The sequence below is a fragment of the Stieleria tagensis genome, from assembly GCF_024129865.1.
Classification (GTDB): domain Bacteria; phylum Planctomycetota; class Planctomycetia; order Pirellulales; family Pirellulaceae; genus Stieleria; species Stieleria tagensis.
Genome location: NZ_JAMYFE010000038.1, coordinates 115,343 through 170,733, shown reverse-complemented (window position 1 = coordinate 170,733; position 55,391 = coordinate 115,343). Strand labels below are relative to the sequence as shown.

The following is a 55,391-nucleotide window of genomic DNA, read 5'->3' as shown; positions in this document are numbered from 1 at the left end:
CACGACTTCCTTGCGGGAGAGCAGAGAGATCGAAGCGGCAATTTGCCGAGTCATTTGAGTTGTAAAGGCTGTTTAACGCTGGCTTCAAAACGCGTCAGCGAGCGATTTGGCGGGTGATCAAACAAAACTTGTGGGTAATCACCAGCCCTGGCGGGCCCAGCTACGATGCTGACCGACTGAACCCTGGTGGCAGCGCCGGCGACAGTCAATCGGCTTCGCTGGATTGCAGCAATGGCAGGGGCGTGCCATCGATCAGTCGCTGGGCGACCGTCCATAGCAACGCACAGACCGGCACGGTGATCGGCAGACCCAACCCGAACAGACTGAAACCGCCGCCCAACAAGATGCCGGCTGCGATGACCAGCAAAAACGATGTCAGTGAATTCACACGCGTCATCGCCACCGAGGCCCGCATCGCTGGCAGCAAGCGACTGCCACCGGCCAGCAGCGGGAACAGCGGCCAGAACCGCATCGCGACGGCCAGGCCAAAAACCGACGACACGACCACTGAGATTCCGACCACCAACACACGGGTTTCCCAAGCCGCGATCTTTCCCGAAAACTGAGCCACCGCGATGGACACCGCCGTGCAACCGGTGATCCACACCGCCAACATCAACACCGCGATCGACAGCGACACCAGACGATCCAGCGGAGGCAGAAAACGAATCTTGCCCGCACCTGCCTGGCTCTCAGCACTCTCCCCGGCATCATCACAGACCACGCTGGACCGTTCCAATGCGAACCAAACGGCATAGGTGGCCAGCATCAGGAACCAGGGCATCAAAATCCCCATCCCGATCCATGCCCTCGCTGGATTGGTCGTTGCCAGTCCACTTAAAAAGGCAACCGGAATCACGCCGGCCACTACAACCAGCAGCGCCGGAACGAGAAAGGGAACGAACAACGGTCGGCGGCGATGAAATAAAACACTCTGTGTGTGCGCCACAACCGACTCGATCGAAACGCTTCGGTAGCCGGGCATCGGTGTTGCTGTCGGCGGTTTTGACACCGGTGGTTCGGTTACCGGGACCGCGGCAACAAATTCCGTTTGACAGCTCGGGCAAACCGCCGCTTTGCCGCTCTCTTGGCCGGGCAATTCGAGCGTCGCTCCACAGGTCGGACAGGCTTGCTGGAATGAGTTCATCCGCACAGTCTAGATGCCCCGGGCACGCACGTAGATCGCCAACACCAATAAACCTGCCGCGACCGCATCGGCAAGTCTGATCCGATCACTGCGGGCGCTGCGCCGCAAATGGTCTAGCAGACGTCCGGTTGGACACCCCAACCGACAATAGCCCATCGGAACAAATGCTGAAAACAAGAGCGTCATGCCGGCCAGCCCGATCGCCGTCCAGGGCGCGATCCGATACAGGTAGGCATGAAAGGGCTCCCAAGCGGCCAGATCAATCGTCGGCATCAGCAACAGCAGCACATAGGCCGTGCCAAGCATGGTCCCGGGCAACCACCCCAGCACCGCAATCCATCGTTGTGGCATTTTCCAATGGCGTCGGCTGTTGGATGTCGGCCGCAGTATCTGTTGGATCGCGCCGTGCGGACAGATGTGGTTGCAATAGGGATTGGATTTGCCAACCGCCGGCGAACCAAACGCCACCACAACGATCAACGCCAGCGCCGGCGCCAGTCGCCAGGCGATGCCTTCGCTGCTCCAGCCGGCCACCAGCGCCAGCGAAATCAAATTGCCCGACCACAGTCCGATCACACCGATCACGGTCAACAACCACAGCAGCCGGACGGTTTTTTGGCGAAACCATCCCCGGCCCCGAAACAATGGAATGCACAGCAACAAACCCGCACAGACCACATCGGCGCTCGTCAAACGCAACTGCAAATCCGACCAAGCAACGGATTTCAACCGCTGCCAAAACGTAGCCGGTTGGCGAAGCTTCTGAGCCGCTGCCGCTGCGGCGCGCGACTGAATCTGCTGCGCCGACATGACCAGCGTTTCTGCGATCGCCATGCTGGTCATCGTCGCCCCGGAAACGCCCTCCACACCGGCCTGTTCCAAATCCATGGCGGCAAGTGACGACACCGTTTGGCCTTCGAACAACGGCCAAAAACTGTACTCGCTGCGGCAATACCCGACGTAGGGTTCGTTATCAAAGGAGGACCGGATCTTGATGTCACCGACGATGTCGTAGCCGGTCGTCGGATCGTGATCCAGCCGCATCAACAATTCAGTCGGACCTTGATAACCGACCACATTGTCCGACAGCGGACCGCTGCGAATGGCACGCCCAAGTGGTTTGCCAGCGGCGTCGAGCGGGACGACGCTGTCGCCATCGGCGTGCACGGTGGCGACCTGCGGAAACCAACGCTCCAATTCCTGGACGTCGATCGAGTCTGGAAACACCAGTGACGGTCGATCACCGCCGACTCGCTTGAGGACACCTTGAGCGATCGCCAATGACGTCAACGTTGCCCCCGAAACCGCATCGATGTCCGTCCCCGGCGGCGGCCCCGACCATCGCCAGGTCTGGAACTGTTGAAAGAACGCGTGATCCTTTTTCACCGCCGCAACATGTTCTTCGGTGTCGGCGCTTTGCAACAGGTCGACGCCGACCAGTTTCAATTGGTCATCGACCACGATCAATGCTTCACTGGGCCCGCGATAGCCGATCACGTCGGCCGCTTGGGGCAGCGTCCGCGCGACGCTGCCCAGCGAATGACCGGCCGAATCGCTGATCCTCCAAAATCCGGCTGCATCGGGTTCTGTCTGGATGGCTGCAGCGCCGGGAATCACCCGCCGAACCTGATCCACCGCGGGAGGCTCGCTGCCGTCGTGCAACGACACTTGTGCTGACCGCTGGGATGGCAACAGCACCAACAATGCGACCACGATCCCGACGCGGATTAAATGTACCAGTACGACTATGGACTTTCGTCGGCGCTGCATCAGTGCAAAGGCAACCGTTGGTGGTGACGTCGGACTTGATTGACCCAAACCAACGCCGGTGGAAACGAACGAATCAAGGCCACTAGTTTACTGGTCGACGTCGCCCATTGATCAACTAATAAACTGGGCTGGCCGCCACTGACCCATAAATCATTCATCACCATCGCCAACAACGACGGCTTGTCGGCGTTGGTTTCGTTCAACCGCAATGAATGCCCCCGATAGCGTTTACGAATCACTGCCTCGTCCGACGATTCTTTCCAGGAACCCAAATCCAGCGGGCTGGGTGTCCGCAATTCCACGGCCAACAGATAACGCAAACGCTGAAAGGCAACGTCACGATTCTGGGCTTGACTACGACGCTCGGTGGCTTCGCCAACCAGACCGCTGGGCCGGTGCGTCAGATAGGCTCCGGAACTGGTCTTGTTGCGATGCTGGCCGCCCGGGCCGCTGCGTCGCTGGGTTCGCAAGTCACACTCGGCCAACAACCGATCGTGCCCGATCACACTCGGATGCGGTGCTGCGACGAATCGGCAATCCAATCGTGCATCAGCATCCGGAATCACAGCAGACGGCTTGGAAGACATACCGCTTGGACTTTCAGGGATCGACTTGGCAACAGGGCAACACTTTATCACCGGCTTGTTCGACTTGGTGCAGGCTGTCACCGGAGGATTTAAGCGATTCCAACGATTCCAGCCCTGCAAATCCGCGTCCCGACGCGGTGAAGCAACCGGCAAAGATCAGCATCACGGCCGCAGCCGCGGGAACCAGTTTGCTGTAACGCTGCGCCAGCACGCGGACACCGGCGACCAACGCGACCAAGGCGGGAACACTGCCCAACCAAAACGCTGCCATCACGATCGCACCATTGACGGGACTGCCGGTGCCGGCTGCGATCAACGCGAACAAATACAGCCATCCACAAGGCAAGAGCGTGGTCAACATCCCGGTGGCCAGAGCGCGTGCGGCAATCGGCAGCCGAAAGATGACCGGACGAAGCTTTACCAGCACCCCGCTGATCCGCGAGGGCGTGGGACCAACCGGACCGCCAGTTGCCCATGGCAAACGGCCACCGGTCATGCGCCACAACTTGGCGATACCGATCACAATCATCGCCGCACCGACAAGCCGTGCCGCAGCGACTTGAATGCCCAGCCAGTCGCCACCCAAATCGATCATGCTGCCGATCCATCCGGCCATCGCACCGGCCAACGTGTACGTCAGCAAACGCCCCAGGTGATACAACGACGTCGCGGAAATCAGACTGCCACGGTGACTGGTTTCGCCACCACCGCTGGCCCAAATCGCCAGCGGTCCACACATACCAACACAGTGCATGCTGCCTAGCACGCTGGCGGTGACGATCGCTGTGACCAGAACAAGCACCGAATCCATCAGAAACCTTCCGTGTTGAAGGTGATTGATCGCGTCACAGCCTCGGGTGCATTGTCGATGGCAACCTCCAATTGCCACAACCCAGGCCGCGCCGCTTGGGGCAGCGCCAGATAACGTCCTTGACCGGCCGCTTGGAACGTGACGGGCTGAATCTGATCGGCGTGGGCGTGATGGTACAGTTGCCCATGAATTGACAACCCATCGACGGGCTGGCCGCCGGTGTCCTGGATTGTCAATTCGATCGCCCGCATTCCACGGCGATCGACGACATCCGAGGCGTTGAATTGAATGTCCCAGCCGAGTCGCTCGGCTGCTTCGCGGGTCCGCCGCGTTTCGTCCCAGTGCAATGATGCATTGTGATAATCCGGCACCACCGCGCCGGCCGGATCGCCAATCGCAAAGTGCATCACCATCCCCATGATGGTGCACTGAATCGTGAACAAAAACAACACCAACGCGATCCAAAATCGCTTGGCTTTTCGTTCGGCAGCATCTGTCACGCGCGGGGTCGTATTCACGCCGTTTACCTGGGGCCTAGCAAAGTGAATTGTATTTCACGAACGTTATCGCTGTGGTCACGAATCGTCGCAGTCACGACTTTACGGCCACTTCCGCGGGTCAGCGAACCTTTGAATTTCAGGTGCAGTGGGACCAATTTGGAATCGCCGGGTTCGAGCGTCAATTTGGCGTCGTCGAGCACTTCGATCTCCACCCCGCTCTCAGCACCGGGCTGCAAGGAATAAATCTGTTGCTGAGCCGTGCGATTGACCAAACGCAGTCGGAATTCGTTGGACGCGGTGCCGTTGGCGTACACCGTGAACGGTGCACCATTGCTGCGAATGATCCGTGCGTCGAATCCAGATTTGGTTGTGATGGCGAATACCAATCCGCCCATCAACAGGATTAACATCAGCGGATAAACGATCGTCCGGGCGCGAAAGAGTCGTTTGGCTTTGCCGGCGATCGAGTCCTGGGAACTGTAGCGGATCAGCCCTCGAGGCGTGCCGACTCGATCCATCACATCGTCACAGGCATCGATGCATTGGGTGCAATTGATACACTCCATCTGCAACCCGTCGCGGATATCAATCCCGGTCGGACAGACGACCACGCATTGGTGACAATCCACACAATCACCGGCGCCGTCACCGTCGGTGTGCTTCCCTTTTTTACGCAGTTCGCCACGGACCGGATCGTAGGCCACGATCAATGACTGCTCGTCCAACATCACCGATTGGAATCGCCCATAGGGGCAAGCGAGCGTACACATTTGCTCGCGAAAATACATGAAATCAAAAATCATCAGCCCCAGCGTTGCGGTCATCACCACAAACGCGACCGGGTGTTCCGTCGGCGAACTACGAATCCACTCACTAAGCTGCTCGGTACCGACGAAGTAGGCCAAGAACGTGTGGGCCAGGAATCCGCACAGCAGCACATAAACAGCAAATCGGCCCAACTGCAATGGCAGCGATCGGCCCTGTTTGGGCGTGCCGCCTTTGCCCACGGTGCCTTGGAACAAGCGATCGATGGGGCGAAATAAAAACTCCATGTAGACCGTTTGCGGACAAGCCCATCCGCACCAGGCGCGACCGGCGACTGCGGTGACCAGCACGATCGAGACAAACACCACCAGCATCAACAACGCCAACAACAGCGTGTCGGTCGGCAGGAACGTGCGTCCAAAAATCGTGAATTCGCGTGCCGTCACGTCTAATAAGATCAATGGCTTGCCCGCGATTCGCAAATGTGGAATGGCGACAAACACGATCATCAGCAGATAGGCCACGATGCGGCGTCGATGCCACCAGTTCCCCAGCGACAATCGGGGATACAACCAGCGCCGACTACCGTCGCTCTCGAGTGTGCTAAGCACGTGCTCGGGTACCCCGTGATGCTGGGATTCATCCTGCACCACATCGTCGTCGGAAGCTTTTCCTGGGCCGGTTTGGGCTGACATCTTCACACCCTCACGGGGATTCGGTCAGTTGGTTTTTCGGTGGATCCTCGGGTGGCAATTCCGGTTCGGCGATCGGGTCCGGCCACGGCGCTATCGCTCGGCCTTCGGGCGGACGCCCCCCTTCCGCATGGGTACCACGAAGCGTGGCGACATACGCCGCAACCAAAACAATTTCGTTGACGACCAAACGGTTGGACCATTTAGGCATCGCACCATTTCCGGCACCGTTGTTGATCACCGATGCGATGTCGGCCAGATGAGTCACATTCTTGTATTCATCGTCGGTCAAATTGGGTCCCACCTTGCCTTCGCCCGCGCGCCCGTGACAGGACACACAGTTGGAGCGAAACACCGACTCACCGACTTTCAGCCAGCTGGGCTTGGCCATGAACCGCAAGATCGTCGGTTCATCCAGTTTCAGCTCGCCGATTTCTGCGAACTGCAATCGTGTGTTCTCGGCAAGCGCCACGTTGTAGATGTCTTCGACCGACCGGCCACTGGCACCGCCGTGATAGAACATCCAATAGAACGGGCAAAAAATGATCGACACGATGAACAACCATTTCCACCAACCCGGCAACGGGTTGTCGTACTCTTCGATGCCGTCATACACATGTTCTGTCTTGGGAGTCTCACTCACTGCGCGGGTCCTCTACTCGATCGCTAAGTGGAATGGAGGCAAATTTTTCAGTGGCGCTGCTGCTAAGGCGAAAGGCACCATAGAAAATCATAAAGAAAGTGCCGACGAACATCGCCAACGCGACTTCGGCACACATCGAATAGTCCAGGAAACTGACAAGGTCTTGAATCATGAGGATGTTATGGTTGACTTAGGATCGTTGGAACATGGACTGTCGGCGCTTCCCCAGTAGCTGATCCCGCCAGGGTTCAGACCGCTTCCCCCGTAGCTGATCCCGCCAGGGTTCAGACGGGTCAGGGCTCCGGGGGACATCTGAACCGTGGCCGGTCCAGCTACGGCCTGGTGCTCTTCGTAGCTGATCCCGCCAGGGTTCAGACCGCTTCCCCCGTAGCTGACATCGGCACGAATCAGACCGACTGAACCCTGGCGGGCCCAGCTACGGTGCTGATTGCTCTGATGATCCTTTCGGTGACGTGTCTCAATCATTCGGATTGATCCTGATCGGGGGCCGGAGTCTGGCTATCTGAAGCACCTGCCTCTACTGCTGGCTCCGCTGCCGCTGGCTCCGCGGCCGGTTCCGGAGTGCGGAACAGGTCGATGCCGACGCGTTGCAGGTACGCGATCAATGCCACCGCTTGTTTTTCAAAGGTCAGCGGTGGACCGCCTTGGGAGACGATTTCCGCAGCAATCCGTTCGGCCTGGCGATAGGCGACCGCGGACGTGTCGTTTAAGTCTTCGTCGCTGTATTGGGCGCCCAAGTAGGCCGCGGCTCGAACATGCGGCGCGATCTCGTCAAAATTCAAGTCTTTCTCTAGCAAGTGCTCGTAGCTGGGCATCACTGAACCGGGGGACATGTCTTCCGGATTTTTGAAGTGTTCCCAGTGCCAATAACTACTTTGCCGACCACCCTCGCGAGCCAAATCCGGGCCGATCCGACGGCTGCCCCATTGGAACGGCCGGTCATAGATGAATTCACCAGGCTTGCTGTATTCACCGTAACGTTTCGTTTCAGAAACGATCGGGCGAATCATTTGCGAATGACAGTTGTAACAGCCTTCGGAAACGTATAGATGGCGACCGGCCAATTCCAATGGCGTGTAGGGTTCCACGGTGGCGATCGTCGGTACGTTCGAGCGAATCAAGAACGTCGGGATCAATTCAAACAAAGTCGCGATCACAACGGCCAATGTCGTCAGCACCGTGAACATGACCGGCAATCGCTCCCAACGCCGGTGCCATCCCATCTTGCCAAAAGTGTCAAGTTTCTTGGCTAAATCCAACACCGGCACATCATCGAGCGGACTGGTGGTTGATGCCGGATCGTCTTGGTATTCGGGAGTCAATCGTGGTGCGGTGTAGACCGGGACGTCGTAGGTCGCCGGGCGTCCCATCCAAGTCATCAGCGCGTTGATCACCAACATCACAATGCCAGCGACATAGAACAGACCACCGATGACACGCAACCACCACAACGGCACGATCGATTGCACGGTTTCAATAAAGTCCGGATACGACAGGTTGCCGGTTTCATCCATCGCCCGCCACATCAATCCCTGCATCAGGCCGGCGGCGTAAATCGGGATGATGTACAGCAAGATTCCGATCGTGCCGATCCAGAAATGCAAGCTAACCAGTTTCTCACTCCAAACCTTGGCCTGGAAGATCCGCGGCAGCAACCAATACAGCATCCCGAATGCCATGAAGCCGTTCCAGCCGAGCGCGCCGGCGTGAACGTGGGCGATCGTCCAGTCGGTGTAGTGGCTGAGCGCGTTGACCGATTTGATCGACAACATCGGGCCTTCGAAGGTGGCCATGCCGTAAAACGTGACGCCAACCACAAAGAACTTCAGCACCGGGTCGGCGGCAACTTTGTGCCATGCCCCACGCAGCGTCAACAATCCGTTGATCATGCCGCCCCAACTGGGCATCCACAACATCACACTGAACAACATGCCCAAGGTGCTGGCCCATTCAGGCAGCGCGGTGTAATGCAGGTGGTGGGGACCGGCCCAGATGTAGATGAACACCAGCGACCAAAAGTGAATGATGCTCAAGCGATAGCTGAACACCGGTCGCTCGGCGGCTTTGGGCAGAAAGTAATACATCAGCCCCAAGAACGGTGTTGTCAAGAAAAACGCGACGGCATTGTGCCCGTACCACCACTGCATGAACGCGTCCTGCACACCGGCATAGACGCTGTATCCCTTTAACAATCCCGCCGGGATCACCAAGTTATTGAAGACGTGCAACACGGCAACGGTGACGATCGTCGCGATGTAAAACCACAGCGCCACATACATGTGACGCTCGCGACGTTTGATCAGTGTCATCATGAAATTGCCGCCAAAGACAAACAACCAGATGATCGCGATCAAGATGTCGATCGGCCATTCCAATTCGGCGTACTCACGGCCTTGGGAATAGCCCAGCGGCAACGTGATCGCCGCCAACACGATGATCAATTGCCAGCCCCAAAAATGGATCTGGCTCAGCGTGTCACTCCACATCCGCGCCTTACACAACCGCTGGGTGCTGTAGTAGACCGCGGCAAAAATGGCGTTGCCCGCAAAGGCAAAAATGGCAGCGTTGGTGTGCAGTGGCCGCAACCGGCCGAACGACAGCCAGGGCAAACCGGTGCCCAACGTCGGCATCACCAACAACAGCGCCACAATCACCCCAACCACAGTCGCAACTAACGCCCAGGCGATCGTGGCGATGGAAAACAGACGCACGATCGAGTCGTCGTAACTGAAAGTTTCCAACTGAGCGTTGGAAACGTTTGGTTTGGCATGGCTGTCATCGGGTTGCTCCGATTCATTCGCGACGAGCGTGTCCATCTGTGGCATTCGTTAAGTCAAGGAGTTCCGTGCGATCGAAACGGGTATGATCGCGGCAAGATCGGTATTCAGCAAATCTAGTGTCTCTGACGCAGTCAGGAAGAACAATTGGGGAAGGCAGCGTCGAAAGACCGCGAAAGAATTGCATACCGTGACGCTTTGCCGCACGCCTGTCCAGTTTTTTCTTCCCCTCGGCTCACCAGATTGCGAATCTGTGCAGCGGTGAGACGCGAATCGGTATCACATTTGCTGACATGTTTTATGATGGATCGGATTCGCCATCGGCGACCGCTCGCATGGCGCAACCGTTGATCCGTCCGTTCCCCTATTTCAAACCGTTGCCCTCCCGCAAACTCGGAGATTCCCAGCCATGTCCCCCACCGACGCCATTCATCGACGCGGACAAGCTCTCGAAGACGCCTACTTTCAACGCGTCGACCAGGAACTGTTGCAAAAGCTCCGCGATGCAGATGCCCGCAGCGAAAAACTGCAGGAACTGGCACAGGCCACCGGATTGCGTGACGACCAAGTGGCCAACCACCTGCTGGACGCCGGCATCAATGTCACCAACATCGCCGCACTCACCCTGACGCCGCTGGTGTTCGTCGCCTGGGCCAGTGGGTCTGTGACTGAACAGGAACGACAAACCGTGATCAGCGAGGCGCTGCGGCGGGGTGTCAATTCGAACCCGCTGGCGTTTCAATTGCTCCAGCAATGGCTGCAGACCCGACCGTCACCGGATCTGTGGACGGCGTGGAAGGAATACGCCGGGTCATTGCATCAATCGATGCCGACGGGAACCGACGATAAATTTGCCCAGGGGTTACTGGAGCAAGCCATCGCGGTGGCCGAAGCATCCGGCGGCGTGCTAGGAGTCGGCAAAACGTCGCCGGCCGAACAACGTGTGATCGATGAACTCCGCGACGTACTGGGACAGCCAGCCTCTGGCGACGCCTAATTCCCACCGGATTTCGGCCCGTTTTCGGCGTGCCGATCGGTTGAACATGTAGACGAACCGGCGGCCGACGGCCAGATTGAACAGATTGACTTGGTGCACAAGCGCGATGCAAGCTGCACGGCGCTGATTGTTCATACGTGGTAATCACAATGATTTGGGATCCAAACGAGACGGCCACTCTGGTCGGCAAACATGCCGAACTGTATCGCGAGTCTTTAGCCGCCATGCTGGACGTCCTTCAGGAGTACTACTGCGAAGCAGACAACGACCTGATTTGGTCCTATGGCGTGCAGCTGTTTGACGATCTGCAATGGCAACAACAGTTGGAATTGTTGGTGCGTGTCTCCAAAGCCGCCCTGGCCGGCCAGGGCGATCCGGAGCAATGGAACTCACTTGAAAAAGCAGCATTTTATGCCGTCTATCGCAACGTCGAAGTGTTGATGGAAATCGACGAAGAAATCAAAAACATCGATCCCAATTCGCTCGAATTGCCGTTCAAGGATGACGACGATGACGAGATCCCGGAGTGGGAAGACGCCGAATTCGACGACGGCGGTACCAGTTGGCGTGATTTGATCGCCGACGCCTATCGTGAAAAATGTCTGCGAGATGGCCTATCTGACGAAGAAATCGAATCGATACTGGAGGTCCATCCTGACTGCGAGAACGATTCGGCCCACTGGTATGATTTGCTAGAGGGCTTGGCCGACGAAGTCTTGGACGATCGCGATTTTGAAATGGCGTCCACCCTGATGGATATCGATCCCGATCTGGCATCGGTCACCAAAGAACTACTGGGGATCACCAGCGATTACTTCGTCCAAACCATGGGCGAGCCCGATCCGGAACAAGTGATTGCGTTATTCGAAGAATTGGCCGAACTGGCCGGCATCGAATGGGACCCCGGCGGTCCCGGCGATATGGATGCCCCGTATTAGTCCAGCCGGTGATTTCATTCAGTCACTGTCGAGCGATTCGATTGCCAATTTCAATTGCCGACGGGCACGACTGAGCCGACTGCGGACCGTGCCGATGGAAATCCCCAGGATCTCCGCGATCTCCTCATAGGCAAAGTCGTCCATTTCTCGCAGCACCAAAATCTTGCGGTGCTCCTCGGTCAGCGTATCGATCGCCCGCCGCACCAGACTGACCCGTTCGTCACGCAGCATCGATTCGTCGACGCGATCGGCATCACTGGCCAATTCCAATCCGTTGTCCTCGCGGACCTGGTCCAGTGACACGCGAGCGGTTTTCTTGCGCCGCCGCGTCAACGCACTGTTGAACGCGATGCGATAGATCCAAGTAAAAAATTGGCTGTTGCGTTGGAACGTGTCCAGTTTGATGAAGGCGCGAATGAAGGCCTCCTGAGCCACCTCCTCGGCCTCTTCGGGCGAACCGGTCACCTGCATCATCGAGGCAAACAATCGGTCTTGGTTTTGATACACCAACTCCGCGAACGCGGAACGGTCGCCAGCGAGTGCCCGATCGATCAACTCAGGCTCTTCGAGTTCTCGCTTGCCGCCCAATCCGCTGTTTTCCCGAATGCTGGTGATGATTCCCCGTTTCGACGACCGCTGCAATGCACCAGCGGCCTGGACGGATTGTAAACGCCCAGACCGCTGCTGTGATCCAACCCTCGCCAGGAATTACGACTTATGCCCGCGAAACCGGGATTCGCCGTTTGCCTTTCTCCGGATCCGCCTTGGGCAACGTCACCACCAACACGCCGTCGGACAATTCAGCGGTGACCGCGTCGTTTTCGACCGCTAGCGGAAGCCGCACCTTGCGTTCAAACGCCCCCCAGGAACGTTCGCGACGCCGCGGCTTGAGCTCCTGGCGAGCCTTCTGTTGAGCTTCGACGTCGGTTTCCAGCGAAGCGTCATCCCCGGATGCCGCCTCCGCAGACGCCGACTCCCTGGGCGCCTCCTTGGCGGCATGACGGCTGCCCGCCGCGACACGCTCACCGGCAATCGTCAACGTGTCTTCATGCACGTCGATCTCAATCGATTCCAGCGACACGCCGGGCACATCCAACGTCACCACATACGCTTGCTCGGATTCATCGATGTCCAGCAAAACCTCCATCCGCTCACGCTTGCCAGCGCGTCCACGCTCGGCCGCGTCACCAAAAAAGGATTCCACCAACGATCCCACGTCGGTCGCCAATTCGTCCATCAAACGCCCGGTCGGTTGAGAGGGAAATACCATTCGCATCTGTCTCTTGCTCCACAAAAAAAGTGAAAGGCTACTGCCGTCTTGCTAGCTGTCATTCCGACAGCCGATTGGTTGTCGACAGCCAATAAATGCAAGTGATATGCCAAACGCTCGATGAAAAGATTCTCGATCATCCGAACACGCCCGCTGGTCGCAACCGTTCGCGCTGTGTCCGCCGGCGACCTAGTCAACCGTCTCCATCATACGGTCAACAAAACACGGTTTTAAATTCATGGATTTGTCCTGCCTTCAGTTTTCTTCGCGATCCAAAATATCTGCCACCCGTGAAGCAACCGATGCCCCAAGGATTGACTGAAAGTCGTTTGTTCCCAGACAAAGAATCACGAGTGATAGCGGTGAGTTGACTTCGATCCTTTGCTCCAGACCGTCAAGCCCGTTCCGACCAGGCTTGAATGGATCGTCCCACACCGTCCGGCGGCCGTTGAGGCAATCTTCAATCACGCGAACGCTTTGCCCCTGACGCAACAGTTCAAATTCCATCACGCCCGGCGGGCGCTGTGAAAAGGCAAAACGCTCTCTCGTGTTGGGAACAATTCCTCAACTGAGTGAATCGGCATAGACAAGGATTTGATGCATTGAGCACGCGCTTCGATGACAGAGCGACGACGATCACGGAGAACCGATGATCACTGTCCATCGGCTTTGGAGATTTCCGCCAAGGTGGCGCAGGATAATAGCGACTGAGTTGAAATCCTGTGCAGGGCGTGCGTGCAGTTCTGCATCAGTTAACTGCGCGATGGTGGCATCAATCACGCGTCGGTAGGACCCTACCGTCTCACGCATCGCATCAAGCCATGTCGTTAAGCCGCACATTTCCATCTTCAGCCAATTAACAGTATCGAGAATGGAATTGCGGCCAAACATCTCAAATTCAGGGAACACAAATTCAGGGAACAAGCGCCCCCGCAACTTTGTTCATCGAGTGGTTCCGCATTTTTCCGGGCCGGCGCACGCCGTCGACCAGATGCAATCGTACTCGATCGGAACCACCGAGAGAAACAAATCAGTCGAGTCGCCAGGCTTTGGATTTCAACAGACACAGCATTTCAATTCGCGTTGGACAATTGCGACTTGGAACTGACTCTGCTCTGTGCCTTCGTGCCGCTGTGAGAGCCCAGCGGGCGACAAAATGACTGCAACGTTGCATGAGACCATGTGCCGCCCTTCCGGGCTAGGAACAAAATCCCCCGTATTCCGGCGGCTCACGCCGCCGGCACTTCGTGTATCGCCCTCCGGGCTGGCAAATGCGCAACTTCTAAAAGTCACTTTCAGGTTCAAACCGTCAGGGAAACGGTGCTGGTTCAGCGAGCAACGGACTTCCAAGCCCTCAGTCACCTCGCTTCGAAACGCCACAAACCCTGTCCCACATGCCCTCCGCACTGCAACATCGGGCTCAAATCCCAACGGGGCGTCGCCGACTCCGACCCTTCTTGAACAGAGAATTTGAGCATCAGCTCGTCCGCTCAAATAGCCAGCCCCTCTTCAGGCTCGAACGAGAACCAATGCCAACACCGCTGTTCATTCACGCGATGTCAAATTCTGATTGGTTATTCGCCTAGTTCTTGGTCACACGATCGGCTCAAAGAGGGAAGCGTTACACACTGCAAGAACAAACCCTACGAACAGAAAAAAGGCATTTCGACCCGTCACCTTTTGCTCGACTGAGCAGCCTCGGTAGAAATATCGAAACGTTATTCCGGTTAGACCAGCCGGTAGCACTGCAAGAATAAGCGGCAACATGTGTCGAAAAACAGTATCGTTGTGACCGAAAAGTGGTATCGAGCAATATCCATGGCAGAACAATCTGTATCCGTTTTCGCTAGCGGTTGAGTTGAAAATGGCCCACAAGCAAAACGCGGAAAAGGCGTAAACCAAAGCAAGCATCCACTGCCAGTCTGGGTGCGTCGAAAGGCGTGCAGTTGTCGGCGAAGGCGTTGTGGTAATCGAAGCGTATGGATTCAAGTCAATCACTTAGGCTTCTCAGTCGAATAACGAAATGCGATCTATCCGGGTGCCGGAGGTGCACCGATCGATCGGGCGTTGAACATTGTCGACCATCACGTGGGTCGAGTTGGCGGGGGAGCGATCCCCGTCAGAATGATTCTATCGCAAAGGATCGCTGTGATGTCATTCCCGCGAGAGCCAACTGCAGCGGTGGCGATGAAGCGGCGATCGATGATTTTTTTGCGACTTCTACCTGCGTTCCCAGGTGCCAATCGGTCTACCCCGCCCCCGTTGCCTCATCCCAATCCTGTCAGAACTCCTGCAACTAAAGCTCCGCGTACCACGCCGGACACTGCTTGATCCTCATGCCGAAATAAATCTCGCCAACTGATCCGGTGATGTCAGAGTTTCTCGGCACGCGACCTGCAGGCGTACCGTGAGCGTCGACCGATTGCTTTCTCGTCTCTGTGCCTTCGTGCCTCTGTGAGAGACCCCGGACCAATCAATCTCACCGAGGCACCAAGGCACGGAGAATCAATGTTGATCCAAACAAAGCGATTGATGAGGGACCAACCCTGGTTCCGGACGCGGTCGTTGGCTATCCGCCGGCTTGGGCGATCACGGAATCTCGCTCACGGAAATGAGGACGCAAGTGAACTTATCGGCGCTCATCGACGAAAGAAGCCGTTCCTTGCCAAGCACATAAATTTGCGTTGACTCAATCGTTTTTGTCAGGACGTCTGGCGGAGAAACGTCGGTCCCGTTGCCGTCAAGGCGAGAGGTTGCGTAGCTGACATCAGCCAATGCCCCCTTTGCATGGGGCACTATTTTGACTCGCAGCATCGTCCCAACTTCCAGCTGCTCGGTGCTGCGCGAAGTCGTGTTGCCATGTGTCACCTTGCCAGTCGTTACCGTGACACGTCTGCCATTTTGGACCATGCTGTCCGTTTCTTCGACGGCTGTCATTCGCACTGTTTCAAGCGGTTTCGACTTAGAGCGACGGATCACATCAATGATCTCAGACTCGCTAATAGCAACCGGAACGGCTTGTTCAAGCTCGTACTCTGACAGTTCGACCAGGTACTGTGTTTTGACCATTGGCTTCGGAGTGCCAACCTTCTCCGCCATCACATTTTCCGCGGCAGTTGCGATGCCGGTGGAGGTGAATAAAAGAGCGAGCAATATCGAATGCAGTTTCATTTTGATTTCCTCAGTCGGGGGAACCCTATCGAGATGCGAGCTGCGGCCAATCGTTAAGAACTCGCAGAACAAGCGTACCCGCGAATTCAGTCATCGACTGGTTTGAATTTCTTCCGGGCCGACTCATACCGTCGACCCAAGGCAATCGTAATCGATCTCAAGAAGACGCGGAGAACCAATAGTGATCGAAAGAGGGCAATTGATCACCGCGCAACGCCATCCTGCCAGGCGATGTGAAATTGTTATTGGTTACAGCTTCTTGATGTATTCGCTCAGCAACTGTGCGATCTTTCCGAAACGCTGGTCGTTGGGATATTGCTCGAGCCATTCGAGCAGGGTTTTCCCGTCTGTTGTGAATTTGACGGTCGGATCAGCGTTGCTTTCCAGCAGCAATCGCACCGTTTCCAGATGCCCGTGCCCCCCGGCACAGTAAAGAACCGTGTGACCGCGTTCATTCACGGCGTTGACATCGGCATGACGGTCAATCAACAAGCGGACGATTTCGGTATCGCCGTTGCGCGCGGCATGGTGGATGGGGCAGTCGCCGTGTCCATCTGAGACGGTTGCCAACTGCGGGTAGCGATTGAGCAGGGAACGCAAACGGGTGCCATCGCCAAGGAACAGCGAAGCAAGAAATTGACGCGAGAGATCGTCAACCGGCCGAACATGTGCGTCGAGCGCTCCATATGTAACGAGCAACCGGACGATTTCCTTGTTATCGGCTACCTCGCCGGCATAGTGAAGCACAAAGCCGTCGTGGGCAGAAAGGTCAGCACCCGATTCAATGAGGAAAAGCACAATGTCGAGATGGCGTTCAATCGCAGCGTGAAAGATCGGTCGCCATTTGTGTTTGTCGTCAGCATCGACCAGCGCCGGATTGGAAGCAACCAGACTGCGCACCGACTCTAAATCGCCTTTGCGACACGCATCGTGAATCGACATTGTCATAGCGTTTCCAGAGGGCGTAACGGAGGAAACTCAATTCCGTCACTCGGGCGATCAACCGACGATTCCAACCGATTCATTGATCGCATGGCATGGGCACTCGAACTATTGTGATTCCGCTTCGGTGCGGGTGAGCGTGCCATCGTCGTTGGCGTCCAGTTCATCAAAAACACTGTGGAATCGCCGTGGCGTTTGCTCTCGGGTGATCTTGCCATCACCGTCTTTGTCGATTCGATCAAAGGTCGCGAGACGTACCGCTTGCTGCATCAGCCGTTGCCGACGCGCGGCCGCCGTTTCGCCGCTTGCCTGATCTGCGTCGCTGCGTGGCACTGACAGATGGTAGTAGCCGATCATCATTTCATCCCAAGTTTGATCGCCCCATTTTACCGTGGCATCGGGATCCGGATTGTTCAAGTTATCGGCACTGTTATCAAACACTGCGTGGCAAACTATCCGATCGCCCGATTCGACCGGCAACGGTTCGTCCAAGACATAGGTTGTCTGCCAATTGAAATCGTATTGGGGAATCGACAACAACACCTTGTTCGTCGACGCCAATTGATACTCAAATGCTTTGCCGCGGACATGCATGTGCGGACTCATGCTCAACAGTTTTGCGTCGGCGGGGAAATCGGGACTGCTCGCCGCAACGCGGTGGTTTGCTTCGCCCGGCGGAATCGAAAACCGGGTCTGCACGGCACTGGTGGTCACGATCTCGTGCGTCACGGTGGATTCATCGACCAAACAAATCCCCAACTGGCTGTGGTCGGTTGTTGCCGTACCGATCGGCGTGTAGTGGACTTGAAAGATCAACTCGCTGCCGGCGGGCACGCGCTGCGCATGTCCAGTCGGCCAGGGTTGCACCCGCGCCCCCGGGACATAGCCGACTAAGAATCCGCGGGCACCGTTGATCCCGTTACGCTGGCCTTTGGGAACGGCAAAGGCCAGGATGTGATGCACGACGCTGCGATTGCCCGGTTTGAGCTGCGCCGCTTGAATCCAAACGTCTTTGTCCAGTTTGGTGTCAACGGAATAGTACTGGTACCTGACCGCACCGGTGGCGGGCACATCAATCGGTTGAGGGCTAACGTCGAACACCAAATCCGGCTCCCGCGGCAATTGCCAACCGGCGACATGCTCGGGCAGCTCCGGTAACTCGCTCAGGTCGCCGGCCGGTGCGCCGGCGTCGGCCCAATCGTACAAGGTCTGTTTCTCTTGCTCGGTCATCCGCCGGGCGTTGGCAAAATCACCGTGGCTGGGGTCGGCATGCCAAGGCGGCATCCGCTGCTCGCGGACGACTTCGGCGATCATGTCGGCCCAGCCGGCGACTTCATCAAACTGTGTCAACTCAAACGGAGCGATTTCGCCTTGGCGATGACACTGAACACAATGACGATTCAGGATGTCAGCGACCTGACCGCCGTAAGTCACATGGGCCTCTGTAGAGACCGCTTTTTTGCGACCGATGATGCAACCGACCGCCTCGGTTTTGGGAACCGAAACCGGTTTGCCAGATTGCAATTCATCCAGCGCGGTGCGCAAGTCACGTCGACGCGGTTCGTCGCGCACGTAACCAATGCCATATTGGTCGTCGATCCGCCCGCGATATTGCAATCGTCGTTCCGAATCGAACACGAACACCTCTGGCGTCCGCTCGGCCGCCAAGTCATCGGCCAATCGACCCCCGGCGTCTTTGAGAATCGGGAAGGAAAGCTGCTGGCGATGGGCAAAGGATTGGATGTCCAACAACGAGTCGTGACGATTGCTCATCACGCCGATGACTTGAACGCCAGCCGCAGCAGCGGAACCGTCGGCCGGCACGCCGGACGCCGGTTGGTTGAACTCGTCTTGCATCGCCTGCAATCGCGCTGCGTACAGTTTTGCCAACGGACATTCGGTGCCTAGAAAGGCCACCACCAAATACGAATTTTGTGCAAAGTCGTCCAGTTTCCAACGTCGGCCGCGAAAGTCGTCCAAATCAATCCGCTGCAACTGCTTGGCAAACGGGCTGCCCACCATCGGTTCTGCCTGCACGGGATCCGCCGCGACCGCTGTCCCTGTGATTGCTGTCCCCGTGACCAAACCAATGCTGGCAATCTGCACCCACAACGCCACCGCCATCGCATTAAAACCAACTCGATTCTTCATGATTACCCTTTCCACAATCCTGCTACTGAGTTGCTGTCGCTGGACGAACGGCGCGTGAATATTGAAGCCAACGTATACAATACCTCGGCAGACACGATTTGGTTTCACGCGAGTGTGTGGTTGGGCCTAACTTTTTGCCTGGCCCCAGCACTCTGATCTGTAACACTCAGCAACCACACGACCTCCGATTGAGAGTGTGTCGAAGCACTCGTTTGCATTTTCATGCTCGCCATTGCCCTATCCCAACTGTTGAATGCTTCGATCGAAGTCGTCGATTGCCGACCACTCGGGGGCGGATGCATCAGCGACGTGTCGTTGGTCAGCATTCGTTGCGCCGAGATTCACGGTGCCGATATTCGCAGCGGCGACGGGAATCTTGCCAAATCTTTTTCACAGCAATCACGCGGCAATCGACAGATCCAAGTCGTTGTCAAACAGCACGTCGCCGAAATGGCTGCCAATTTCCGAGCCGAATCAGGCGGGTTGTCGGCGTTGGCGATGCAGGACACGATTCGAGTCCCACAGGTGTACGCCGACGGCGTCGTTGACGGACGAGCCTATTTGGTGATGCAGTGGATTCCGAACGCCCAAGGAAACTCGGCCGACGATCGATTTCAACGGTTCGGTCAACAGCTTGCACAATTGCACCAAGTTTCTGCCGGCCAGCAGATCGGCTGGGACGAAGACAATTTCTTGGGATCGGCGAGGCAGCCCAACGGCGCCACCAAGAATTGGATTGAATTTGTGGCGACCCGGCGGATCGGATTCCAACTGCGCTGGGCCGTCGACCAGGGACTGGCCGATGCCGCCCTGCGATCCCGCTGCGAACAAATTGTGACACAACTCGACAACTTGTTACAGGGACGCGACGACCAGACCTCGATGATCCACGGCGACCTGTGGAGCGGCAACTATTTGTTTGACGACCAGGACCAACCGGTGTTGATTGATCCAGCGGTGTACCGGGGATGCCGGGAAGCCGAGTGGGGAATGATTCGATGGATGGGCAACTGCCCAGCGGAATTCGAACGCGGCTATCAAAGTCAGTGGCCGCTGGCCGATGGATGGCAACGGCGTGCAACGGTTTACATGCTGTATCACCAACTGAACCATTTGAATCTATTCGGCAGCGGGTACCTGGACGTTTGCCGTCGTACCGCTGACCAGATTCTGCGCGTTTAGCGATGGGCTTCGATCGCACGACACACATCGGCTGATGCGATGTCGCCGACCAATTGCACACTGCCGATTTTGTTGGGCAAGATAAACCGCAGCTTGCCATGAGCCACTTTCTTGTCGCGCATCATCACCGGCAACATCGCATCGATATCGGCTTGGGGAAACGTGATCGGCAATTGACAAGCCGTTAACAAATCCGTTTGACGATCCAACAGATCTTGATCGCAGCGGCCGAGCCCGATTGCCAGCGAGGCGGCCATCTGCATCCCGATCGAAACGGCTTCGCCATGTAGCAACGTGCCGTAGCCGGCGGTCGCTTCGATGGCATGCGCGAACGTGTGACCGTAGTTCAAAATCGCGCGGCGGCCACTGGTTTCCCGTTCGTCCTCGTTGACCACCCGGGCTTTCGACAAACAGCTTTGCTCAATCGCATAACGCATGGCGGCTGGATCCCGAGCGACCAGGGCGCTCGCATTGGCGGCCAGCCAATCGAAAAACGGCGGGTCATCGATCACGCCATACTTCACGACTTCGGCCAATCCGCTCAGGTAGCTGCGCTCGGGCAAGGTTTCCATGGATTGCGTGTCGGCCCAAACCAGATCGGGTTGCCAAAACGCGCCGACCATGTTTTTTGCGGCGGCCAGATTGATTCCCGTTTTGCCACCGACGCTGCTGTCGACCATCGCCAACAACGTCGTGGGGACCTGGACGAAACGGATGCCGCGGGCGAACGATGCGGCGGCAAACCCCGCTAGGTCACCGATCACGCCGCCGCCGACGGCAATGATCACGCTACGGCGATCAGCGCCCGATTCCAGCATCCAATTCAATAGCGCCGCATACTGCTCGATCGACTTGCTCGGTTCCCCCGAGGGCACCGCCGACTGATTGATGCGGATCGAATCTTGATCAATTTGATCGACCAAATGAGTGGCCCAAGACTGGACCGCGGCGTCATAAATCACCAGCGCGTGGGAAATGTCGACCAGAGATTCTTTGAGCGCAGCGGCAAAACGCCCGGTTGCCTCGGTACCGATGTGGATTGGATAACTACGATCTCCTAGGTCGACCGACACAAGGCATTCACCCTGGCCTGCGGCAAGTTTGGAATTCATTCTGTCGTGATAGTGGTGGGTGGGCTGGTCGTGTTCGTCTTTTTCTCAAATGCTCTCTCTTGCCGGCAGTTTAACCGATGACCTCTGCACCCAGCGACCACGCCGACAAGTACAACGACCCCCGGGTCCGGATTTCGCGGCGGGGAATCTTGATCGGTTGTTTCGTGCTGTTGTTTGGAATTGCCGGGGCGGCACTGAGCATCTGGGCGCGACGGACACAGCTAGAAAAAAGCACGCAGTTCTGGGGGGCTGACACAATCCTAGCGCTACAATTGGCGGAGGAAATGGAATTAATCCCCAACACCCCCCCGGCTGAATCAACCGAAAATGCCTCTGCCGCAGGCCAGCCGCAGCCCCCGGTGCGGTTGAGCGGGATGCCGGGGCTGGGACACCTGAGGCACGTTCTGTTGGACGATCGCAGCTATCACTGGGACACACAGCGGGACCAGCCAATCGCGGCGACCGCCGACCCATCACAAATCATGGTGCTGCGACTGACCGATCCGACAATGCAACGATTCCCCGAAACCCGGATCGCGATCGCATTGGATTCCGGCTGGGTGGGCCCAGAGAACGGTTCGCGTCAGGTTCAGTTGAACGAACGATTTCGCGTGGCGATGCCCACATTCTTAAAACGAATCGCCAATTACGAGCCGCTGCGCTCGGAAATGCGTGATGACGATTGAACGGATTCAATTGCCCAGAAGTGGCGTCGAGTGGAAGGCCGTGGCGTGAACCTGCCAACTGCTGACGCTTGTACATGTGTTCCAGCCTGCTGGCAGCCAGCAAAGAACGAAGATTGTGTACAAGTCGGCGGCGGCGGCGTTCTTGGAATGTAGAATTCATCCGCGTTGGGCCTCTCCACCGGCGTACAATTGATCGGTGCGGTGTTTCTTTTCTACGTCGCGTCTTTTGTTTCTTCTCTCTCGACTGCAGGAAAAGATTTTGTGAGCACCACAGCGGAACCCGATGAGGTACTCGACGACGGCAATGTGGCGGAGGATTCGGCGGCGGTCGAATCGTTGGCCGAGGTTGCCGAGCAAACCGATAGCGACGAGGAATCGCTGGTCGCTGGACATCGCTTTCTGTTTTTCCAAGCGATGCCGGCATGGCTTGTCAGCACCCTGGTGCACGTATTAATCCTGTTGATCTTGGGGCTGGTGTCGATCGCCGACCCGATCAAAATCGTCAACGTCTTAACCGCCTCGAGCGGCGGCGAAGAGGGGCCCGAGATCGAAGAACTGTCGATCGAAGAATTCGATCCTGGCGAAATGCAGGAATCCGAAGAGGTCAGTGAAGAAGTCGAAGTCACCGATCCGGTGGAGATGGTGGAACCGGTGGCGATGGAGGTCCCGATGGTGGATGTCGCTGCGGTCCCGTTGGACATGAGTGATTTTGCCGCCAACATGGCGCCGGCCGCTGCCACGTTGCAGTCGATGTCGGCGATGAGCATGCAGCCGATGGGCAGCCGCAGCTCGGAAATGAAAGAAAAATTGCTGCGCAAGTATGGCGGCACCGATAGCAGCGAAGCCGCGGTGACCGAATCGCTGAAATGGTTCTCCAGGCACCAAATCAAAAGCGGGCCGACCGCCGGCGCCTGGACGTTTCAACACGAACTGGTTTGCCGCGGTGCCTGTGGCAACGGCTGTACCAAACCCGGCCGTGCCAAACAGCTCAACGCCGCGACCTCACTAGCGCTGCTGCCCTTTATGGGCGCCGGACAAACCCACCTCAAGGGCGAATTCCGTGACGTCGTGATGGGCGGCCTGCGGTTTCTAAGCCAAAATGGGAAAGCCGGCAAAGAACAAGGCATGCCGTTTATCGATTATCGCGGCGGTGGAAACATGTACGACCACGGCTTGGCCGCGATCACGCTGTGCGAGGCCTATGCGATGACCGGGGATCCGGATTTGGCCGGCCCGGCTCAGGGAGCATTGAACTTCATCGCGTTGGCGCAGTGCCGCGATGGTGGTTGGCGGTACACGGTCCGCGATTCATCCGGCGGCGACACCTCGGTCGTTGGGTGGCAAGTGATGGCGCTTAAAAGCGGCCACATGGGTCACATGATCATTCCGCCCAACGTGATCCAAGGATCCACCCTGTTTTTGGACCGTGTCTCCAGCGATAGCGGATCGATCTATGGTTACCAAACGCCGTCGACCAAAGTACGTCCGGCGACCACCGCCGTTGGGCTGCTGTGCCGCATGTACACCGGCTGGGACAAATCGCATCCGGGAATCCAAAAGGGCATTCAACACCTGGCCAAAACCGGGGTCAAAAAACCGGACCTGTATTACAACTATTACGCCGCCCAGGTGCTGCGGCACGCCGGCGGCGAAGAGTGGGACAAATTCAACACCGAATTGCGCGATTGGCTGGTGGAAACCCAAGACCAATCGCGAGGCGCCAAAGGCAGCTGGTATTTCAACAACGCACCGCATATGTCCGAAGCCGGACGGCTGTGTCTGACGTCCTTTGCGACGATGATCCTAGAGGTCTATTACCGCCACATGCCACTGTACGCCGAAGCCGCCGCCGAAGAAGAATTCCCCCTGTAGCCGCCCCGGGGTTCCTGTCGAACGCCGTTGGCGTAGAGATGGAAATCGAGGCCTCGCGCAGAGGCCTGCGACGTGCCGGACGGATATGCGACACCAGGGCGTTGCGAGGGGAAATCGTGCGGCCTGCCGTGAACGACTGCAAGGTTGGCACTTCCGCCCCGCGTGCGTGTTCGTCATACTGCCAAGCTTTTCCCAATCCGCTTGGCATCAGGTTCGGCATGTTCGAAGACAAAATCAGCTACACAGGGGTCACTTTTGACGATGTCCTGCTGGAACCTCGGTACAGCGAGGTGGTTCCCAGCGAAGTCGACGTCAGCAGCCAGCTGACCCAGCGAATTCGGCTGCAAATCCCTTTGCTCTCCTCGCCGATGGACACGGTGACCGAAGCCGAGATGGCGATCGGACTGGCCAAAGAGGGTGGTTTGGGGATCATCCACAAGAACCTGTCGACCGAGGCCCAGACCAAGGAAGTGTTGAAGGTCAAACGGTCGGCCAACGGCATCATCTTCGACCCGGTCACGCTACCGCCGGGGGAAAAGGTCAGCCGCGCGGCCGAACTGATGGACCAAGCCAACGTCTCTGGAATCCCGATCGTTCACGCCGATCGAACCCTTGCTGGCATCCTGACGCGCCGCGACCTAAGGTTCCTAGAAGACCCAGATCTCCCCGTTTCCGAAGTCATGACCCATGAGAATTTAGTCACGGGGACGGGGAATGTAACGCTTGAGGAAGCTGAACGGATTTTAACGGCAAAAAGAGTCGAGAAACTCTTGCTGATTGACGAAGATAGGAAACTAACGGGTTTAATTACGATCCGCGACATCGACATGATGAAGCGGTTTCCGCGAGCCTGCAAAGATTCACAGGGCAGACTGCGAGTCGGAGCGGCAATCGGAGTGGGTGATTTGGCTCGTGCCGAACGGCTGATCGCGCAGGGCGTAGACTTGCTGGTTGTCGATTCGGCTCACGGCCACAGTCAAAACGTGGTCGAAACGGTTCGAGAGATCAAAGCACAGAAGGGTTGGGATATCGACGTGGTCGCGGGAAACATCGCGACCGCCGAAGGTGCCCAAGCGTTGATTGACGCCGGAGCGGATGCGATCAAGGTCGGAATTGGACCGGGATCGATTTGCACCACGCGTGTGATCAGCGGCGTCGGTGTGCCTCAGATTTCTGCAATTTTGAGTGCGACCTCGGTCGCCAAGAAGAACAACATACCTGTCATCGCTGACGGCGGCGTTCGCTTCAGCGGTGACATAACCAAGGCGATCGTCGCCGGGGCCAACACCGTGATGATCGGCAGCCTGTTTGCCGGTCTGAGTGAAAGCCCTGGGAAAGTCATCCTATACCAAGGTCGAACGTTCAAAACGTACCGCGGCATGGGATCGATGGGGGCGATGGTCAAGGGCAGTAGCGATCGTTATCGCCAGAAAGGCATCCAGGCAGGAAAACTGGTTCCCGAAGGCGTTGAAGGCCGCGTGCCCTACAAAGGTCCGCTTAGCGAATACGTTTACCAACTGGTCGGCGGATTGCGAGCGGGAATGGGATATTTAGGTACACGGACGATCGACGAATTGAAACGCGATGGAAAATTCATTCGCGTTTCCGCAGCGACGGTTAGGGAGAACCATCCGCATGACATTGCGATCACGCAAGAAGCGCCCAACTACAGCCCCGACGTCCAATCAACGGACCCGACGAGCTAGTACCGGCCATCGACAACGCGCCCTGGTCATCGCACTGGCGATCACCAGCTGTGGCTCATTGGCCAGCTTTGCCACCACGGCGTTGGCCCAGCCGCCCGGGGCATCCTCGGCCCCAGCGACCACCACCCCGGGCTGGAACCTACGTTGGCGTCGGAGCCCCAAACTGACTCCCGACCCGGTGCACGTTCCTCGCAGCGACGTGTTCGCCACACCGCCGCGACAGACCGATGCCGTCGCCCAAGTCGGCTATCAAGACAACGGCCAGCGACAGCCCGTCGCAGCAGCGGTCAACCAAAACGAACGGGTCAGCCGAAACGCGTTCGAGCAAGCCGCCGTGGCACGCCAGATCCGTCAAATGGCGCACAACGAATCCATCGCTGCAACCGCCAACAACGGCCAACCGATTGGCAACTATTCACGCCAACCGGCGCCGATCGCGACAGCCCAACCCGCTCCATCACAGACGACTCCGTCACAGTCGGCCGCGACGATCCATCGATCGTTGGCAGAACCGAGTGATTTCTTTCGCAATCCCTTTGCCGAAGCTCCGCAGCCGATTACGCGGACGCTCGCCCCACCGGCCCAGCAACAGCAGCAGCGATCGTTGCCGCGACCGGCACAGCATCTGACACAAACTCGCGCGGCAGCCAATCGGACCCAAAGCGGCATGCAATTGCCGGCACCGACCGAGTCGCCGGACAACACCGCGTCACCGGCCGGTGATCTGCCAGCCAACGACCTTCGCGGCAGCGCCCTTCAAATCCCGGCGCCCCCCGCCACGACCGACCCAGCGCCTGCGGCTGATCAGACGCCACTGCCGCAACCAACTCTGCCGCAACCCACGTTGCCACAACCTACAGCTCCGCCGACCGAGGACGACACATCGATGCGCGATCTGTTGGCTGATCCCAACCAACAGATCACACCGGACCAGTCCGACGCCGCCCGGCCCGACGCTGCCGGGCGCTCTGCGGCACCCAAGCCGGACGCTCCAAAGCCTTCCGCCGGCGACGATCGCACCACCGATTCACCGTCGGACAAAGCCGGCATGGATCAGTACCTGTACCAAAACCCGTTTGATGAAGAACGTGGCGGCAGCGACCGCAAACCGCCGAAGCCCAAGGAATTGACCTGCGAAGAATTTCGCAGCCGCATCGCACATGAAACGATCGATCGCATTTCGCTGGACCCCAGTCCGCCATTCCGACCGGACTTGATCGATCCCAAAGCCTACCGGGAAAAACGCAAACAGTTCGAGTCACAACAACCCTCGCGGGATTGGAGTGATATCGACGGCCGCGTGGTCGCCAAAGGCCGGTTGGTTGATTTGGCATACGACCAAGTGATCGTGCAGACCGAATCCGGCGCACGAGCACAGGTGCCGATGAATGAACTCAGCGAAGGTGATTGGGGATACCTGTCGGAAAATTGGGGATTGCCCAAGTATTGCTTGATCGAGCAGGTTGCCCACACACCGCGTGCCTGGGATCCATTGACGATGACCTGGAAAGCTTCCAACGCCTGCAGCAAAACACGGTACTTCGAAGAAGTCAACTTGGAACGCTACGGCCACACCGCCGGACCGCTGCTGCAACCGGTGGTTTCCTCGGCTCACTTCTTTGCAAACATTGCGGTGCTGCCTTACAAAATGGGCATCCACCCACCGACCGAATGCCAGTACGCTTTGGGCTATTATCGCCCTGGTAACTGTGCCCCTTGGATCATCCCCCCGGTGCCGATCAGTGCTCGCGGAGCGTTGACGCAAGCCGCTGCGATGACCGGTGCATTCTGGTTGATCCCCTAGTTTGATTCGATGTTCCGTCAATGCATCAAAATGCCAAACTGGAAACCCCAACCCGATGCGTGAGTTTTGAAGCCAGCGCTTTCGCGTCAGGCATTGGTTTTTGGTAACCCGACGCGTCAGCGAGGGATCCCGTCAACCGGCTAAATCCCTCGCTTACGCGTCGGGTTGTCAAAAAAAGCAACTTCAATACTCATGCGTCAGGTTTTGCACGGTTTGATTTATGCCCCACGCCACTCTGAACCACATCGATTTACCTCGTTTGCAACAACTCGGTCACTGCCTGGCCGAGTACTTCCCCAGTGAACTGGTGATCGGGTTGGTGGGAACGTTGGGCGCTGGCAAGACAACGTTCACCCAGGCTTTGGCGGCGGCGATGGGCATCGATGCCGAAGACGTCACCAGCCCGACGTTCACGTTGCTATGCAGCTACGATGCGCAGTTGGCCGCCGGTCCGATTCGACTGCATCACCTGGATGCCTATCGCGTGTCGGACGAAGACGAATTTTTGGAATTGGGCGTCGAGGAATTGTTCGAAGCAAAGAACACTTGGGTGTTGATCGAATGGGCCGATCGCATGCGGTCGGTTCTACCGGATGAAACGCTGTGGATGACAATCGACGTCGAGGAAAGCGAAACGGATGACGTGGTTCCGCATCGTCGACTGACGTTGCAAACCAACAATCCCGATCTGCAGCGCCCGTTGAACCAATTGGTCACCGCAATGGCATCATCGTCTCGGTGACCATGATCCCGATCGACGTCAAACGCCGACTGTTGGATCTGCATCAGATTCGCTCGGTCCAGCCGATGCCTCCTGGTAACAGTGGGGCGGTGCTGTTTCGATGCCAAGGCGACCAAGCGTTCGCCCTGCGTGGTTGGCCAATCGAAACCGCGGTCGAACGCGTTCGTGAAATTCACCAAGTGATCTCCACCGCGGCGCGCAGCTGCACGCTGCTGCCGCAATACGCCTCGCTGCCGCCCGATGGCCCCACCTATCTGGTCGATCGGCAAGGCAGGATTTGGGAACTCGCAAGCTGGCTGCCGGGCCAGCCATTTCCCTATGACGCCACCTTTGAACAGATCGCCGACGGCGCCGCAGCGATCGCGACGGTGCATCGTCACCTGCAACCGATCGGACAATCGCAGCGACCGGCGGCGGCAATCGACCAGCGAATCCGCCGGACGCGTCAATTGAGTGATCTGCTGCCGACCCTCTTTGACATCAATTTAGAAGGCCGTCTGAACCCGTTGGTTGCCGGCGAAGTGTCAACCGCGCGCGAGCTGCTGCGGCGGAATTGGCACACCAGCGCTCAGCGGATCCTAGAAACGTTGCTCCCGCAGGCCAGCCGGCCCCGCGGCTTGCACTATGTTCTGCGGGATATTCACCGCGAACACGCCCTCGTTGTAGGGGGGCGAATTAGCGGAATCATTGATTTTGACGCCCTGCGTGTGGATACGCCGGCGGCCGATCTGTCACGCTGGGCGACCAGCTTTTCAGTCTTTTCCCAAGATTCGGCCCGGACGATCGACTGTGTCTTGGCGGGTTATTTCGGCATCCAACCATTGGAACAGAAGCCGGCGAGCGCGATCGTGACCGATTTTCCACCCGCGGACACGAACGTTTTCGGACCCGACTTTCGTACACTAGTAGAGACCCTCGCGACATCGTCGTTGTGGATCAGCCTGGCAAACTGGGTCGTTTGGCTGGTCATCGAGTCGAGGCAATTCCCTGATTTCCAAAGTGTCGCCCTACGGCTGCGTCGATTAATCGATGCAGCCCAGCGATCTACAGAACGTTGACGCTTTTGTGCGCCGACAACTAAACTCGTGCTGGCGACATTACCGTGACGATATCAATCACTATGAATCCACCAAAGCAACACCGGGCCGCTGGACCGAACTCCAGCGATGGACTGCTAGTCGAGCGTGCACCAGCGGGTCGCGAGACTGGGCGACGGGTCGGTCATGCTCGCAGTGTGCTGGCGATCCTGGCGCTGGCACTCGGCGCGCTGGGGCTGTGCGCGACTTTCGGCGCGCCTGCGGTGGCGCAGTCGGGATTCGATTCCCCCAAATTTGGTCAGGTCAATGATGTTTTTCAAGGCATTGATTTTGGCAATCTGAACACCGCCAATCAGGAACCAGTGACTTGGTCGGCCAAATACCAAACCGATGGCACTCAAGGCCGGGTGCAAATCACAGCCGTTGTCGGCCCGAACTGGCACATCTATTCCACGACTCAGCCGGCCGGTGGTCCGTTGGCGACGGAGTTCACGTTGGTGAGCCCGGATTCGGTTTCCATCACCAGTGCCTTCACCCCGGACGAAGCCCCCGAGAAAAGCGTTTCCGATGTCTACCCGGGTGTGACGATCGAAGAACACGACGGCACCGTGATCTGGTCGGCACCGCTGAAACTGCCCGAGGGTTTCAAAGACGCGATCAAGATCAAAGCCGAAGCGTTGGTGTGTCAAAACGGTGGGTCCTGCATGCCCTCCAAAGAAACACTGACGGCCAAGTTCGATGGCAAATTGGCGGCGGCCAAATCCACGGCACCAGTCGCGCCGGCCAAAACCGACGCCACACCATCAGCCGAACAATTGCTGAGCGGTCCTGGCGCAAAACCGGCGACCTTTCGCGACGGCCCCTATGAAGTCACTTGGACCGCCGGGGTGTCGACATCGATCGCCGCTGGTGAGCAAGGTCAGCTGATCTTCCACGCCAAACCCGAAGCCGAATTCCATGTTTATCACGGCGTCGTGGATGACTCCGAATCGGCAACCAATTTTGTCATCACAGACAAATCCGGCTTGTTGGTCGGGACACCGCGCGCCGATCAACCGGTGATCTCCAAGTCGCTCTTTCCGGCGATTCCCGGTGTCCCGGAAATGCCACCGGTGCAATACCACAAAGGCCCCGTGGCTTGGTCAGTGCCGATCAAAGTTCCCAGCGACACCGCCGCCGGCGATTACAAATTGCAAGGCGTGGTGTGCTACCAAGCCTGTACCGACAAGAGTTGTTTGCAACCCAAAGCGATCTCGTTTGTGGCCACCGTCACGGTGGCCGACAAGACCGACCTGACGCTGCAGCCGATCGAGATCAAGACCACCAAGTTTTCCGCCGCGATTGATTTGGCCGCCGAAACCGATTGGGTCGACAACCTGAATTTGGCCGGTGCAGCCGGCGGCGACGATTCCCCAGCAGTGGTGGAGAAGACATCCGCCGAATCCGCTGGACCGCCGGCGACAACCAGCGACGACGAACAAGCCGCGCCGGTGACCGCCGCCCCCGATCCGGCAAGCGGATCCCGCGCCTCGCTGCCATTGATCCTGCTGATGGCACTCGGTGGCGGTTTGATTTTGAATCTGATGCCCTGTGTGTTGCCGGTCGTCGGGCTCAAGATCATGAGCTTTGTGCAACAGGCCGGCGAAGACCGTAAACGTGTCTTTGCGTTGAATTTTGCCTACGTCGCGGGCATCTTAGCCGTGTTCGCTGGACTGACCTGTTTGGCGGTCTTTGCATCCTTCGGTTGGGGCCAACAACTGGCATACTTCCCGGTCCGACTCGGATTGACGGTGATGATTTTTGCGCTGGCACTTTCGTATCTGGGTGTTTGGGAACTGCCAACCCCGGGTGTTGCCACCGGCCAGTCGTCACAGGACCTGCAAGAACAAGAAGGCCTGACCGGTGCATTTTTCACCGGCGCATTTGCCACCATCCTGGCCACCCCCTGCAGCGGGCCGCTGCTGGGCGTCGTGTTGGGTTACACGATCTATTTGCAACCGATCGAAACCGCTGCCGTGTTGATGACCGTCGGCTTGGGGATGTCGCTGCCCTATATTTTCCTGGGACTGTTTCCATCGGCGGTCGGCTTTTTGCCCAAGCCTGGGAACTGGATGGTGACGCTCAAGGAATTCTTGGCGTTCCTGTTTCTAGGAACCGTGGCCTTCTTTTTCAACCAATTCAGCGACGGCGAAAAATTGCCGGTGTTCGTCACCCTGATCGGTGTCTGGTTTGGTTGTTGGATCATCGGCAAAGTCCCGCCATGGGAAACCATTCAAAAACGATTGCGAGGCTGGACGTTGGGGATCGCCAGTGCCGCGGCAATTGGTTGGCTGGCGTTTGCATACCTAACGACCGCACCGGCCCCGAGCCCCAGTTCGGATGGCATTGAATACATCGTCGACGATCACATCCGCTGGGAAAAATACGACGAAGAACGATTGCAAGAATTGCATGCGGCCGGCAAGACGGTGATGCTGGACTTCACCGCCGCATGGTGCATGAATTGTATTGTCAACACTCACGTCGCCCTGGACACCGAAGCGACCAGCAAGAAGCTAAAGGAATTGGACGGCGTTGCAATGCTGGCTGATTTGACCAATCAACCCGAACACATCTTGCAGAAACTGCAAGGCGAACTGGGCAGCAAGTCGATTCCAATGTTGGCAATCTATCCCGGCAAGACACCTAGCAAACCGATTGTTCTGCGCGACTTGGTTTCACAGTCGATGGTGCTCAATGCACTGCACGAGGCCGGTCCCAGCGTGGGGCTATCCGGATCCGCTGCCAGTGACGCTTCCGCCGAACGGCTGACTTCGACCACCACACGCAGTGCCGATCCGCCCGCATCGCGCAACCACTGAGCATCCGTTGATGGCACTTTCCCGCGTCGTTGACGTTGACGACACGATCGTCGCCATTGGTTCGTCGACGGCACCGGCGACGCGCGGTGTGGTTCGGCTATCGGGTCCGAATTCGATGTCGGTTGCGGTCCGCTTTGGCATCCAACCGCAGAGCGATCGTCGCGCCCATCGCGTCGACACTCAGATCGACCTTGGCGACCCATTGGGCCAGGTTCCCGTGCGGGCATTGATCTGGCCTAGCGGGCGCAGTTACACCGGCCAGCCCTCGTTGGAACTGCACACCTATGGATCGCTGCCGATCTTGAACGCCATCGTTCGCGGCGCGCTTGCGCACGGCTGTCGTGCCGCGCGCCCGGGCGAGTTCACTCTGCGCGCCTTTTTGGCCGGCCGATTGGATCTGACCCAGGCCGAAGCGGTGTTGGGTGTGATCGACGCCGACCACCGCGGTTCACTGGACCACGCCCTCCGCCAACTCGCCGGCAATCTGTCGCGGCCGCTTGAATCGTTGCGCAGCGAACTTTTGGACCTGCTGGCTGACGTCGAAGCCGGTTTGGATTTTGTCGACGAAGACATCCAATTCATCAGTGACCAGGATCTGGTCGAGCGATTGACCGTGATCATCGCCGCCGTTGAAACCACGCGCGATCAACTCAGCCAGCGGACACGCGACAAATCCGAATGGATCGTCGCGCTGCGCGGGTTGCCCAACGCGGGAAAGAGCCGTTTGTTAAACGCCTTGGCTGGTCACGATGCCGCCATCGTTTCCGACGTCGCCGGCACGACCCGCGACGTGGTCTCGGTCCCGATTCAAATCCAGAATCATCCGTTGGTGTTCATCGACACTGCGGGGATTGAAACCGTGCAGGGTCAATCGGCGCTGGAACAGATTTCACAACAGGCTCAGATTCAAGCGTCGCGCGCCGGACGTGAAGCCGACATCCGGTTGTGGTGCGTCGATCGATCGTCAGCGGATTGGCAGTCAACGTGCCAAGCAATGCATCACCAAGCCGCCGACAAACGCCGAGCCGCGATCGATCTGTGGGTGGCGACCAAATCTGATTCGGTGACCAGTGGCCCGCCGCCAGCGCCTTGGATCGCAACGAGTGGATTGACCGGCGACGGCATCGACACGCTGCGAGAGGAATTGGTCGCACAGATCGAACAGCTGGACCAATCCGAAACCGATTCGGTGGCGGGGACGGCAGCCCGCTGCGCTGGCAGCTTGCAGGCTGCGACAACCGCAATTCAATCAGCAATCGACTACGTCAATCAAGACGACGGGCACGAATACGTGTCGTCCGAATTGCGACTGGCCGCCGCCGCGCTTGGTGAAGTCACCGGCGCGGTGTACACCGATGATATTCTGGATCGCGTGTTTAGCCGATTCTGTATCGGCAAGTGACGGGCTACGCCGCGCCCAAACCGACCATCCGCCGCCAGGCACTGAATTGCCCGATGTGCAACATCAGATGGCCGCCCAGATAAAAGGCATGCATCGCACCAACCGTCGGGAACTTGGCCCGCATCGCTTCGTTGGGGTTCTCTGCATGAAACACGCTGTCATCGGTTTTCAGCAGGGTCTCAATCGCCACCTGATGCCCGTCGCGAAACGCATTGGCAACCTCGTCCATGCTGGGGTACAGCGAACCGTCGACGTCGTCGATACACTTGGCATCTTTGTTGAAACACTTGACGAAACGCTCACTCGGTGCGATCGCACTAGCGTCGCCCCCCAGTTCGGTGACGACCCGCGGTGCGTACAGACTCAGGTGCCCCAGAATAAAACAGGGGTGGTTCGAATCGATCACCGTGTCCCCGATCTTCGCCAGCCGCGCGAATTGATCCGCATCGACACCCGACAACATCCGTTCAGCATAGCCCAGGCCGAGTCGGGCTGACGCAGCGATCACATTTCCAATCGGGGCGGGTGAGTCTGTCACAAGCGGTCTCCAAAGTTTTCCAAGAGAATCAAACCAAATCTGTTCCCAGTCGTTCTACAATTTGAATCATCTAGTCGCTACGGGGCATCCCTTTTTCAACCTTTCACTCACCGGCAATTTCTCATGCATTGGTCACCACGCTTCTCTCAAACGCTTGTGGTCGTGACGCTGTCGATCATGACGCTGGGCAGGGGTCAACTATCAAACGCGTTCGAGCCGAACTACGACGAGTCCAAAATCCCTGACTACACCTTGCCGGATCCTCTGGTCGGTGAAAACGGATCCCCGATCACCACACCGATCCAGTGGAACCAGACGCGGCGCGAGGAACTGGTCGATTTATTTAGCAAACACGTTTACGGCGTTTCCCCACCGGCTTGCGAAATTCGCAACGAATTGGTCAGTCAAATTGAGGTCTTTAACGGACTGGGAACGCGCACCGAAGTTGACGTGTTGTTCGGTACCGCCGAAGACGCTCCCTCGATGCGGTTGCTGATCTACGTTCCCACCGAGCGAACGTCCGACGTCCCCGCATTCCTGGGATTGAATTTCCAAGGCAACCACACCATCGATCCCGATCCCTCGATCAGTATGAACAGAAACTGGGTTCGTGATCGCAAAGACAAGACGACCGATGGTAACAAGGCGACCAAGGCCGGACGCGGTGTGGCCGCGAGTCGCTGGCCGGTGCAAATGATCCTGAAACAGGGCTACGGTTTGGTCACGATCTACTATGGCGACATCGACCCCGATTTTGACGACGGGTTTAAGAATGGCATCCACGGCGCCCTGGGCAGCCAGTTGAACGACGTTCCCGAGAACGAGCGCTGGGGCAGCATCGCGGCTTGGGCGTATGGCTTGAGCCGCGCACTGGATTACTTGAAATCCAGCAGTGCATTGGGCATCAACGCCGAACAGGTTGCCGTGATCGGTCACTCCCGACTCGGCAAAACATCGCTGTGGGCCGGCGCCACGGACCCGCGATTCGCCATGGTCATCAGCAACGATTCGGGTTGCGGTGGTGCGGCCCTGTCACGCCGTGCGATCGGCGAAACCGTCGGCCGCATCAACAGCTCGTTCCCCCATTGGTTTTGCGATCAATTTCAAACCTACAATGAGAACGAATCCGCACTGCCGGTCGATCAACACGAATTGATTGCATTGGTCGCACCGCGGCCGGTCTACATCGCCAGCGCGACCGGCGACCAGTGGGCCGATCCCAAGGGTGAATTTTTGGCGGCCGTACACGCCGACCCGGTCTATCGTTTGCTTGCAACCACTGGCATGGGTGGGGACGCGCCACCGGAAAAAATGCCACCGCCAGACCAACCGATCGCCGACGGCGAGATCGGCTATCACCTGCGAACCGGCAAACACGACCTGACCGAATACGACTGGCAACAGTACCTGAACTTTGCCGACCGGCATTTCAAGTAGCCGTTGACGTAGAGAGGGGATCGGGTGCATGCGATTCCAGAATTGCAGCACCGCAGCGCAATTCACTCTCCAGACCCTGACTAATTCCATTCCAAACGCAAACCGCGAGATGCACGACCGCACAGAGGCGGGGTGCCTATTCGGGAAACGTCTTTACGCCTGTTGTCTGGATCGACTATAGCTGGTTTACATCGAATCACCCCCCTCCCGCAATTCAAGGATGAACCGCGATGTTGGTGGCAGACGCAGGCGTTTCGACCGCTCCCACTGGACCGTCGTCCGATTTGGCACCCACTGACAATGGTGCCGTCGGTCAGATGATGAACGGTGAATTTGAGATCGCCGAAATGGTGGCGTTCTTTGAAAAGAGTATTGCTCCGAATCTGCTGAATGCCTGTCTGGGTTTGACAGTCGTCTTTGTGGGCTACTTTGTGGCCAAGTACGTCTCGCGGATCGTTGCCCGCCCGATTCGTCACCGCATCGACGAAACGTTCGGTCGATTTATCGGCACGACCATTTTCTATTCGATCATGCTGAGCGTGATCGCGGCGGTCGCGAGCAAACTGGGCGCCCCGCTGGGTGGATTGGCCGCCGTCTTGGCAGCTGCCGGTTTTGCGATCGGACTGGCATTCCAAGGCACGCTCAGCAACTTTGCCGCGGGCATGTTGATGATCGTGTTTCGCCCCTTCAAGGTCGGTGACATGGTCAATATCGCCGGCGTTGCTGGAAAGGTGAACGAAATCGATTTGTTCACAACCACTCTCGATACACCGGACAACCGGCGGCTGATCATTCCCAACAGTTCGATCAGCGGCGGAACAATCGAAAACATCAGTTTCCATCCACATCGCCGTGTCGAGGTGATTGTCGGTGTCGAATACGACGCCAACATCGATGCGACGCGACAGGCATTGCAGTCCGCCGCCGACGTTTTCGTGCGAGAAACGATTCACGGGGATGGACGCGGAACGGCCATCGTATTGAGCGGACTGGGCGACAGCGCGGTCGAGTGGAAAGTTCGAATGTGGGTCCAGACATCTGATTATTGGCCGATGACCGAAGCATTGACCGCCGAGGTGAAACGGCAACTCGATCGTGTCGGCATTAGCATCCCCTATCCACAGATGGACGTGCATCTGATGCAATCCGAACCCGCCGCAGCGAGCGAACCGACGATCCGACCGCGGATTCGCCCGGCACGCCGTGATACAAGCCGTGACAACAACACCGGCGGGTTGCCACAGAGTCTTCCCTACGCTTCGTAAGCGCTGTGTCTGACATGAATCGACTCCATCGCATCGTTCGCCGCATTCACTGTTCCGGCACGCATCACCGATTTGCCGTCGACGCATTGTCGTTGATTCGGACCGATGCAGGCCATCGTTTGGCGACGTGGTTGTTGTATCACTACCCATCGTACTTGCGGGGGGCGACCGATCCGGATCTGCTGTTCCGCGATTTTCACAATCACTGGCTGCACATCGATGATGGCGACTGGGGGGGTGCTCCACGTGTTGCCCATCAATGGTACGAGCGTCTGCAGAAACACCTTCGTGCCGAGCGCTACCAACAAGCCGCTTATGCCGCAGGTGTGCTGTCCCACTACGTCACCGACGTGATGCAACCCTTGCACACCAGCAGCAATGATCGCGATGCCGTGATCCACCGTCCCCTGGAATGGAGCATCGATCAATCGTACGAGCGAATCCTGAAGGCTTGCCGCGACGAAAAACTGCAAGCCGTGATTGATCTATCGGATCGTCACGGATGGTTGGGATCAATGATGATTCATGCGGCGCGCTACGCCCATCAAAAATGCCAGCGGTTGACCGATCAATATCGTTTTCAAGCAGGCGTCCGAAACCCCACCGCGGGGCTCAGTGAACCAACGATCGGATGCCTGGCGGAATTATTCGCGGTTGCGATCACCGGCTGGTCGCGAGTGCTGGAACGGGCCGCTGCGGAGACGGAATCCTACACCGGCTATCCGATTGCCCACTGTCACACCCATTTGGCGACGGTCGGCGCGGTCGCCAAAACCCCGCTAGCCCTGTGGAATCGCGGGTCACGACGAAGACGAGAGCGTCGATTCATTGAGCGGTTGGCGGACGAGTATTTCCGGACCGGTCAACTGGTCCACTGGCTACCGGCCGAAATCGATATCAAACGCCGTGTGATCGCGATCCGCAACCAAGAACGGCAATACCGCCAGCAACAGCGCAAGGCCGCTTAGAATAGACGACGTGACAACCGGATTCCCGCTACATTGCCGTCTCTGATCGATTCTCCCACTCCTGCGCGTCTGTACTGATGAAAGCTTCTGAAGCGACCCGCCGCTATTTCAACCTTGCCGCCGATCACTTGGATTTAAGCCCTGGGATTCGCGAAGCCATGCTGATGCCACAGCGCGAGGTCCAGGTGCAAGTCTCGATCGAACGCGATGACGGCTCGCTGGCCACCTATGTCGGCTTCCGCGTTCAGCACGACAAAAGCCGTGGACCGATGAAAGGTGGACTGCGCTATCACCACGAAGTCAACTTGGACGAAACACGATCCCTGGCCAGTTTGATGACCTGGAAAACCGCCGTGGTCGATCTGCCCTATGGCGGGGCCAAAGGTGGGATCGGTGTGAATCCCCGATCACTGTCGATGCGCGAAATCGAACGCTTGACCCGCGCCTTTGTGGATCAAATCCATGACATTGTCGGTCCCGACACCGACATCCCGGCACCGGACATGGGCACCGACCACCGCGTGATGGCTTGGTTTCGAAACCAATGGGAAAAATACCACGGGTTCAACCCCGCCGTGATCACAGGTAAACCCGTCGAGGAATACGGCGCCAAGGGCCGCGAGGAAGCAACCGGACGGGGCGTCGGCTCGCTGACGGTGAAAACCACCAAACGCTTGGGGTTCAAACCAAGCGAAACCACCATTGCCATCCAAGGATTCGGCAACGTGGGCTCGCATGCCGCAAAATTCTTGAACGAAGCCCAGTTCCCGATCGTTGCCGTCAGCGACATCAGCGGAACCTACTTTCGCCAAGACGGCTTGGACGTCGCCGGCGTCCTGCGGCACAAACTGCAGCACCCCGATGGATCGCTGGAAGGCTACACCGAATGCGAAGTCTTGCCGGTCGACGCGTTGCTGACACTGCCCGACACCGACATTCTGATCCCGGCGGCCTTGGGCGGTGTGATCACCAAGCACAATGCCAAAGAGATTTCGGCCAAAGCGATCATTGAAGCGGCCAATGGTCCGATCGATCCGATCGCCGATGAAATCTTGAACGAACGCGGGGTGACCATCCTGCCGGATATCTTGGCCAACGCCGGCGGTGTCACGGTCAGTTATTTCGAGTGGGTGCAGAATCGACAACACTATCGCTGGACACTTGATCGCGTCCGTCAAGAACTCGATCGAACGCTCTCCGAAGCATTTGAAAACGTCTGGCGGACGTCTCAAGAACAGGGCGTCTCGTTGCGAACCGCGGCTTATATCATTGGCATCACACGCGTCCGCCGCGCGTCCGAACTCGCCGGCATGACTTAGGACCCACTGAAACGCCAACTGGCGGTGCTTCCGGTAGCTGATCCCGCCAGGGTTCAGACGGTCTGAACCCTGGCGGGATCAGCTACATGCATGGGGATCGTCTCAACCGAAGAATTCGGCCGCGACGGTGTCAGCAAAATGCACGCCGCGCGCTGTCAATTGGATGTGACTCGCCCTGCGGTGAATCAATCCGCCGGCTTCGAGTTGATCCAGTTCTCGCCCGCAGAGCGCGACGATGTCGACCGCAGTGGCTTGGCGGACCTGATCCAAATCCACGCCGTCGATCATGCGAACGCCGAATCCAGCCTGTTCGCGTGCGGCTTGCTCCCAATCCAGCGTTTCGGTTTCGGCGATCGCGGAATCTCCCTGTTCGATTCGTTTCAAATAGGTCGTGGTGCTGCGATGGTTCATGGTTCGCTTTCCACCGAGGAACGCCGCCGCACCAGGCCCGGCCGCGTACCAACCGTCGCCCCGCCAGTACGCCAGATTGTGGCGACAGCGAAACCCGGGTTTGGCAAAACTGGAGATCTCGTAGTGCTGCAGCCCGGCATCGGCGAATTGTTGGCGGCCAAGATCGTACATCGCAATCTCGTCGGACTCATCGACCGTCAACAAATCGCCGCGATTGCGCCGCGTCCAAAACGTGGTGCCTTTTTCAAACGTCAGCGCATAAGTCGAGACATGGGTGATCGGCAATGAGCTTGCAATCTGTAGATCCCGCTGCCAGTCCGCCAAACTTTCACCGGGCGCAGCAAAGATCAGGTCGATCGATACATTAGCAATCACATCCGCCACGCGGTGAATCAATTCGGCGGTCGCGTCACCTCGATGGCTGCGTTCGAGAATCGCCAACTTGCGATCGTTAAACGACTGGACCCCCAGGCTGATGCGGTTGACACCATAGCCGGCCAACAACGCCAGTTTGTCGTCGCTGATGTCTTCCGGATTGGCTTCCATGCTCCATTCGACCAAACCGCCGATATCGAATCGGCGACCGATGATCCGCATGAACTGGTGCAGCTGATCGATCGTCAGATGCGTCGGCGTTCCACCACCGACAAACAAGGTTTCAATTCGCGGCGGCCCGTGATCGGTTGCCAACAGAGCCAGCTCACGATCGATCGCCGATAGAAAGCGAGCGACCAAATCGTCACGATCCGCGATCACACTGAAGTTACAGTAACCACAGCGATGTCGGCAAAATGGAACATGCAGATACGCCGAACGAGGTTCTGGCCAATCCGGCGACGTCGCATCGTTGGGCAATGCTATTGTCCGGCACGCAGTTTGTTGAAGTAATCCATCGCGTGTTCGCGTTCGGTCCGTGGCAGTTGTTGGTTTTCCAACGGATCCGACTCTTCGGAGAACGAACTCTCGATCGCGCGTTTGACGTCTTCTCGGCTGATGCCTTTGCGGTTCGGTCCATCGGCGAACCCAGAAATCACCGCTTTGCCTTGGCGGACTTTGCCACGCACCTGAGTCTCGTAGGTGTTGGTGTCCCCTTCTTCTTCGGGACGATCGCCCTGCCCCTGGCCTTCGCCCATGCCATCGCCGGGTTTGTCGCCCATACCTTGCCCCATGCCTTGGCATTGTTGGCAACCGTTTCCGCCACAAGACTGGCAGCGCATCTGTTCTTTGGACTGCGACAAATCATTCATCGCCGATTCCAAATCCTTCAGCTCGCTCATCTCCTGTTGCATGTCACCCAACTGGTCCGCCATCGACTGCAGCGCATTGGCGGCCTGTTGTGAATCGCCGCTTTGCATGGCTTGGGCGGCTTGCCCCAATTGGTCAGCCATCTGCTGCATTTGTTGCATCTGCTGTTGCGACTGTTGCTGCATTTGGTTGAGTTGCTGTTGCATCTTGGCGGCGTCTTGCGAGCGGCCTTCACGTTTGGCTTGTTCGATTTTTGCTTTCAGTTGATCCTGTTTTTGCTTTTGAGCATCGACCGATTTTTGCAGTTGATCCTTTAGCTGTTCGACCTGTTTTTTCAGTTGTTCTTTTTCTTTGTCAGTCAGCTTGCCGTCTTTTAGTTTCTCGGCCAGTTTCTTGACCATCTGTTCGGCCTTGCCGAAGTCACCTTTGGCGATCGACTTGGCGACTTCGTCAGCCGGGCCGGCTTGCAGCGACTTCATTTGCGACATGGCTTTGCGCATTTGATCGGAGGACCCGATTTGCTCGCGTCGTTCCTGCAGCACCTTTTTCAAATCGTTCAGTGCGATCATCGCCTCTTTGCGGTCGATGTTCTTTTTCTCGGTGATCTTGTTCAGATCCTGTTCCATTTTTTCGAACAGTTCTTTGGCTTCCTTTAGCCCTTTGGCATCGGCGTTGCGTTTCTGTTGTTCGATTCGTTTTTTCAATTGCAGCGAAGCCCGTTTGACTTGGGCGGCGACCGCCGGATCGACTTCGGAATTGTTGTTGGCGTCGATGTTTGCGGTGGGATCGACCAATAACAGGACGATCACCAACACGGGCACGATCGACAGCGGCAACCAGCCCAATCGGCTGGGTTGAAACTGGAATTTCTCCGCAATCTTCAGTTTGTCGGCGCGACGATCGGCGTCTTCGACCACGGCCAATCCGAAATCCGTTTCGCGATCTCGGGGGGTCATCGACAGCGAACTGCTAAGCCGTTCGTTGAGCCCGAACCGCTTGTCGACCTCCAACGCCACACGCTCGTTGGACGGTGCGGTGGCAAATGCGTACACGATCGAACCCAGCAGCGCGACCACCGTGGTGCCGACAATCCATGCCAAATTCCAACGCTCGGGATCGATCTGCATGGTGCGGATGCCCGGGATCGCACAGGCGACCGTGGACACGATCAGGGCGGCAAACAGCGCGATACAGAAACCACGTCCGAATTTGCCTAGGATCAGACGGCGACGAGCATTGCGAACTTGCGATTCAATTCGGTTCATTGTGGTAGCCTTTGGAGCGGTGCGGCCTATCATTGAAGTATACGGACCGCGGGCAGCGTGTTGGCAGCGCGAATTCCTACCAATCGACCTCTTTTTACGCAATTTGATGGCCAAAACCGCCACTCAGCCGCTTCCACAGCACGATAACGACGGTTTGCCGGATCCTGCCGAGCTGCCGCAGGCGGATGTCGTGATCTACGACGGCGACTGTAATTTCTGCATCGGACAGGTCAAAAACTTGCACCGACTGGATTGTTGTGGCGGGCGATTGTCGTTTTTGTCACTGCACGACCCCCGCGTCGGCGAGCGTTATCCCGACCTGACAAAGCAGCAAATGATGGCCCAAATGTACGTCGTCGACCGCCAGGGACGACGACACGGCGGGGGTGATGCGGTCCGCTATCTCAGCCGTCGACTGCCACTGCTATGGCCGGTCGCCCCGATTTTGCATGTGCCGGGTACCGCCAGGCTGTGGCGCTGGGGATACAACCAAATCGCCAAGCGCCGTTATCGGCTGGCCGGTAAAAAAAGCGACACGACGGTTTGCAAGAACGATTCCTGCGCCGTCCACTTCGGCGACTGAATCACGCGAACCAGTTCACGGCGTTTTGGAACATCGCCAACCCGTCGCCTGCATCGGGCTGCTGTTTGCGGCGGGTCCAACAGGGATGCTGTGTGGCATCAATGTGTCGTTCCGGGTGCGGCATCAATCCGAACACCCGCCCGGTCGCGTCACAAACGCCGGCCACGTTCGCGTCGGCTCCGTTGGGGTTGGCCGGAAACGGCAAAGGAGCGTCATCCACGCCGCTGGATTCATCGCGGGTGTAACGCAAACACAGCCGTCCGGCCGCACGCAATTCGCTGAGCACCGCGGCATCGCGTGCGACAAACTTGCCTTGGGCGTGTGCCATCGGCAGGTACATGTGGTCGATGTCTCGCAGAAAGACACAGTTCGTTTGATCGGTCGCCAGATGCACCCAGCGGTCTTCGAACCGGCCGTGATTGTTCCAGGCCAGGGTGGCGGAATCTTGGTCCCCCGCCGTGTCATCCCCCGCAGCGGCAACCTGCTCGGTCAGTACGCCCAACCGCATCAGCACCTGCATGCCGTTGCAAATCCCCAGCACCAAGCGATCGCCGCCGCCGTGGACAAACGTGTCGACCAAATCGGCCAAGTGTTTTCGCATCCGGGTGGCCAGAATTCGTCCGGCGGCGATGTCGTCGCCATAGCTGAATCCACCCGGCACGCACAGAATCTGGTAGCGATCCTTGAGCGCTGCGTTTTCGATCAACCGATTCACGTGCACACGCTCGGTCGTCGCTCCGGCACGCTCGAATGCATACGCGGTTTCTTCGTCGCAATTGGTGCCAGGTGCACGCAAAACCAAGACTCGAGGTGACGGCATAACGGAAAAACTTGCTCTAGGGCGGACATAGTTGCGGAGGCGAAAAGTTTATGCCCTGCCGGTTCGATTTCCTAGCCGTCCCCCACCAGGACCTTGATCTGCAGCCGCCGGTGTTGGTGATCCCAGCCCACAATGGTGCCTCGACAGTGCCATAAATCCCGGCCGGCCTGCTCGAATTCATCGCCCAAGTCGTGTGGCACGTACAACACCAGCGGCAGCGGTGGATCGCTGTGCCGCGCCCAAACCGCGTAGCCGCCCTTGTACAGGTGCGGGTCTTCATCGCCGCTGTACAGCAATCGCCGCTCCACATAGGTGTCGATTTCAAACGTCATGCCGGTCACCGCGTCGACCAACACGTCAATCTGTTCGGCGTCGCCACGCAACTGCCACAGGTGAGTCGCGGTTTCCGCAAAGGTGATTTCATCGTGCTTCGCCGATGGCGAATCCGCCCCCCCGCCGACCGACACAGCCGGGTCATCGGAATGGCCCCTGACATTATCCGACTCAATCGCGGCGGCGGGTTGAACCGCATCGCGATCCGGATAGACATGCAGCTTCAACGTTTTTGTCCAATCCGGCCAGCGGGGGATGTCGACTCGCAAGCCGATCGTCCAGTTCAAATTGTTATCACTCAGATCAAACGAATAGGGCACATCGCCCGGCAGCTTGAAATCCAACTCAAACTCCTGTCGCTGTCCGGCTTCCAAGCGGGCGCCCTCTTGCAACACATGTTGCTGCTCAAAAAACACGTTGCGATGGGTCGTGCGATTACTGCCACTGCCGCTGACACAAACCTCAGTGCCCTTGAGGTCAGCGGTGATCGCATTGAGTTTAAACGAGCGTCTGGGTTGAAACGAAAACGTTGCACGGACCCGCTGCCCCGGCGCAACATGGGGAGTGATCAATTCCACTTGTACGTCACCCAGCAACCACTTTGGCAACAGGGACCGCGCGGCGATCAATGCGATGATCGGGAACACGACCAGCCCCACGATCAGTGCGACGATGGGATTGGTCAGCAATCCCACCACCATCCCGCCCATTCCTACGACAAAGAAACTGATGACAACCAAGAACACGCCGTAGCCGATGCAACCACCCAGCGCACTGGGAGCCTTTGTTTTTGCCGGATCCGGACCGCTGATCGGCCGCATCAAAAATTCCTGCGATGCCTTGGGATCAAACGCCCAAGGGATCTTGGCCCGCGCATCGACATAGTGATCGACGTTGATAAAATTGCCGTGATAACTGGGCGGCCAATCGCTGACCTCCAATTCGAAGCGATACGATTCGCGTTGCCCGGACAACCATTGTCCAACGAACAACGTCGTCCACGGCGATTTACCTCGGGCGACATTGCCACGTCCATGCGTTCGCCAGTTCGCCTGAATTTCTAAACCCGTGCAATTGACATCCGAGTCAGCCATCACGTGTAGCGTTCCGGTGATCACATCACCGCCGACATAGACGCGATCGGGTTCATCCAGTTCAATCGATAAATCGCATTTCGCCATGTTGATTCACTTGAGCTTGCACGATGTCATACAAAAAGCTTTCGATAGCACGGATATCGGTGCCATGCCGAGCGATCAGTTGCTCGGCAACCTGTATCGAGATCTGGGGGATCGGTTGACGCGGATCGCGCCGCGAGGCTTGCAGGCGGCGGTTCAGGATCTCGGCCAATCGATCGGCCGTCAGTGTCAGCCCAATCCGCTGCGTGGTGACTTGGTATCCGGCCCGCCGCAAGGGTCCGGTCAGGTCATTGTGTGTGGCCAGAATCAGTGTCGCACCGCTGGCAAAAACCTTTCGCCGCACGCGCCACGGCAACCGCTGGGCTTCGTCGATCAACAAGGGCGTGCCTTCGGGAATCGCTGGACACGGTTCGTCCTCCGGCAAATAAACGTAACTGGATCTCGGAAACCGTCTGTGGATCGCCAACATGCGAGTGGTTTTGCCACGGCCGCAATCACCGATCAATTGAAACGCCCGGAAGCGGCAAAACACGGGCTCGCGCGGCACTTCATTGCCTTGCGCGATCCGGTCCGAATCGCAGAGTTCATCATCAACTGTGGCACTGCGTTCGCCAGCGGTCGTCAGCCAAGCCACCAGTGGATCCAGATCAACCACGGCGACTTCGGCTCGCTCCTCACGCGTCAATTCTCCGAACGGATTTCGAAACAGGTTTGCAGTGGGCCAGCGCAGCGGTGGTCTGGCTGATTGACAGTTCAGGTTGGTTGGAAATGTTTTTGCTGGGATCGACATTTTGCTACTATGCCCGGCCGGGGGGGCCGTCCGCAAGATCGACTTGCCGTCGAACAACGACACGCATCGTTACCGGCTAAGATAGTCATTGCCGGGTTGCTTTCTCTGACAGGCTGAGATCGACCGGCAGCTGGGCGCCAATTCTGTTTCTTTCCGATGGCGTCTGTTTGATGACGATGACAGCGTCCATTCATTGCGGAGTGATTGAAGAAAATGAGCGACACGTTTGCTGCTGAGGCACGCCCCGAGCGACTGAACACACCGACTCTGTACCGCCGCAGCGGCAGGGTGTCGCCGACCAGCATCGTGATTGCCGCTCTGCTGCTGATTCCATTGGGGCTGTTGCTTGGCGCGCTGTACTCGGCCGCCGTCGTCTACCTGCCGTTCATCAAACTTCGCGGCATCGTCACGTTTTTCTTTGGTGCGTTGTTGGGCGCCATCGCCGGCAAATTGTGCTACCGGCTGAAGTATCGCAACGGCGTGATGGTGGCGCTGACGACGTTGGGATTCGCCGCAGTCGCCTACTATGCGTCCTGGGCGGTGCACCCGGCGATGGTCGTCGGCCCCGGACAGTTGGGTGACGGATTTGTATCGACGATGCTGTTGGGGTTTGACCCACTGGTGATCATGGCCTGGATGAAGTTGATTTTCACCGAGGGCATTTGGGCGATCGGAAACAACGGGGGTGCCCTGTCGGGTTGGTTCGCAGTGTTGGTCTGGTTGATCGAAGCGGGACTGATTGTTGGTGCCGCGTTGGTCACCGGAATGGGCAGTTTCGGGAACCGTCCGTTTTGTGAAACCTGTCATCGCTGGAATGACGAAACCGAGGAACTGGCCATTTTACCGGTCTCGGTGAACGATCCGGCCTGGCAACAAATCCGCAACGGCCATTTTGATGCCTTGAAAAAATTGCAGATCGCAGCGGACTCCGAGGCTTCCTATGTCGAATTGCGTCTGGCAGACTGTCCTACCTGCGACGAAAGCGACTACCTGTCGGCGATCGGCATCACACTGACGATGGACGACGGTCAGATAAAGAAAATTGAGACGCCCGTTTTCCAGCACCTCAGCGTGTCGCGAGACCAGCGTGAAGAGATCGTTGCCTTTGCCGCCGCGATGGCGGAAGCCGTCGAAGAAATGAACGCTGCCGAGGCAGACGAACAAGTCGAGGCGATGAGCGGTCAAGCGGTTAGTGATTTAGACGACCAAGACATTCCAGACAAACCGACCTCATGAGCGACGACGCCCTGCAACCGGCAGCCATCCGCCATTCTAATGTCCACGTTTATCCCTCCGCCGTCGATTGGTGGGTGGCGTTGCTATTGATGGCTGGTCCGCTGATCTGTGCCGTCCTGACCGGTGTGCTACTGCAACAAGGCCGACCGCAAGACGCCTGGTACTGCCTGCTCGCCGGCGCCAGCACATTGGTCGTCACCGGATTGTTCACGGTCCCCTGCCGCTACACAATCCTGCCGGACTCCCTGACGATTCGCTGCGGCATCCTGTTCACACGCGTCCCGCTGAATCAGATCAAATCGATCGAACCCAGCAGCAGCTGGATCAGCGGGCCGGCGCTGTCGCTGCGACGGGTCAAAATCAGCACCGCCTCGCGATTCTATCTGGTGTCGCCGATCCAGCGAGAACGCTTCATCGCCGAACTCGAAACGGCAGTCCGCACCAACAGGCCATGATGGAAGACGTTTGAAGCCAGCGTTTTCTTAAGCCCAGCGGGCGACACAATGACTGCAACGTTGCGTGAGACCGTGTGCCGCCCTTCCGGGCGAGGAACAAAACCCCTTTATTCCAGCGGCTCACACCCAATGCCATCTACTTTGTAGCGGTACGGCGCCTCTCGACACACAAGCACATCAAACACCACCGGGCAATCGACGCAGCACATACTCGTTGCAACCCCAACCGTTGCCGACGGTCGTCAGATTGACCAGCGACAGTCCCTGCGCGGCCAACGGCACCAAGATGGTTTCCGGTTTGGCGACTTCAAACGGCAATCCACCAATCCAGTCGACCCAGTCGTGCCAAGCCGACATGCCACGGTCGCGTTTCTTTTGTCGCCAATCGGAAAACGGCAACGGGTTCTTGCCTCGCAGCAGTCGGGCCACTGCAAATTTCAATTCATACCAGGACGCCACCGCAACGACCCAAACCGGGCGCAGCGGCCCGGGTAACCGATGGTAGATCCGTTTGATCGTCAACCACCGTCGACTGCCACCGCCCTGATCATTGTAGATTGCGATCGCCAGCACCCCCTGCTGATCGACTCGATCGACAGCCAGTTCGATCGCGCGCCGCATGTCGCCGGTGTGATGCAACACGCCCCAACTGTAGACGACATCGAACCGCCCCAACGATTCCATCAACTGCGAATCCAACACCGATCCGTGACGGATCTGCCAACGATTTTGGCCGTCGCCATAGCGATCGCGCAGGACTTCGGTACAAGCCACGCATTCGGGGTCAAAATCGATCGACAAAACGTCGGCGCCCAAGCGATAGGCCGCCAGCGAAAACAGGCCACTGCCGCTGCCGAGATCCAAAAATGTCTTGCCGCGCAGGGGCCGATCCAGAGCGCGGTCCAACTTCAGCAGTGACGTCAATGAGGCGTCGGCCTGGGCGATGCGATCTTCATCGAGTGTTTGCAGAAAGGAGCGCCAGTTGTCACCAAACGCAAACCGCGGCTCGCTCATCGGGCTTCCAAATCCAGCAGGTACTGCTTGGTTTGCAAGCCGCCGGGCGCACTGAATCCGCGTAGCGCCCCGCCACTGCTGAGCACGCGGTGACAGGGGATCACCAACAGCACGCGATTGCGTGCCATGGCCGCGCCCACTGCTCGGCTAGCGGACGGACTTCCAGCCCGACTGCCCAGTTGTTTGTACGTCAACGTGCTGCCGGACGGGATCTGACGGCAAGCGTGATAGATCTTGGATGTGAACGGCGTCCAACCCCGGGTGTCGAGCCGCAACGACTGAAAATCTGCCGTCCCGGACTGGAAATACTCCTGCAATAAATCCTCCAACCGGTCATCGCCGACATCGTCCGCCATCGCACCGGCTGGCACGTCTGTCGGCATGTCTGTCGGTGGCTCCGCAAACGCGACGGAATCAAAGGACAACGAATACAGCCCGGCGTCGGTCCAAACCGAAACCATGCTGCCCAGTGGTGTCGAGTGCGTCATCCGGCGCACCGTTGACGGGTTGTTGGTGATCATCATGGCGACGGGTTGATGTGATGAAATGGAAAGCGGTGCACAACAAACGGCGGCCCCGGTTATACACCAAAGCGGTCTCAGCTAGGCGCGGCGGGCGAGCGTCGACTGCAGCGATTCGATCCAATCGTCGTGGGCGACCAACTGCCGCCGCTGCTGCTGCGCCGACGATTCGGCTTGCGATTGAACCCGCCGTAGCGGCGCGGAAAAATCCTGATCACACTCGCCAGTGGGTCCCGCAGCAGCGCGGATCCGAGCGGCCAGGTCCGGGGCCCGGGTGCGAATCAATTCGTCCTCGGCCGCGACATAGATTTGGCAACTGCCGGGTTCGCCCTGCCGCGCGGCGCGCCCGACCAACTGACGATCGACTCGCCGGCAAGCACTCAACTGGGTGGCCACGACGTGTAACCCGCCGGCCGCGATTGCGTCGTCGTCGGGCTGGATGTCCGTCCCCCGACCAGCCATGTTGGTCGCCACCGTCACCGCTCCGCTTGTGCCAGCCAATGAAACGATGTCCGCCTCCGACTGGTCCTGCAACCCATTCAAAACCACATGCGCGACCGCATGTTGTTTCAGTCGCTCACTCATCTGCACGCTTTCTTCGATCGTGCTCGCCCCGATCAAGACCGGTTGCCCCCGTCGGTGGCGAATCAGTGTGTCAGTGACGATCGCACTCAGTTTGTTCGCTTGGCTGTCAAAACAGCGCAGCGGCAGCGATTGCCTGGCATTGGGTTTGTGGGTTGGAATCCGGACCACCGGCAGTCGATAGAACTCGCGCAGTTCGGCTTGGCTGTCCGCCGCAGTCCCGGTTAGTCCTGCGACCGTGTCATAGAAACCGATGTAGCGTTGGCGAGTGATCCGAGCCTGGGTTTCATTTTCATCGCTCAGTGAAACCTGTTCCTTGGTTTCCACGGCCTGGTGCAATCCACCGCTCCATTTCCGTTGGTCATGGATCCGCCCGGTTTGCTGATCGACGATCAAGACCCGGTCGTCGTGAACCACATAATCCCGTTCACGATGCAGCACGAATTCGCTGCGAAGTGCGTTTTCGATCAATTGCTTCCAAGACCGTGCGAGCTGTCCCGCAGGTCGGTCGGCATACATCGATTGAATTCGCTGCCGACCGGTGGCTGTCAAACCGATGATTCGTTTCACGTCGTCATGCACGTAGTCCGCTGCCGCGGTCAACTGCAGCGCGACAGACCGTGCAAATGCGTATAACGCCGGCGATGTGACGCGTTGACATTTCTCACCACACAAAATCAACGGCGTTCCCGCTTGATCGATCAACACGCTGTCGGCTTCGTCGATGATCGCAAACGCCGGTTCACGCTGCATCACGGTCACGTGTTGGGAATCGTCACCCTGAAGCCGTCGCAGCAATCGGTCACCGAGTCGTTGTTGGTGGGCGTTACGCAGTGCCAATTGGTCACGCAAGAAATCGAATCCGAATTCATAGCCGGGGCCGTAGGTGATGTCGGCCGCATAGGCCTGAACTTTTGCGGCCGGTGCGGCGGCGGATTGCAGAATGCCGACCGACAAACCCAGTTTTTGGTAGACCGGCGCCAGATAATCATGATCACGCTGTGACAGGTATTCGTTAGTGGTCGCAACATGAACACCGCGAGCGGACCAAGCAAACAGCACGGCTGGTAGGGCTGCCGTAATGGTCTTGCCCTCGCCCGTTTCGATCTCGGCAATTGTTCCGGCGGCCAATGCGAAACCGCCGGCCAACTGCACGTCGTAGTAATCGATGCCATGGGTTCGTCGCAGCGCTTCTGCGGTCAGCGCAAACGACTCGACGACCTGTGGAATCGCCCGCAGCGGACTGTCCGCAATGATTCGGGCGCGCAGTGCAGCAGCCAGTTCCCGCAAACCACCGTCGCTGGTGGGCCCGAGTTCGGCCCAGCGGCGGCGAACATTGGCGATCCAGGTCTGCGTGGTGGGCGTGATCGATTGCACACCCCGACAGGGACGGCCGCCCAGCGAGCGGTAGGATGCGATTGTGGCACGTGATGGAAACATCGGTGTCCGCTGGAAAAGCGACGGTCGAAAACGGCCCTGGTCGTTTGATCGACTCGCCCGGCAACGCAACTTCAACAGGTTCCCGCGGTACCACATCGGCCCCCACGAGTTCTCAGCCAGCCGCCTGTGACAACCGATCCAGAACGCTCAACTTATCAACCGTTCATCACGGGGCAGACCACTTCGCCAACGTGTTTAACCGCGACGAATCTCACTGCCTTTGAAATAGATGGCGATGCGATAGACCTTTTGTTGGCGGCAGATGATATCGCCGGTGGTCAAGTCCACACGTTTGGGGATCGCCCGTCGGCGCAAATCAATCACCGCGTGGTAGCCGCGTTCGGAAAACACATCGATCAACATCTGTAGCGCCAAAGGATTTTCCAACAATTCGTCTTCGCTGCTAACCGTTGCACGTCCGGAGATCGCGTGTCGCAAGATGATCGGGACCAATTTTGATTCGATCAAATGCACCACACGATGAAACAAATCGCTGTGTTGGAATTCATACTCGTCCAACCGCCGCACCAGGTCTCGGCGGGCATGCATCACGATTTGGTTGGCTAGCGGGATGTCACCGATCGCATGAAAGGTGCGCGGATCCAATTCAAGCGAACTTTGGTACTCCAGTTCGTTCAGGATATTGTCCTGGACGACCAACAAATCGGCTTGCGCGTTAATAAAGTGGAAGTGGAAAATCTGCTTCAGCGAAACCAACGCGTCATACGTTTTCTCCTTGAACACGCGGTAGCGGTTACGGGCCAACGATTCGTTGAAGTCCGTTGCGCGTTCTTCCCAGGGATCTCCGATACCGCTCCGCGAAACCTCTTCATTGTGCGCGATGATTTTGCGACCGCGCGAGAGTTGTCGTTTGACGCTTTCGGTTTCGTCGACGAACAGCACCATGATGTGGAACACCGGCGGCTTCATCTGCACCAGATGTGGATTGTCGATCAGCTCGCGACGGAGCGCCTTCATGCGATCGTACAACATCTTCAAACATTCCACCTGGACCTTGGTCCGTGGAAACCCGTCCAAGATCGCGCCGTTTTGAAATTCCGGTTCCAGCAGTTTGTGGAACACCAACGAAACGACTTCGCGGTCACCGACCATGCCACCCTGTGACTTGATCAGTTGTGCTTCCGGCGTGCTCAACAATTCGCTGACGACGATCGGATTGGCCGTGATGTCGCGGACCTTGCGAATGAAATCTGTGTTCGTGCCTTTCCCGGCACCCGGGGCACCACCCAGCAGGATCAATTCGGTCGGAAATCGCAAATTCAGTTTGCCGACTTCCTGTTCCAATTGTTTCCAAACGGAATTGAAAATCAGCTGGGCGTCTTTGACTTCCAGATCGTCGGGCGGATTCGATTGGGATTCGGGTTCAGGAGCTAGCGACACGGTGACAGCATGGGGATAGGTGCAAGTTGATCAAAAGCGACAGTGCCAATACGCAGGCCGTGCCCTCATTGAGCTGTACCCTAAGTTACCAGGGAAGCGAGCGTTATTCAGTAGGGCACATGGATCGCTGCGTCCAGAAAACGCATTAGCGGGCCAGCGGCTTTTCCAGCTGCGTGGTCATGGCGAGACTGCTGAATCGCGAACCTTTCGCATCAGTTGTTGTTGCGCCGTTTTCATCGGAACGGATTCAACGACGGTTCAGCGTGGCGTGACCGAGACGCCTTTGTCGCGTACCAGTTTGACCGTCGGTGGATTTTGCGCCAGATACCGGCGGGCCACATTCAAAATCACCTGTGCGAAATCGGCTTTGGTTTGTGGATCGACCTGGGGCAAACGATCGACCATGTCCAGCATCCCGTTCGGATTGGTTTCACAGGCCTGGGAGATTTGGCTGATGAATTTTGCGGTTTCGACAAAATTGTGGTCGGCGGATTTGCCGATCAGCCCGCCCAGCGAGCGGGCCACCAAATCGGCACCCAAGCTTTCGAATTTGACGTAACAGTCCAGCGTCCCGTGGACGGTCGTCGCACCATCGCCTGCGGTCGCATAGGTACTTTTAAGGACAAACACGCCTTTGCCACGGATCCCTTTCTGGGCAAATTTGCCGTCGTACATGCCGTCGGCCATGAACACATGCAGATTGCGATCGCCGTAGAGTAGATCGACTTGGCAAGTGGTCCCGCTGCCATCGGTCGCATCCATTCGATAGGGCCCCACCCGCGTCGCTTGCACGGTGGTGATGCCCATCAGATCCCAAATCCCGATGATGGCTTCTGGTTTGCGGGTCAAAAACAGAAACAATTCTTCGTCACAGCGAATCGCCTGGACCGGCAAACGGCGGTACAGAGTCGGTTTGTCGGTAACGGCCTGAATTTTTTGTTGGGCGTCATTGGTCAGGCGTTCCATTGGCAGAGCGGCCAACAATTCCTCGCTATCGCCCTGTGCGGAGTCCTTGTCGGACATTCCCAACACCGAACGAATTCCCAGGAACCCGCCGTTGTTCTGCGCCGCTTCGCCGCCGTGATCCGAGTCAGTATTCACCCCGGGTTTGGCTGCGGCACAGGAATCGGGGCCCGGTCGACAGAGCACTGCCAGACAAATCACAGCGCCGATCATCGGCGTCATCCGGAATGCGCGGTGTCCCGGCGGCCTGATGATTGGCGCGAAGATTGAGCGAGCGGCGTGATCGACGCCGGCAATCGTCTGTCCCGTCTTTTTGGCCACCAAAATCCCTGAGTCGTGGAGAGGGTCGCCTGCGCCGATGATTCGCTACAAACCCAACGGTTGAAATCGGCGATTGCCGGCGACAGAGTTGAGTCAAAACGAAGCATCGGTCACATCGCTGCGGCGTTTCCCGGCCGGCCCCCCCGCCACCGGGTTTGATTTTGACGATCCTTGGCCGGAATGACTCAAGTTGCCGGGACTCGACACTCTTGGGCGGATGCCGATAATCGTGACCACTGACGATCCGTCCATTCACTCCAACAAAAATGACCAATGGCGAAAAAATCGATTGATCAAGTTGACGTTGCAGGCAAAACCGTGCTCATGCGAGTTGACTTCAACGTGCCGCTGGATGACCAACAGAACATCACCGACGACCGGCGGATCCGGATGGCGCTGCCGAGTATCAAGAGCGTGATCGATCGCGGCGGGAAACTGATTTTGATGAGCCATCTGGGACGTCCTACCGGCGACGCGTCGGATGTCGAAAAATTCTCCCTGGCCCCGGTCGCCAAACGTTTGGGCGAATTGCTCGATCGCCCCGTCGCGTTTGCCGCCGACACCGTCGGATCTGACGCAACAAAGAAAGCGAAACAATTGGCCGACGGCGGCGTGCTGGTGCTGGAGAATCTGCGATTCAACGACGGCGAGAAAAAAGGCGATGCCGAATTCGCCGGCAAGCTTGCCGCGCTGGCCGATGCCTACTGCAACGACGCGTTTGGAACCTGTCACCGCAACGACGCGTCAATGGTCGCCGTGCCCCAAGCAATGGCCGGCAAACCCCGCGTCGTCGGCCACTTGGTCGCCAAAGAAATCGAGTACCTCAGTGATGCGATCGGCAATCCCAAGCGACCGTTCATCGCCATCCTGGGTGGAGCCAAGGTCAGTGACAAAATCAATGTGATCAACAATCTGTTGGGCATTTGCGACGCCGTCATGATCGGCGGCGCGATGGCCTACACGTTCTCGCTGGCGCAGGGCGGATCGGTGGGCGAGAGTTTGGTGGAAAAAGACAAAGTCGATTTGGCCAAGCAACTGATCGAAAAAGGCGGCGACAAATTGGTGCTGCCCGTGGACACCTACTGCGGCGATGACTTTGGCGATCCAGCCGGATGCAACAAAGAAGTCGTGCCGGCCGGCGAGATCCGCGACGGTTTCGAAGGCATGGACATCGGTCCCAAGACCAGCGAACTGTATGCCGAAAAACTGGCAACGGCCAAAACGATCGTCTGGAACGGTCCGATGGGCGTGTTTGAAAAACCGCCATTTGATGCCGGTACCAAAGCCGTCGCGCAAGCGGTCGCCGACAGCGATTCGATCAGCATCATCGGCGGCGGCGACAGCGCAGCGGCCGTCGACCAAATGGGATTTGCCGACCAAGTCAGTCACGTCAGCACCGGTGGCGGTGCCAGCCTGGCAATGCTGGAAGGCAAAGCGTTTGCAGCGGTCGACCTGCTAGACGAAGCCTAAACACAGGCCACTGAAACGGGTGCGACAGGCGTCCAGCCTGTCACACCTTGCGACACGGTGCGTGGAGCGGCCGCCCGCTGGCGGAATGGCGGCCGTTTCCGATCAAACCAGCAACCCGACGGTTCAGGTTTGACGCACGCCACGAGCAGAATCTCCGATCGAATCACCACTGCCCCCCTCAGAGCCAGCGAAGATGACCGCCGAAGACAACCGCCTGATCGAAAGCGAACGACGCGAAAAAAACTGGCAGCGCTGGGGGCCCTATTTGTCCGAGCGACAATGGGGCACC

47 protein-coding genes (1 of these 47 cut by a window edge) are annotated in these 55,391 nt (G+C 57.8%); 20 read left to right on the top strand and 27 right to left on the bottom strand.

Annotated features, from left to right (window positions below; genetic code table 11):
* Window positions 1-205 precede the first annotated feature (205 nt).
* The 9 genes from NHH03_RS09130 to ccoN all read right to left on the bottom strand — a co-directional run bounded on the left by NHH03_RS09130 (window position 206) and on the right by ccoN (window position 9,752).
* Window positions 206-1,147, bottom strand: coding sequence for a hypothetical protein (locus NHH03_RS09130; protein WP_253155489.1), 942 nt, complete (start codon window positions 1,145-1,147; stop codon window positions 206-208).
* A 9-nt stretch (window positions 1,148-1,156) separates the two neighbouring features.
* Window positions 1,157-2,917, bottom strand: coding sequence for an FMN-binding protein (locus NHH03_RS09125; protein ID WP_253155487.1), 1,761 nt, complete (start codon window positions 2,915-2,917; stop codon window positions 1,157-1,159).
* Window positions 2,917-3,504 carry a peptide chain release factor family protein gene (locus NHH03_RS09120; protein ID WP_253155485.1) on the bottom strand — a complete coding sequence of 196 codons (588 nt, stop codon included), beginning with the start codon at window positions 3,502-3,504 and terminating at the stop codon, window positions 2,917-2,919. Before NHH03_RS09120 ends, NHH03_RS09125 begins: the two co-directional genes overlap by 1 nt.
* A 13-nt stretch (window positions 3,505-3,517) precedes the next feature.
* The gene (locus tag NHH03_RS09115; protein ID WP_253155484.1) at window positions 3,518-4,315 is read right to left on the bottom strand and encodes a sulfite exporter TauE/SafE family protein; all 798 of its coding nucleotides are present in this window, start codon (window positions 4,313-4,315) and stop codon (window positions 3,518-3,520) included.
* Window positions 4,315-4,833, bottom strand: a complete 519-nt coding sequence (locus NHH03_RS09110; protein ID WP_253155482.1) for a FixH family protein — start codon at window positions 4,831-4,833, stop codon at window positions 4,315-4,317. Before NHH03_RS09110 ends, NHH03_RS09115 begins: the two co-directional genes overlap by 1 nt.
* 5 nt (window positions 4,834-4,838) lie before the next feature.
* Entirely contained in the window at window positions 4,839-6,275 is a 1,437-nt protein-coding gene (ccoG, locus tag NHH03_RS09105; RefSeq protein ID WP_253155480.1) for a cytochrome c oxidase accessory protein CcoG, read from the bottom strand.
* A gap of 10 nt (window positions 6,276-6,285) precedes the next feature.
* Entirely contained in the window at window positions 6,286-6,915 is a 630-nt protein-coding gene (locus NHH03_RS28140) for a cbb3-type cytochrome c oxidase N-terminal domain-containing protein (RefSeq protein WP_253155478.1), read from the bottom strand.
* The gene (locus tag NHH03_RS09095) at window positions 6,908-7,087 is read right to left on the bottom strand and encodes a hypothetical protein (RefSeq protein WP_253155476.1); all 180 of its coding nucleotides are present in this window, start codon (window positions 7,085-7,087) and stop codon (window positions 6,908-6,910) included. The genes NHH03_RS28140 and NHH03_RS09095 overlap by 8 nt, the downstream gene beginning before the upstream one ends.
* Window positions 7,088-7,397: 310 nt before the next feature.
* Window positions 7,398-9,752: a cytochrome-c oxidase, cbb3-type subunit I gene (gene ccoN / locus NHH03_RS09090; protein ID WP_253155474.1), complete on the bottom strand. Its 2,355-nt coding sequence runs from the start codon at window positions 9,750-9,752 to the stop codon at window positions 7,398-7,400.
* Window positions 9,753-10,122: 370 nt separating this feature from the next.
* On the opposite strand from ccoN, the gene NHH03_RS09085 reads away from it, so the two are divergent.
* Both NHH03_RS09085 and NHH03_RS09080 read left to right on the top strand, forming a co-directional pair.
* Window positions 10,123-10,710 carry a hypothetical protein gene (locus NHH03_RS09085; protein WP_253155473.1) on the top strand — a complete coding sequence of 196 codons (588 nt, stop codon included), beginning with the start codon at window positions 10,123-10,125 and terminating at the stop codon, window positions 10,708-10,710.
* A gap of 149 nt (window positions 10,711-10,859) precedes the next feature.
* Window positions 10,860-11,648 (top strand): hypothetical protein, encoded by a 789-nt coding sequence (locus NHH03_RS09080; protein WP_253155472.1) that lies wholly within the window; start codon window positions 10,860-10,862, stop codon window positions 11,646-11,648.
* An 18-nt stretch (window positions 11,649-11,666) separates the two neighbouring features.
* Here the strand turns inward: NHH03_RS09080 and NHH03_RS09075 are convergent, their stop codons facing one another.
* The 6 genes from NHH03_RS09075 to NHH03_RS09050 all read right to left on the bottom strand — a co-directional run bounded on the left by NHH03_RS09075 (window position 11,667) and on the right by NHH03_RS09050 (window position 19,182).
* Window positions 11,667-12,290, bottom strand: coding sequence for an RNA polymerase sigma factor (locus tag NHH03_RS09075; protein WP_253155471.1), 624 nt, complete (start codon window positions 12,288-12,290; stop codon window positions 11,667-11,669).
* Between the two features lie 73 nt (window positions 12,291-12,363).
* Window positions 12,364-12,918: an Hsp20/alpha crystallin family protein gene (locus NHH03_RS09070; protein ID WP_253155470.1), complete on the bottom strand. Its 555-nt coding sequence runs from the start codon at window positions 12,916-12,918 to the stop codon at window positions 12,364-12,366.
* A 636-nt stretch (window positions 12,919-13,554) separates the two neighbouring features.
* Window positions 13,555-13,842 (bottom strand): DUF1572 family protein, encoded by a 288-nt coding sequence (locus NHH03_RS09065; RefSeq protein WP_253155469.1) that lies wholly within the window; start codon window positions 13,840-13,842, stop codon window positions 13,555-13,557.
* 1,665 nt (window positions 13,843-15,507) lie between these two features.
* Window positions 15,508-16,089: a hypothetical protein gene (locus tag NHH03_RS09060; RefSeq protein ID WP_253155468.1), complete on the bottom strand. Its 582-nt coding sequence runs from the start codon at window positions 16,087-16,089 to the stop codon at window positions 15,508-15,510.
* A 249-nt stretch (window positions 16,090-16,338) separates the two neighbouring features.
* Window positions 16,339-17,037 (bottom strand): ankyrin repeat domain-containing protein, encoded by a 699-nt coding sequence (locus NHH03_RS09055; protein WP_253155466.1) that lies wholly within the window; start codon window positions 17,035-17,037, stop codon window positions 16,339-16,341.
* A gap of 102 nt (window positions 17,038-17,139) precedes the next feature.
* Window positions 17,140-19,182, bottom strand: coding sequence for a redoxin domain-containing protein (locus NHH03_RS09050; RefSeq protein WP_253155464.1), 2,043 nt, complete (start codon window positions 19,180-19,182; stop codon window positions 17,140-17,142).
* 222 nt (window positions 19,183-19,404) lie between these two features.
* Between NHH03_RS09050 and NHH03_RS09045 the strand changes: the two genes are divergently transcribed.
* The gene (locus tag NHH03_RS09045; RefSeq protein ID WP_253155461.1) at window positions 19,405-20,364 is read left to right on the top strand and encodes a fructosamine kinase family protein; all 960 of its coding nucleotides are present in this window, start codon (window positions 19,405-19,407) and stop codon (window positions 20,362-20,364) included.
* On the opposite strand, the gene aroB is transcribed toward NHH03_RS09045, so the two are convergent.
* Complete coding sequence (aroB, locus tag NHH03_RS09040; RefSeq protein WP_253155460.1) at window positions 20,361-21,476, bottom strand: 3-dehydroquinate synthase; 1,116 nt, start codon at window positions 21,474-21,476, stop codon at window positions 20,361-20,363. The two genes, NHH03_RS09045 and aroB, sit on opposite strands and share 4 nt — an antisense overlap.
* Before the next feature lie 77 nt (window positions 21,477-21,553).
* Here aroB and NHH03_RS09035 point away from each other — a divergent pair, with 77 nt between their 5' ends.
* From NHH03_RS09035 to NHH03_RS09000, 8 genes are all read left to right on the top strand, one after another.
* On the top strand, window positions 21,554-22,162 hold the full coding sequence (locus NHH03_RS09035; RefSeq protein ID WP_253155458.1) for a hypothetical protein: 609 nt from the start codon (window positions 21,554-21,556) through the stop codon (window positions 22,160-22,162).
* Between the two features lie 261 nt (window positions 22,163-22,423).
* Window positions 22,424-24,034, top strand: coding sequence for a hypothetical protein (locus NHH03_RS09030; protein ID WP_253155456.1), 1,611 nt, complete (start codon window positions 22,424-22,426; stop codon window positions 24,032-24,034).
* A 218-nt stretch (window positions 24,035-24,252) separates the two neighbouring features.
* The gene (gene guaB / locus NHH03_RS09025) at window positions 24,253-25,740 is read left to right on the top strand and encodes an IMP dehydrogenase (RefSeq protein WP_253155454.1); all 1,488 of its coding nucleotides are present in this window, start codon (window positions 24,253-24,255) and stop codon (window positions 25,738-25,740) included.
* Window positions 25,670-27,544: a hypothetical protein gene (locus NHH03_RS09020; RefSeq protein ID WP_253155452.1), complete on the top strand. Its 1,875-nt coding sequence runs from the start codon at window positions 25,670-25,672 to the stop codon at window positions 27,542-27,544. The genes guaB and NHH03_RS09020 overlap by 71 nt, the downstream gene beginning before the upstream one ends.
* 220 nt (window positions 27,545-27,764) lie before the next feature.
* A complete protein-coding gene (gene tsaE, locus NHH03_RS09015) occupies window positions 27,765-28,286 on the top strand; it encodes a tRNA (adenosine(37)-N6)-threonylcarbamoyltransferase complex ATPase subunit type 1 TsaE (RefSeq protein ID WP_253155450.1) in 522 nt (173 codons plus the stop codon).
* Window positions 28,287-28,288: 2 nt separating this feature from the next.
* Complete coding sequence (locus NHH03_RS09010; RefSeq protein ID WP_253155448.1) at window positions 28,289-29,344, top strand: phosphotransferase; 1,056 nt, start codon at window positions 28,289-28,291, stop codon at window positions 29,342-29,344.
* 62 nt (window positions 29,345-29,406) lie between these two features.
* Entirely contained in the window at window positions 29,407-32,184 is a 2,778-nt protein-coding gene (locus NHH03_RS09005) for a protein-disulfide reductase DsbD family protein (RefSeq protein ID WP_253155447.1), read from the top strand.
* A gap of 10 nt (window positions 32,185-32,194) precedes the next feature.
* Entirely contained in the window at window positions 32,195-33,586 is a 1,392-nt protein-coding gene (locus NHH03_RS09000) for a tRNA modification GTPase (protein ID WP_253155446.1), read from the top strand.
* 4 nt (window positions 33,587-33,590) lie between these two features.
* Here NHH03_RS09000 and NHH03_RS08995 read toward each other — a convergent pair whose 3' ends face one another.
* On the bottom strand, window positions 33,591-34,124 hold the full coding sequence (locus tag NHH03_RS08995; protein ID WP_253155445.1) for a DinB family protein: 534 nt from the start codon (window positions 34,122-34,124) through the stop codon (window positions 33,591-33,593).
* Between the two features lie 123 nt (window positions 34,125-34,247).
* On the opposite strand from NHH03_RS08995, the gene NHH03_RS08990 reads away from it, so the two are divergent.
* The 4 genes from NHH03_RS08990 (at window position 34,248) to NHH03_RS08975 (ending at window position 39,113) form a co-directional block, all read left to right on the top strand.
* Window positions 34,248-35,561 (top strand): glucuronyl esterase domain-containing protein, encoded by a 1,314-nt coding sequence (locus NHH03_RS08990; RefSeq protein ID WP_253155444.1) that lies wholly within the window; start codon window positions 34,248-34,250, stop codon window positions 35,559-35,561.
* 230 nt (window positions 35,562-35,791) lie between these two features.
* Entirely contained in the window at window positions 35,792-36,826 is a 1,035-nt protein-coding gene (locus NHH03_RS08985; protein WP_253155443.1) for a mechanosensitive ion channel family protein, read from the top strand.
* A 14-nt stretch (window positions 36,827-36,840) separates the two neighbouring features.
* Window positions 36,841-37,794 carry a zinc dependent phospholipase C family protein gene (locus NHH03_RS08980; RefSeq protein ID WP_253155442.1) on the top strand — a complete coding sequence of 318 codons (954 nt, stop codon included), beginning with the start codon at window positions 36,841-36,843 and terminating at the stop codon, window positions 37,792-37,794.
* Between the two features lie 77 nt (window positions 37,795-37,871).
* On the top strand, window positions 37,872-39,113 hold the full coding sequence (locus NHH03_RS08975; protein WP_253155441.1) for a Glu/Leu/Phe/Val family dehydrogenase: 1,242 nt from the start codon (window positions 37,872-37,874) through the stop codon (window positions 39,111-39,113).
* 102 nt (window positions 39,114-39,215) lie between these two features.
* Here the strand turns inward: NHH03_RS08975 and hemW are convergent, their stop codons facing one another.
* Both hemW and NHH03_RS08965 read right to left on the bottom strand, forming a co-directional pair.
* The gene (gene hemW / locus NHH03_RS08970) at window positions 39,216-40,379 is read right to left on the bottom strand and encodes a radical SAM family heme chaperone HemW (RefSeq protein WP_253155439.1); all 1,164 of its coding nucleotides are present in this window, start codon (window positions 40,377-40,379) and stop codon (window positions 39,216-39,218) included.
* Window positions 40,380-40,381: 2 nt separating this feature from the next.
* Window positions 40,382-42,034: a hypothetical protein gene (locus NHH03_RS08965; RefSeq protein ID WP_253155437.1), complete on the bottom strand. Its 1,653-nt coding sequence runs from the start codon at window positions 42,032-42,034 to the stop codon at window positions 40,382-40,384.
* Window positions 42,035-42,140: 106 nt separating this feature from the next.
* On the opposite strand from NHH03_RS08965, the gene NHH03_RS08960 reads away from it, so the two are divergent.
* Window positions 42,141-42,617, top strand: coding sequence for a thiol-disulfide oxidoreductase DCC family protein (locus NHH03_RS08960; RefSeq protein ID WP_253155436.1), 477 nt, complete (start codon window positions 42,141-42,143; stop codon window positions 42,615-42,617).
* Window position 42,618: 1 nt separating this feature from the next.
* Here the strand turns inward: NHH03_RS08960 and NHH03_RS08955 are convergent, their stop codons facing one another.
* The 3 genes from NHH03_RS08955 to NHH03_RS08945 all read right to left on the bottom strand — a co-directional run bounded on the left by NHH03_RS08955 (window position 42,619) and on the right by NHH03_RS08945 (window position 45,699).
* A complete protein-coding gene (locus NHH03_RS08955) occupies window positions 42,619-43,437 on the bottom strand; it encodes a phosphoribosylformylglycinamidine synthase subunit PurQ (protein WP_253155434.1) in 819 nt (272 codons plus the stop codon).
* A 71-nt stretch (window positions 43,438-43,508) separates the two neighbouring features.
* On the bottom strand, window positions 43,509-44,951 hold the full coding sequence (locus tag NHH03_RS08950; RefSeq protein ID WP_253155432.1) for a hypothetical protein: 1,443 nt from the start codon (window positions 44,949-44,951) through the stop codon (window positions 43,509-43,511).
* Window positions 44,926-45,699 carry a hypothetical protein gene (locus NHH03_RS08945; protein ID WP_253155430.1) on the bottom strand — a complete coding sequence of 258 codons (774 nt, stop codon included), beginning with the start codon at window positions 45,697-45,699 and terminating at the stop codon, window positions 44,926-44,928. Before NHH03_RS08945 ends, NHH03_RS08950 begins: the two co-directional genes overlap by 26 nt.
* Window positions 45,700-45,912: 213 nt before the next feature.
* On the opposite strand from NHH03_RS08945, the gene NHH03_RS08940 reads away from it, so the two are divergent.
* Window positions 45,913-46,935 carry a hypothetical protein gene (locus NHH03_RS08940; protein WP_253155428.1) on the top strand — a complete coding sequence of 341 codons (1,023 nt, stop codon included), beginning with the start codon at window positions 45,913-45,915 and terminating at the stop codon, window positions 46,933-46,935.
* Entirely contained in the window at window positions 46,932-47,390 is a 459-nt protein-coding gene (locus tag NHH03_RS08935) for a PH domain-containing protein (RefSeq protein ID WP_253155427.1), read from the top strand. The genes NHH03_RS08940 and NHH03_RS08935 overlap by 4 nt, the downstream gene beginning before the upstream one ends.
* A gap of 177 nt (window positions 47,391-47,567) precedes the next feature.
* Here NHH03_RS08935 and NHH03_RS08930 read toward each other — a convergent pair whose 3' ends face one another.
* The 5 genes from NHH03_RS08930 to NHH03_RS08910 form a co-directional block, all read right to left on the bottom strand.
* Window positions 47,568-48,404 (bottom strand): class I SAM-dependent methyltransferase, encoded by an 837-nt coding sequence (locus tag NHH03_RS08930; protein ID WP_253155425.1) that lies wholly within the window; start codon window positions 48,402-48,404, stop codon window positions 47,568-47,570.
* Entirely contained in the window at window positions 48,401-48,928 is a 528-nt protein-coding gene (locus tag NHH03_RS08925; protein WP_253155423.1) for a methylated-DNA--[protein]-cysteine S-methyltransferase, read from the bottom strand. Before NHH03_RS08925 ends, NHH03_RS08930 begins: the two co-directional genes overlap by 4 nt.
* A 78-nt stretch (window positions 48,929-49,006) precedes the next feature.
* Window positions 49,007-50,947 (bottom strand): preprotein translocase subunit SecA, encoded by a 1,941-nt coding sequence (locus NHH03_RS08920; RefSeq protein WP_253155421.1) that lies wholly within the window; start codon window positions 50,945-50,947, stop codon window positions 49,007-49,009.
* Window positions 50,948-51,142: 195 nt separating this feature from the next.
* Window positions 51,143-52,348 (bottom strand): nucleoside monophosphate kinase, encoded by a 1,206-nt coding sequence (locus tag NHH03_RS08915; protein ID WP_253155420.1) that lies wholly within the window; start codon window positions 52,346-52,348, stop codon window positions 51,143-51,145.
* A gap of 258 nt (window positions 52,349-52,606) precedes the next feature.
* Window positions 52,607-53,533 (bottom strand): hypothetical protein, encoded by a 927-nt coding sequence (locus tag NHH03_RS08910; protein ID WP_253155419.1) that lies wholly within the window; start codon window positions 53,531-53,533, stop codon window positions 52,607-52,609.
* 372 nt (window positions 53,534-53,905) lie between these two features.
* On the opposite strand from NHH03_RS08910, the gene NHH03_RS08905 reads away from it, so the two are divergent.
* Together NHH03_RS08905 and NHH03_RS08900 are read left to right on the top strand one after the other, a co-directional pair.
* Complete coding sequence (locus tag NHH03_RS08905; RefSeq protein ID WP_253155418.1) at window positions 53,906-55,102, top strand: phosphoglycerate kinase; 1,197 nt, start codon at window positions 53,906-53,908, stop codon at window positions 55,100-55,102.
* 193 nt (window positions 55,103-55,295) lie between these two features.
* Window positions 55,296-55,391, top strand: the 5' portion of a protein-coding gene (locus NHH03_RS08900) for an MGH1-like glycoside hydrolase domain-containing protein (protein WP_253155417.1). The gene runs 2,634 nt beyond the window's last position; the window shows 96 of its 2,730 coding nt (coding positions 1-96); it begins with the start codon at window positions 55,296-55,298; the stop codon falls past the right edge of the window.

Bases quoted from the DNA above. Each gene is read 5' to 3' on its own strand.
- NHH03_RS09115 (WP_253155484.1), bottom strand. From the start codon at position 4,315: ATGGATTCGGTGCTTGTTCTGGTCACAGCGATCGTCACCGCCAGCGTG.
- NHH03_RS09005 (WP_253155447.1), top strand. From the start codon at position 29,407: ATGAATCCACCAAAGCAACACCGGGCCGCTGGACCGAACTCCAGCGAT.
- NHH03_RS09060 (WP_253155468.1), bottom strand. From the start codon at position 16,089: ATGAAACTGCATTCGATATTGCTCGCTCTTTTATTCACCTCCACCGGC.
- guaB (WP_253155454.1), top strand. From the start codon at position 24,253: ATGTTCGAAGACAAAATCAGCTACACAGGGGTCACTTTTGACGATGTC.
- NHH03_RS08925 (WP_253155423.1), bottom strand. From the start codon at position 48,928: ATGATGATCACCAACAACCCGTCAACGGTGCGCCGGATGACGCACTCG.
- NHH03_RS08985 (WP_253155443.1), top strand. From the start codon at position 35,792: ATGTTGGTGGCAGACGCAGGCGTTTCGACCGCTCCCACTGGACCGTCG.
- NHH03_RS08950 (WP_253155432.1), bottom strand. From the start codon at position 44,951: ATGGCGAAATGCGATTTATCGATTGAACTGGATGAACCCGATCGCGTC.
- NHH03_RS08955 (WP_253155434.1), bottom strand. From the start codon at position 43,437: ATGCCGTCACCTCGAGTCTTGGTTTTGCGTGCACCTGGCACCAATTGC.
- ccoN (WP_253155474.1), bottom strand. From the start codon at position 9,752: ATGGACACGCTCGTCGCGAATGAATCGGAGCAACCCGATGACAGCCAT.
- NHH03_RS09085 (WP_253155473.1), top strand. From the start codon at position 10,123: ATGTCCCCCACCGACGCCATTCATCGACGCGGACAAGCTCTCGAAGAC.
- NHH03_RS08975 (WP_253155441.1), top strand. From the start codon at position 37,872: ATGAAAGCTTCTGAAGCGACCCGCCGCTATTTCAACCTTGCCGCCGAT.
- NHH03_RS09010 (WP_253155448.1), top strand. From the start codon at position 28,289: ATGATCCCGATCGACGTCAAACGCCGACTGTTGGATCTGCATCAGATT.
- NHH03_RS09050 (WP_253155464.1), bottom strand. From the start codon at position 19,182: ATGAAGAATCGAGTTGGTTTTAATGCGATGGCGGTGGCGTTGTGGGTG.
- NHH03_RS08935 (WP_253155427.1), top strand. From the start codon at position 46,932: ATGAGCGACGACGCCCTGCAACCGGCAGCCATCCGCCATTCTAATGTC.
- NHH03_RS09000 (WP_253155446.1), top strand. From the start codon at position 32,195: ATGGCACTTTCCCGCGTCGTTGACGTTGACGACACGATCGTCGCCATT.
- ccoG (WP_253155480.1), bottom strand. From the start codon at position 6,275: ATGTCAGCCCAAACCGGCCCAGGAAAAGCTTCCGACGACGATGTGGTG.
- NHH03_RS09120 (WP_253155485.1), bottom strand. From the start codon at position 3,504: ATGTCTTCCAAGCCGTCTGCTGTGATTCCGGATGCTGATGCACGATTG.
- NHH03_RS09055 (WP_253155466.1), bottom strand. From the start codon at position 17,037: ATGACAATGTCGATTCACGATGCGTGTCGCAAAGGCGATTTAGAGTCG.
- NHH03_RS09080 (WP_253155472.1), top strand. From the start codon at position 10,860: ATGATTTGGGATCCAAACGAGACGGCCACTCTGGTCGGCAAACATGCC.
- tsaE (WP_253155450.1), top strand. From the start codon at position 27,765: ATGCCCCACGCCACTCTGAACCACATCGATTTACCTCGTTTGCAACAA.
- NHH03_RS08960 (WP_253155436.1), top strand. From the start codon at position 42,141: ATGGCCAAAACCGCCACTCAGCCGCTTCCACAGCACGATAACGACGGT.
- NHH03_RS09070 (WP_253155470.1), bottom strand. From the start codon at position 12,918: ATGGTATTTCCCTCTCAACCGACCGGGCGTTTGATGGACGAATTGGCG.
- NHH03_RS08910 (WP_253155419.1), bottom strand. From the start codon at position 53,533: ATGACGCCGATGATCGGCGCTGTGATTTGTCTGGCAGTGCTCTGTCGA.
- NHH03_RS09035 (WP_253155458.1), top strand. From the start codon at position 21,554: ATGACCTCTGCACCCAGCGACCACGCCGACAAGTACAACGACCCCCGG.
- NHH03_RS09095 (WP_253155476.1), bottom strand. From the start codon at position 7,087: ATGATTCAAGACCTTGTCAGTTTCCTGGACTATTCGATGTGTGCCGAA.
- NHH03_RS09020 (WP_253155452.1), top strand. From the start codon at position 25,670: ATGACATTGCGATCACGCAAGAAGCGCCCAACTACAGCCCCGACGTCC.
- NHH03_RS08905 (WP_253155418.1), top strand. From the start codon at position 53,906: ATGGCGAAAAAATCGATTGATCAAGTTGACGTTGCAGGCAAAACCGTG.
- NHH03_RS09045 (WP_253155461.1), top strand. From the start codon at position 19,405: ATGCTCGCCATTGCCCTATCCCAACTGTTGAATGCTTCGATCGAAGTC.
- NHH03_RS09125 (WP_253155487.1), bottom strand. From the start codon at position 2,917: ATGCAGCGCCGACGAAAGTCCATAGTCGTACTGGTACATTTAATCCGC.
- NHH03_RS08930 (WP_253155425.1), bottom strand. From the start codon at position 48,404: ATGAGCGAGCCGCGGTTTGCGTTTGGTGACAACTGGCGCTCCTTTCTG.
- NHH03_RS08980 (WP_253155442.1), top strand. From the start codon at position 36,841: ATGAATCGACTCCATCGCATCGTTCGCCGCATTCACTGTTCCGGCACG.
- NHH03_RS08965 (WP_253155437.1), bottom strand. From the start codon at position 42,034: ATGAACCGAATTGAATCGCAAGTTCGCAATGCTCGTCGCCGTCTGATC.
- NHH03_RS08920 (WP_253155421.1), bottom strand. From the start codon at position 50,947: ATGTTTCCATCACGTGCCACAATCGCATCCTACCGCTCGCTGGGCGGC.
- NHH03_RS08940 (WP_253155428.1), top strand. From the start codon at position 45,913: ATGAGCGACACGTTTGCTGCTGAGGCACGCCCCGAGCGACTGAACACA.
- NHH03_RS08945 (WP_253155430.1), bottom strand. From the start codon at position 45,699: ATGTCGATCCCAGCAAAAACATTTCCAACCAACCTGAACTGTCAATCA.
- aroB (WP_253155460.1), bottom strand. From the start codon at position 21,476: ATGAATTCCAAACTTGCCGCAGGCCAGGGTGAATGCCTTGTGTCGGTC.
- NHH03_RS09130 (WP_253155489.1), bottom strand. From the start codon at position 1,147: ATGAACTCATTCCAGCAAGCCTGTCCGACCTGTGGAGCGACGCTCGAA.
- NHH03_RS08990 (WP_253155444.1), top strand. From the start codon at position 34,248: ATGCATTGGTCACCACGCTTCTCTCAAACGCTTGTGGTCGTGACGCTG.